This window comes from Candidatus Pseudomonas phytovorans (assembly GCA_029202525.1).
In the GTDB taxonomy this organism is placed as follows: domain Bacteria; phylum Pseudomonadota; class Gammaproteobacteria; order Pseudomonadales; family Pseudomonadaceae; genus Aquipseudomonas; species Aquipseudomonas phytovorans.
This window is the reverse complement of sequence record CP119325.1, coordinates 3,922,863-3,980,533: the sequence shown is the minus strand read 5'-3', so window position 1 is coordinate 3,980,533 and position 57,671 is coordinate 3,922,863. Positions and strand designations below refer to the sequence as shown.

The 57,671-nt window shown below is 61.4% G+C and carries 49 protein-coding genes (2 of these 49 cut by a window edge); 17 read left to right on the top strand and 32 right to left on the bottom strand.

Going from position 1 to position 57,671, the window contains the following annotated elements; all coding sequences use genetic code 11:
- The 3 genes from P0Y58_17490 to P0Y58_17480 all read right to left on the bottom strand — a co-directional run.
- A protein-coding gene (locus P0Y58_17490; protein WEK28699.1) for an MFS transporter crosses the window boundary here: on the bottom strand, positions 1-549 show its start. The gene continues 645 nt to the left of window position 1, outside the view; the window shows 549 of its 1,194 coding nt (coding positions 1-549); its start codon is at positions 547-549; the stop codon falls past the left edge of the window.
- A 186-nt stretch (positions 550-735) separates the two neighbouring features.
- Positions 736-2,322 carry an ABC-F family ATPase gene (locus P0Y58_17485; GenBank protein WEK28698.1) on the bottom strand — a complete coding sequence of 529 codons (1,587 nt, stop codon included), beginning with the start codon at positions 2,320-2,322 and terminating at the stop codon, positions 736-738.
- Positions 2,323-2,840: 518 nt separating this feature from the next.
- Positions 2,841-3,182, bottom strand: a complete 342-nt coding sequence (locus P0Y58_17480) for a hypothetical protein (protein WEK28697.1) — start codon at positions 3,180-3,182, stop codon at positions 2,841-2,843.
- 816 nt (positions 3,183-3,998) lie between these two features.
- On the opposite strand from P0Y58_17480, the gene P0Y58_17475 reads away from it, so the two are divergent.
- The 3 genes from P0Y58_17475 to P0Y58_17465 all read left to right on the top strand — a co-directional run bounded on the left by P0Y58_17475 (position 3,999) and on the right by P0Y58_17465 (position 5,116).
- Complete coding sequence (locus P0Y58_17475) at positions 3,999-4,139, top strand: hypothetical protein (protein ID WEK28696.1); 141 nt, start codon at positions 3,999-4,001, stop codon at positions 4,137-4,139.
- 170 nt (positions 4,140-4,309) lie between these two features.
- Positions 4,310-4,678, top strand: a complete 369-nt coding sequence (locus P0Y58_17470; protein ID WEK28695.1) for a hypothetical protein — start codon at positions 4,310-4,312, stop codon at positions 4,676-4,678.
- Between the two features lie 129 nt (positions 4,679-4,807).
- On the top strand, positions 4,808-5,116 hold the full coding sequence (locus tag P0Y58_17465; protein WEK33348.1) for a hypothetical protein: 309 nt from the start codon (positions 4,808-4,810) through the stop codon (positions 5,114-5,116).
- On the opposite strand, the gene P0Y58_17460 is transcribed toward P0Y58_17465, so the two are convergent.
- The 3 genes from P0Y58_17460 to P0Y58_17450 all read right to left on the bottom strand — a co-directional run bounded on the left by P0Y58_17460 (position 5,109) and on the right by P0Y58_17450 (position 6,103).
- Entirely contained in the window at positions 5,109-5,321 is a 213-nt protein-coding gene (locus P0Y58_17460; protein ID WEK33347.1) for a hypothetical protein, read from the bottom strand. The two genes, P0Y58_17465 and P0Y58_17460, sit on opposite strands and share 8 nt — an antisense overlap.
- Positions 5,322-5,477: 156 nt before the next feature.
- Positions 5,478-5,672, bottom strand: coding sequence for a hypothetical protein (locus P0Y58_17455; protein ID WEK28694.1), 195 nt, complete (start codon positions 5,670-5,672; stop codon positions 5,478-5,480).
- Between the two features lie 116 nt (positions 5,673-5,788).
- Positions 5,789-6,103, bottom strand: a complete 315-nt coding sequence (locus P0Y58_17450; GenBank protein WEK28693.1) for a hypothetical protein — start codon at positions 6,101-6,103, stop codon at positions 5,789-5,791.
- Positions 6,104-6,332: 229 nt separating this feature from the next.
- Here P0Y58_17450 and P0Y58_17445 point away from each other — a divergent pair, with 229 nt between their 5' ends.
- Positions 6,333-6,692, top strand: a complete 360-nt coding sequence (locus P0Y58_17445; GenBank protein ID WEK28692.1) for a hypothetical protein — start codon at positions 6,333-6,335, stop codon at positions 6,690-6,692.
- Position 6,693: 1 nt separating this feature from the next.
- Here P0Y58_17445 and osmE read toward each other — a convergent pair whose 3' ends face one another.
- The 6 genes from osmE to P0Y58_17415 form a co-directional block, all read right to left on the bottom strand.
- Complete coding sequence (gene osmE, locus P0Y58_17440) at positions 6,694-7,050, bottom strand: osmotically-inducible lipoprotein OsmE (protein WEK28691.1); 357 nt, start codon at positions 7,048-7,050, stop codon at positions 6,694-6,696.
- A 176-nt stretch (positions 7,051-7,226) separates the two neighbouring features.
- Positions 7,227-8,417: a hypothetical protein gene (locus tag P0Y58_17435; GenBank protein ID WEK28690.1), complete on the bottom strand. Its 1,191-nt coding sequence runs from the start codon at positions 8,415-8,417 to the stop codon at positions 7,227-7,229.
- Between the two features lie 51 nt (positions 8,418-8,468).
- The gene (locus tag P0Y58_17430) at positions 8,469-8,948 is read right to left on the bottom strand and encodes a VOC family protein (GenBank protein ID WEK28689.1); all 480 of its coding nucleotides are present in this window, start codon (positions 8,946-8,948) and stop codon (positions 8,469-8,471) included.
- Between the two features lie 110 nt (positions 8,949-9,058).
- Positions 9,059-10,678: an NADP-dependent glyceraldehyde-3-phosphate dehydrogenase gene (locus tag P0Y58_17425; GenBank protein WEK28688.1), complete on the bottom strand. Its 1,620-nt coding sequence runs from the start codon at positions 10,676-10,678 to the stop codon at positions 9,059-9,061.
- A gap of 146 nt (positions 10,679-10,824) precedes the next feature.
- Positions 10,825-12,234, bottom strand: a complete 1,410-nt coding sequence (locus P0Y58_17420) for a leucine-rich repeat domain-containing protein (protein ID WEK28687.1) — start codon at positions 12,232-12,234, stop codon at positions 10,825-10,827.
- Positions 12,185-14,653, bottom strand: a complete 2,469-nt coding sequence (locus P0Y58_17415; protein ID WEK28686.1) for a hypothetical protein — start codon at positions 14,651-14,653, stop codon at positions 12,185-12,187. Before P0Y58_17415 ends, P0Y58_17420 begins: the two co-directional genes overlap by 50 nt.
- A 322-nt stretch (positions 14,654-14,975) precedes the next feature.
- Between P0Y58_17415 and P0Y58_17410 the strand changes: the two genes are divergently transcribed.
- The 3 genes from P0Y58_17410 (at position 14,976) to P0Y58_17400 (ending at position 19,166) form a co-directional block, all read left to right on the top strand.
- The gene (locus tag P0Y58_17410) at positions 14,976-16,130 is read left to right on the top strand and encodes a hypothetical protein (protein WEK28685.1); all 1,155 of its coding nucleotides are present in this window, start codon (positions 14,976-14,978) and stop codon (positions 16,128-16,130) included.
- A gap of 73 nt (positions 16,131-16,203) precedes the next feature.
- Entirely contained in the window at positions 16,204-17,322 is a 1,119-nt protein-coding gene (locus P0Y58_17405; protein WEK28684.1) for a glycosyltransferase 61 family protein, read from the top strand.
- 272 nt (positions 17,323-17,594) lie between these two features.
- Positions 17,595-19,166, top strand: a complete 1,572-nt coding sequence (locus tag P0Y58_17400) for a TerC family protein (GenBank protein ID WEK28683.1) — start codon at positions 17,595-17,597, stop codon at positions 19,164-19,166.
- Here P0Y58_17400 and rarD read toward each other — a convergent pair.
- Both rarD and P0Y58_17390 read right to left on the bottom strand, forming a co-directional pair.
- Positions 19,129-20,016, bottom strand: coding sequence for an EamA family transporter RarD (rarD, locus tag P0Y58_17395; protein WEK28682.1), 888 nt, complete (start codon positions 20,014-20,016; stop codon positions 19,129-19,131). The two genes, P0Y58_17400 and rarD, sit on opposite strands and share 38 nt — an antisense overlap.
- 33 nt (positions 20,017-20,049) lie before the next feature.
- Complete coding sequence (locus tag P0Y58_17390; protein ID WEK28681.1) at positions 20,050-21,636, bottom strand: EAL domain-containing protein; 1,587 nt, start codon at positions 21,634-21,636, stop codon at positions 20,050-20,052.
- 300 nt (positions 21,637-21,936) lie between these two features.
- On the opposite strand from P0Y58_17390, the gene hppD reads away from it, so the two are divergent.
- Positions 21,937-23,013: a 4-hydroxyphenylpyruvate dioxygenase gene (gene hppD, locus P0Y58_17385; GenBank protein ID WEK28680.1), complete on the top strand. Its 1,077-nt coding sequence runs from the start codon at positions 21,937-21,939 to the stop codon at positions 23,011-23,013.
- A gap of 22 nt (positions 23,014-23,035) precedes the next feature.
- Here the strand turns inward: hppD and P0Y58_17380 are convergent, their stop codons facing one another.
- Both P0Y58_17380 and P0Y58_17375 read right to left on the bottom strand, forming a co-directional pair.
- On the bottom strand, positions 23,036-23,842 hold the full coding sequence (locus P0Y58_17380) for a CSS-motif domain-containing protein (protein WEK28679.1): 807 nt from the start codon (positions 23,840-23,842) through the stop codon (positions 23,036-23,038).
- A 132-nt stretch (positions 23,843-23,974) separates the two neighbouring features.
- Positions 23,975-24,661, bottom strand: coding sequence for a type 1 glutamine amidotransferase domain-containing protein (locus P0Y58_17375; protein ID WEK28678.1), 687 nt, complete (start codon positions 24,659-24,661; stop codon positions 23,975-23,977).
- 164 nt (positions 24,662-24,825) lie between these two features.
- On the opposite strand from P0Y58_17375, the gene P0Y58_17370 reads away from it, so the two are divergent.
- Positions 24,826-26,892 carry an ATP-binding protein gene (locus P0Y58_17370; protein ID WEK33346.1) on the top strand — a complete coding sequence of 689 codons (2,067 nt, stop codon included), beginning with the start codon at positions 24,826-24,828 and terminating at the stop codon, positions 26,890-26,892.
- A gap of 6 nt (positions 26,893-26,898) precedes the next feature.
- On the opposite strand, the gene P0Y58_17365 is transcribed toward P0Y58_17370, so the two are convergent.
- The 10 genes from P0Y58_17365 to P0Y58_17320 form a co-directional block, all read right to left on the bottom strand.
- Positions 26,899-28,512, bottom strand: a complete 1,614-nt coding sequence (locus P0Y58_17365; GenBank protein ID WEK28677.1) for a response regulator — start codon at positions 28,510-28,512, stop codon at positions 26,899-26,901.
- Positions 28,513-28,593: 81 nt separating this feature from the next.
- Positions 28,594-29,649, bottom strand: a complete 1,056-nt coding sequence (locus tag P0Y58_17360; GenBank protein WEK28676.1) for a tetratricopeptide repeat protein — start codon at positions 29,647-29,649, stop codon at positions 28,594-28,596.
- Between the two features lie 166 nt (positions 29,650-29,815).
- Positions 29,816-31,231, bottom strand: a complete 1,416-nt coding sequence (locus P0Y58_17355) for a TolC family protein (protein WEK28675.1) — start codon at positions 31,229-31,231, stop codon at positions 29,816-29,818.
- A complete protein-coding gene (locus P0Y58_17350; GenBank protein ID WEK28674.1) occupies positions 31,228-34,407 on the bottom strand; it encodes an efflux RND transporter permease subunit in 3,180 nt (1,059 codons plus the stop codon). The genes P0Y58_17355 and P0Y58_17350 overlap by 4 nt, the downstream gene beginning before the upstream one ends.
- Before the next feature lie 12 nt (positions 34,408-34,419).
- Complete coding sequence (locus P0Y58_17345; GenBank protein WEK28673.1) at positions 34,420-35,661, bottom strand: efflux RND transporter periplasmic adaptor subunit; 1,242 nt, start codon at positions 35,659-35,661, stop codon at positions 34,420-34,422.
- 167 nt (positions 35,662-35,828) lie between these two features.
- A complete protein-coding gene (locus P0Y58_17340) occupies positions 35,829-38,255 on the bottom strand; it encodes a TonB-dependent siderophore receptor (GenBank protein ID WEK28672.1) in 2,427 nt (808 codons plus the stop codon).
- Between the two features lie 88 nt (positions 38,256-38,343).
- A complete protein-coding gene (locus P0Y58_17335) occupies positions 38,344-39,306 on the bottom strand; it encodes a FecR domain-containing protein (protein WEK28671.1) in 963 nt (320 codons plus the stop codon).
- Positions 39,303-39,833 (bottom strand): sigma-70 family RNA polymerase sigma factor, encoded by a 531-nt coding sequence (locus P0Y58_17330; GenBank protein ID WEK28670.1) that lies wholly within the window; start codon positions 39,831-39,833, stop codon positions 39,303-39,305. The genes P0Y58_17335 and P0Y58_17330 overlap by 4 nt, the downstream gene beginning before the upstream one ends.
- Positions 39,834-39,939: 106 nt before the next feature.
- The gene (locus P0Y58_17325) at positions 39,940-41,526 is read right to left on the bottom strand and encodes a rhodanese-related sulfurtransferase (protein WEK28669.1); all 1,587 of its coding nucleotides are present in this window, start codon (positions 41,524-41,526) and stop codon (positions 39,940-39,942) included.
- Positions 41,523-42,131 carry a cysteine dioxygenase gene (locus tag P0Y58_17320; GenBank protein ID WEK28668.1) on the bottom strand — a complete coding sequence of 203 codons (609 nt, stop codon included), beginning with the start codon at positions 42,129-42,131 and terminating at the stop codon, positions 41,523-41,525. The genes P0Y58_17325 and P0Y58_17320 overlap by 4 nt, the downstream gene beginning before the upstream one ends.
- Before the next feature lie 301 nt (positions 42,132-42,432).
- Between P0Y58_17320 and P0Y58_17315 the strand changes: the two genes are divergently transcribed.
- Both P0Y58_17315 and P0Y58_17310 read left to right on the top strand, forming a co-directional pair.
- Positions 42,433-43,368 (top strand): ABC transporter substrate-binding protein, encoded by a 936-nt coding sequence (locus tag P0Y58_17315; protein ID WEK28667.1) that lies wholly within the window; start codon positions 42,433-42,435, stop codon positions 43,366-43,368.
- 91 nt (positions 43,369-43,459) lie between these two features.
- Positions 43,460-44,767, top strand: a complete 1,308-nt coding sequence (locus tag P0Y58_17310) for an LLM class flavin-dependent oxidoreductase (protein ID WEK28666.1) — start codon at positions 43,460-43,462, stop codon at positions 44,765-44,767.
- Here the strand turns inward: P0Y58_17310 and P0Y58_17305 are convergent.
- The gene (locus P0Y58_17305) at positions 44,761-45,951 is read right to left on the bottom strand and encodes a type II secretion system F family protein (GenBank protein WEK28665.1); all 1,191 of its coding nucleotides are present in this window, start codon (positions 45,949-45,951) and stop codon (positions 44,761-44,763) included. The two genes, P0Y58_17310 and P0Y58_17305, sit on opposite strands and share 7 nt — an antisense overlap.
- Before the next feature lie 11 nt (positions 45,952-45,962).
- A complete protein-coding gene (gene gspG / locus P0Y58_17300; protein WEK33345.1) occupies positions 45,963-46,388 on the bottom strand; it encodes a type II secretion system major pseudopilin GspG in 426 nt (141 codons plus the stop codon).
- Positions 46,389-46,573: 185 nt separating this feature from the next.
- Here gspG and P0Y58_17295 point away from each other — a divergent pair, with 185 nt between their 5' ends.
- The 4 genes from P0Y58_17295 to P0Y58_17280 all read left to right on the top strand — a co-directional run bounded on the left by P0Y58_17295 (position 46,574) and on the right by P0Y58_17280 (position 51,963).
- Positions 46,574-47,167: a lytic transglycosylase domain-containing protein gene (locus tag P0Y58_17295; protein WEK28664.1), complete on the top strand. Its 594-nt coding sequence runs from the start codon at positions 46,574-46,576 to the stop codon at positions 47,165-47,167.
- Positions 47,168-47,316: 149 nt separating this feature from the next.
- A complete protein-coding gene (locus P0Y58_17290) occupies positions 47,317-48,777 on the top strand; it encodes a HAMP domain-containing sensor histidine kinase (protein WEK28663.1) in 1,461 nt (486 codons plus the stop codon).
- 296 nt (positions 48,778-49,073) lie between these two features.
- Positions 49,074-50,567: a HAMP domain-containing sensor histidine kinase gene (locus P0Y58_17285; GenBank protein ID WEK28662.1), complete on the top strand. Its 1,494-nt coding sequence runs from the start codon at positions 49,074-49,076 to the stop codon at positions 50,565-50,567.
- Entirely contained in the window at positions 50,536-51,963 is a 1,428-nt protein-coding gene (locus P0Y58_17280) for a sigma-54 dependent transcriptional regulator (protein ID WEK28661.1), read from the top strand. Before P0Y58_17285 ends, P0Y58_17280 begins: the two co-directional genes overlap by 32 nt.
- A 150-nt stretch (positions 51,964-52,113) precedes the next feature.
- Here the strand turns inward: P0Y58_17280 and P0Y58_17275 are convergent, their stop codons facing one another.
- From P0Y58_17275 to P0Y58_17265, 3 genes are all read right to left on the bottom strand, one after another.
- Complete coding sequence (locus tag P0Y58_17275; protein WEK28660.1) at positions 52,114-52,416, bottom strand: hypothetical protein; 303 nt, start codon at positions 52,414-52,416, stop codon at positions 52,114-52,116.
- An 83-nt stretch (positions 52,417-52,499) separates the two neighbouring features.
- Positions 52,500-53,852 carry a GntP family permease gene (locus P0Y58_17270; GenBank protein WEK28659.1) on the bottom strand — a complete coding sequence of 451 codons (1,353 nt, stop codon included), beginning with the start codon at positions 53,850-53,852 and terminating at the stop codon, positions 52,500-52,502.
- Between the two features lie 111 nt (positions 53,853-53,963).
- Positions 53,964-54,503 (bottom strand): gluconokinase, encoded by a 540-nt coding sequence (locus P0Y58_17265; GenBank protein ID WEK28658.1) that lies wholly within the window; start codon positions 54,501-54,503, stop codon positions 53,964-53,966.
- 207 nt (positions 54,504-54,710) lie between these two features.
- Here P0Y58_17265 and P0Y58_17260 point away from each other — a divergent pair, with 207 nt between their 5' ends.
- Both P0Y58_17260 and P0Y58_17255 read left to right on the top strand, forming a co-directional pair.
- Positions 54,711-55,730 carry a LacI family DNA-binding transcriptional regulator gene (locus P0Y58_17260; protein ID WEK28657.1) on the top strand — a complete coding sequence of 340 codons (1,020 nt, stop codon included), beginning with the start codon at positions 54,711-54,713 and terminating at the stop codon, positions 55,728-55,730.
- A gap of 133 nt (positions 55,731-55,863) precedes the next feature.
- The gene (locus P0Y58_17255) at positions 55,864-57,183 is read left to right on the top strand and encodes a PAS domain-containing methyl-accepting chemotaxis protein (GenBank protein WEK28656.1); all 1,320 of its coding nucleotides are present in this window, start codon (positions 55,864-55,866) and stop codon (positions 57,181-57,183) included.
- On the opposite strand, the gene P0Y58_17250 is transcribed toward P0Y58_17255, so the two are convergent.
- Positions 57,158-57,671, bottom strand: partial view of a transporter substrate-binding domain-containing protein gene (locus P0Y58_17250; protein ID WEK28655.1) — the 3' portion only. 2,756 nt of this gene lie beyond the right edge of the window; the window shows 514 of its 3,270 coding nt (coding positions 2,757-3,270); its start codon lies off the right edge, out of view — the gene reads right to left on this strand; its stop codon occupies positions 57,158-57,160. The two genes, P0Y58_17255 and P0Y58_17250, sit on opposite strands and share 26 nt — an antisense overlap.

Below are 57,671 nucleotides of genomic sequence, written 5' to 3'. Positions count from 1 at the left end.
CCCCAGCACGCTGAAATCCAGCCCATCCACGGCCAGTACACCCAGTGGCGCGCCAATGGCGATTGCACCATAGGAGGCGATGCCGTTCCATGAGATCACCCTGGCGGTGTGTTCGGGGCCGACCTGGTTGATGCCCCAGCTCAAGGTGGCCACACCGATCAGCCCTTGGGCGATGCCGAGCAGCAAACGGCCCCCCAGCAACAGCGCAAGGCTCAGCAGCGGCAGGGTCAGTGTCCAGGCCGACAACAAGGTCAATACCCCGCAGCCGGCAATGCCCAGCAGACCGAAGCGGATGGCTTGCTTGCCGCCGAGGGTATCTGCAACGCGCCCGGCAAACGGGCGGCTGAGCAGGGTGGCCAGGTACTGCAGGCCGATGGTCACCCCGGCGATTACCGCACCAAAGCCCAGCTGGTCGTGCACGTAGCTGGGTAACACCGCAATCGGCAAGCCGATGCAGAGGAAGGCAATGAAGGTGTAGAAAACGATCGACAGGATCTGCAGGGTAATGTGCAGCGTGTTGCTGGCGGGGGCTGGTTGTTGCGCGGTCATGGGCTCTTTCGCGGGCGGGCGGTTGGGCGTGGGTCCATGATGGCTGTTACATGAAGGAAATGAAAGCAGGCTAACGAATTATTCGTCGGGTTGTTTCAGTCTGTTGGATTGGCGGTGGGATCTTCGCGGGCAACCCCGCGAAGAGACCGGCCCAGCCATACACAATGGCCAGGCCTTACCCATCAATCAGACCAGTACGCCCTGGCTGCGCAGGTAATCGTCGTAGGTGCCGCTGAAGTCCACCACGCCATCGGGCGACAGCTCGATGATGCGGGTGGCCAGCGACGACACGAATTCGCGGTCGTGGCTGACGAACAGCAGGGTGCCCGGGTAGTTTTCCAGCGCCAGGTTCAGCGCCTCGATCGATTCCATGTCCAGGTGGTTGGTAGGCTCGTCCATCACCAGCACGTTCGGCTTTTGCAGGATCAGCTTGCCGAACAGCATGCGGCCTTGCTCACCACCGGAAATCACCTTCACCGACTTGAGGATCTCGTCGTTGGAGAACAGCATGCGCCCCAGGGTACCGCGAATCACTTGCTCGCCGGAGGTCCACTGGCCCATCCAGTCGAACAGGCTCAGGTCATCTTCAAAGTCGTGAGCGTGGTCCTGGGCGTAGTAGCCCACTTCTGCGCTGTCGGTCCACTTCACCGAGCCTGCATCCGGGGTCATCTCGCCGACCAGGGTGCGCAGCAGGGTAGTTTTGCCAATACCGTTGGGGCCGATGATTGCAACGCGCTCGCCCGCTTCGACAGTAATGTCGAAGTTCTTGAACAGCACCTTGTCGTCGAACGCTTTCGCCATCTTCTCGACAACCACCGCCTGGCGGTGCAGTTTTTTGGTCTGCTCGAAGCGGATGAACGGGCTGACACGGCTGGAAGGCTTGACCTCGGCCAGCTGGATCTTGTCGATCTGCTTGGCACGCGAAGTTGCCTGCTTGGCTTTGGAGGCGTTGGCCGAGAAGCGGCTGACGAAGGTCTGCAGCTCGGCGATCTGGGCCTTTTTCTTGGCATTGTCCGACAGCAACTGCTCGCGCGACTGGGTGGCCGCAGTCATGTACTCGTCATAGTTGCCTGGGAACAGGCGCAGCTCGCCGTAATCCAGGTCAGCCATGTGGGTGCAGACGCTGTTGAGGAAGTGGCGGTCGTGGGAAATGATGATCATGGTGCTGTTACGCGCCGTGAGGATCGTTTCCAGCCAGCGGATGGTGTTGATATCCAGGTGGTTGGTCGGTTCGTCGAGCAGCAGCACGTCCGGGTCCGAGAACAATGCCTGGGCCAGCAGCACACGCAGCTTCCAGCCTGGCGCGACTTCGCTCATCGGGCCGAAGTGTTGCTCCAGGGGGATACCCAGGCCCAGCAGCAGTTCACCGGCGCGGGACTCGGCGGTGTAGCCGTCCATTTCGGCGAATTCGGTTTCCAGTTCGGCGACGGCCATGCCGTCTTCCTCGGTCATTTCCGGCAGCGAGTAGATGCGGTCGCGTTCGGCCTTGACCTTCCACAGCTGGCCGTGGCCCATGATCACGGTGTCGATCACGGTGAATTCTTCATAAGCGAACTGGTCCTGGCGCAGCTTGCCCAGGCGGGTGTTCGGCTCGAGCATGACCTGGCCACCGGAAGGCTCCAGGTCACCGCCGAGGATCTTCATGAAGGTCGACTTGCCGCAACCGTTGGCGCCGATCAGGCCGTAGCGGTTGCCGTTGTTGAATTTTACGGAAACGTTTTCGAACAGCGGCTTGGCGCCGAACTGCATGGTGATGTTAGCGGTAGAAATCAAGTGCTTGTCCTGCGGGGGTTCCAGAGGTGTATTTAGGCCCTGTCGTCAGTCTTGGGCCAATTTTGGGCCAATTCGACTCGGGGCGGCAGCTTCTCCAGCTCCCTTCAGTCCGAGGAGGAGCTGATCCATTTCGCTTAGGTAGAGAGCAACATCTCGACGCTGTGGCCAAGCTGGCTCGCGATGAACGCGGGGTTCATCCCAGGCATCAGGCACATGGTTGCGTAGGTATGGCGAGTGTCGTACTGACGGCGTTAACGGATATCCAGCGCCTTGAGCGCTGATTTGAATCGGCGGATTGTAACACTTGGTTCGTTGATCCACAGCCCACCTTTGCTCGGTTGGAACACAAAAGGGCTCACAGGGTGTCCTGATTTGGAAGCCATTTGCCCGACCTCGGCTATCCGGATTGCTTGAAGACGCTGACCGAATGGCGCGCAGCTGCGCAGCAGCGATTGAGCGAAGCCGATAGTCGGTCGGGCGTATGAGTCGATCCGACTACCAGGCTACCCTGCTGACGGCTAGAGTTTGTACTGGATCGTATAGGATTCATCCGTTCTAGGATCTATGGTGATCGGCAGGCCGAATAGCTTACTGCCGCATTCACTGACAATGCAGCGATACACGGCCCCTTGCCTGAGCTGAGTCCATAAGCCTTCGTCATGTATCACGATACCCACAACCCGCTTTTCTGGATCCTCTCTGACCTGAGCAATCTGATAATCCAGGTCGCACCCGAATTCAGGAGTTGTAAATTCCGGGTCGTAGCCGATCAGTACCCCATGTCGCTTCAGATCGTCCCTTATCCGCTCAACCACCTCTTCTGCTTCTTGTTTTATCATGATCGTTATCTCACGGTTCATGCCTCATCAAAACTTTAGCTGACCCTGGTGGTTTTCGTGGTTTATTGCCGAAGCCAGCGATCTTCTCTCTTGCAGACCGCCACTGGTCTCACCTTGCTGGCGCTGGGCAGGCGGCATAACACTTCATGCGGCCTTAGAGCGTTTTTGCGGTGAGGGCACAGCGGTGCGGTCATTGTGCAGCCTTGTTGATGGAAACGATTTTCGATATCGTCCTGCGCCCGGACACATGGCAAGGATTCCATTGAGGAGTGTGACGATGGGCAAGAAGCTGGAAAAATTTCGAGAGTGGCTCACGCCACGCAGGCGCCTCTGGGCAGGGATAGGCCTGTTCGCACTCACTATCATTGTTCCAGCAGTTAGCCCGGGAACGAGCGTCGGTTGGCTCATAGGGCCAGCGAGCGTTTTCATCGTGGGTAGCTTTATGCCTATGTCGAGCCCCAAGCGATAAGGCGTTCGCGGACAGCGGTGCTGGAACGGTAATTGCTGTGACCCTGAGACATTGATCCCGCGGAGAGCGCCGAAATGACTCAGGATGACCGCTATTACATGGTTTTCGTTGTGGCTGCTGTGCTGGTCCTGGACCTGGTGGCAACCTTGGTATTTCTGAAGGCCATTGCCTGACCCCGATAGTGGGCTCGGTAATACTCGGAGTTGGGGCAATTTGTCATCGCTTATGCCCATATAGCATCGGTACGCCTGAGCCTTTCATGAAATGTTGCGAGCAGGAGGACCAGCGGCGTACCGCTGGCTGAACAACCCTACATTGTGCGGTCCAACGTATGCCAGGCATGGGTTTACCTGGCTGGAGGTACGCACATGAAACGTAAGACTGCATGGGTCATCGTGTTATCCGGGTTGCTGCTGCTGAGTGGATGCTGGCCGTATTGGCACGATGGCAGGCACCACCGTTACTATCATGACGGAGACCGCGGTGGGCAGGAATACCGTCGCTACTGATGCCGGGCAGCAAGGGCTACAGCCCGGCAATGCTTTATGAATCCATATAGCAAACTAACATATGGCCCGGTTGGCATTGAGCAGTAACATGGGCTCACGAAAACTAAAAAAGGGTGTGCTACTTGGCAACACTTGCCTAAGTTCTCGATGGGGCAGCAGGAGCGTGTCGCGTGAAGAGCTCAAGATCAGTAGCAGGCGCATTACTGGTGTCCGCATTTGCCACGTTGTTCATGGCAGGATGCGCACAAAACCCTGACGTGCGTGGCGGCCATGATTACACCGCTGGCAGCACGTCGAAAAGCCCACCCGCGTATCTGGGGTGCGTGAAGGGTGAGCTCCCAGGGAATGTGAAAACTTACGAAGTCGATGGCGGTGACTCGGTCAGCCTGTTCATCGAAAGCACCGATCCCAACAAGGCAGAGGGCCTTGTGGAGTTGCGCAGCACAGGCAGCCAGCACTCGTTCACAGCCTATCAACGTGATGCCTGGTACGACCATGGCCGATTGCTGGATGCCGCGCTGATGTGTTCAAAAGCATGAGCAACTGACCTTCAAGCAAAAAAAGCCCGCCGTCGAGAGCGGGTTTTTTGCATTTGCCTGGCGGGCCCGCGATACTTCGCGCATTTGGATGGAGAGCAGCGGGTGGAAGCAAGAAGCGTTGTCGCCGAAATGTTCATTGGGATCCCGACGCATTTCTGGGTGTTGCCAGTTGCTGGCCTGGTCGCATACTACGGTCTGAAATGGTCCGCCAGAATCAGCAATCGTCGCACCTTGCTGCAAGCTTCGACTTACCTGTTATTGCTGGCTCTGGCGGTGCTGCCCAACGGCTTTTACGCCCTGTTTCCACCCGCGCCCGACCCGGATGTATTGTTGAATCACGCGCCATTGCCCAACTACGCAGGACGCTTCTACCTGGATACGTTCTACGTTTTCAGCGGTTGGGCGCTCAGCAAAGTGATGAAGCTCAAGTTCAGCTGACAATACCGTCGATTTTTGCAGCGACAGAGCGCAACTCGTCTGCAACCCCATCGATGGATCGGATGTGCGCGGTGACATCGACCTCGCTCTGCGAACTGCCTCGCGCTTCCATGAACCTGGCGTGCCCACTCATGGCCTGGCTGAGCTTTTCCAGATGATCGGCTGTTCTGACAAGGTCTGACTTGATGCTGTGAAGCGTTTCCATGGTGCCAAAGCCCTTCCTTGTCTGTTGCTTCAACGGTCCCATGAGCATCGCCTTAGGGCGGGGTTAAACGCAACAGATTTTTGGAATGCACAACCTTACCCTGGCTCCATGGAGCTTGTGCGATCCTTGCGGCGGCGCCGAAGCGGCCCGAATGGCTCAGCTTTTATCCCGCTTCTGCAGTACCGAACCCATGATGTCGGTCACCAGCAATCCGCTGGTGCCGTCTGATTGTCGTTCGGCAAGTGGCACATCCGAGGAGCGAAAGATACTACTGTCCTGTCCACCGGTTGTAAGGGTGACAAGTTTGCCGTTCTGATAGAAAAAGCGCGTGTTGTTGGCGTTCTTTTGCATGGTGTGTATTTCCTGGCTGAGTTGCGGTGTGAGGCCCCAGTGGCAGCTCCACCTTCTCAACGTTCAGCCACCCATGCTACTGGCAGAAATATCAGGTGCTCTTCGATAGATCCCGCTCAGGCTTCGTCCTGCAACCGCCCGGGGCTAAAGAAAAACGAAGCCACTACCACCGCCGTGATCACGCCTGTTGCATCTGCAAGAAACAGCAACAGTGCACTGGTATCACCCTGCACCAGGTGTTTGCCTAACGCGAATTCCACACCGTGCGGGCATGCAGCGATGATCAGCAGCATGGCGGCCAACAGGCCAGAGAGGAGCTTCATGTAGGCCTTGCCAAAAGCCAGGCCATAAGCCCAGAACACGAAAATGCACAGCACGGCCAAGCCGGTGGAGGTTGCGTACTGGGCGAGTATTTCCAGCCACCACAGCATGGGATTCTCCTGAGCAAAGCCGGTCGGGCATGCGTTGTCTGATGTTAATCAGAAGCAGGGCAGAATGAATTCGTTCCCGGGTTCAATCAATTAATTGCGTTTGCCTGCTTTAGTAAACAAACCACGGTGTGGTTTTGTTGTCATTGGCGCGTTGGTGCTGTGTCAATGACTCAAAAAAACCAGCGGCAAGACCTTGGTTGATTAGAAACTCTGCGCAACCCTCGGTAGAATGCAGCGTATCCCTGACGGCCAATTGCAAATGCCTACTTTTCGTATCTGTATCGCTTCTGCGTTAGTTGCCACCCTTGCCGGTTGCGCCACGCCCGGCAACCCCACTGCCAGCAAGCTGACCAAAAAAACGCCTCAGCAGTATGCCGCCTGCGTTCTGCCCAAGTGGCAGGCTTTGGCACCCCAAGCCACACAAAAGTCGATCGCCCACGGCTACCGGCTGACGGCATCCAGTGCAGTGGCAAGTGACGATGTGCTGGACGTGGTCGACTCTCGCGAGGGCAGCCGCGCAACCTTCTACAAGGGCAGCTTTTTGTCTGGCGACAAATTGCGCCAGGCTGCCAAGGAATGCCTGGACTGAATCAGTAGCCCGAGCCGCTCGAACCGCCCATGCTGGGCAGGCGGGCTTTGTGCTGGGCATTGCTCCATTCGGCGCAGGTCATGAAGGCGGTCTTGTCCACCTTGTCGTTGCCGTCGAAGCTGACGCTGTAGGGTTGCCGTTTACCGGCCTTGGTCAGCAGGTAGTCGAAGCAGGTGCCGGGCACCACGGTGCGGTCGGACTCGGCATCGGGTTTGCCTCCTATTTGCACGACCTGGTCTTTGCTCATGCCGTTACCGACCTTGGCCACCAGTGGCAGGTCGTGGTATTGCGCAGAGCTGGATGAGCAGGCAGCAAGCGTAGCCAAGGCGAAAAGCAGCGCGTGAAGGGGGGTGTTCATGGCAGTGCTCCGGGAGAGGACGCCGATGAGGGCAGATGACTGAGCGATCAATCCGCTCAGTTTGTCATCATACGCCTGTGCGCATTGCGTAACTGCTGTTGCGAAGGCAGCGGGCTGCTGTGCAGCCCAACGCGACACAAGGCCGCTCCTGCAGTGGAGCATGTGCTGTCCGGCGTTCAGCGCTCACGCATGAAGAAACCGGCAACGAACTTGCGGAAGGTTTCCAGGCTCTTGAAGTCGGCGTAGCGCTTGAAATTTTCGGTGTCCGGCTCTGGCCCGATGGGTTGTTCCAGCAGCGACACTGACAATACCCGGTCCTGGTCAGAGGTCATCACCAGTTCATCCATCACCTGGCCGCCGATCACCGGCCGGCGCATCTGCACCTTGACGCCTTTGCCGGCCATCCAGTCGATCAGCGACACCAGGGCCTTGAGCGGCTCGCGTTCTTCATCGCGGTACACCGGGAACAGGTGTGCGCGCGATAGCACCGGCACGCTCGCCACATGGATCAGCTCGTAGAAATGGCTCCCTGCGCTGGTCGGCGAGTAGATCATCAGCGCCAGCAATGGCCCGCTGGTGCGGCTACCGCCCCAATACAGATGGTGCCCCTGAAAGTCGAAGCCGTCTTCGCTGCGGTTATTGAACAGCTTGCGCCCTTTGATCTGGTCGACGCAGTCCAGCATCAGCCCATGGCGGCGATGGTTGCCGAACATTGTGGCTTCACGCAGACGGGACTTGAGCATCATCATGTGCTTCATGTCCAGCCGGGTTTCCAGGTAGTTGCTGGCAGGTACCCGCTCCAGCAACGGGTAGCGGCTGGCCACGCTGCGCAACTCGGCAAACTGCGTGGTCAGGTCCTTTTTCAGGTGGGTCGCGTAAAGGTTGAGGCCACTGGTTTCGATCCAGGTGAGCAGCAGCGACAGCAGGCGCTGCTGTTCGCGCCGGTCGTTGGCATCATTTGGGATATTGGGCGTACTGGTGATACTGGCGCGGAAGTCGCCGATCAGGCGCAACGGCGTGTCGGGTGGCAGCCAGGTAGCGGGTGGCGCGGGGTCGTCCTCGCGCTCGGCGGCGTCCCGCTCGTCCTTGGTGAAAGGGCAGCCAGGTGCGTGCTCGGCGGTGCCCGGGTTGTTCTTGAGAAACAATGTGCCGGTGTTGCCATTAAGGGTGACATTAAGCACCGGCAAGGCATCGTTGCGGCAGTCGCAGGCCAGCCACTGATTGGCGTTGCGTACTTTCATCAGTAGCTGGTTGGCCTGCAGCAGGCGTGGGCCGACGAGGTTGCCGGTGGCAAAGCCGACCAGCAGATCCTCTTCGGCGGGTGTCAGGCTGCGCACCTGCGCAGCGGTTTTGTCGATGATTCGCATGAAGCAGCTCCGGGCCAGGAGCTTCAAGCTTCAAGCAAAGTCGCGCGGCTTTCAACTTGCCGCTGGGTTACCGCTGAACATCTTGGCTGCGCGGGCACGGATTTCGTCAGGGCTCAGGTCCTCCTTGTGGGTAGAGACGAACCAGATATTGCCGAACGGGTCTTTCAAGGTGCCGCTGCGGTCACCGTAGAACTGGTCGGTCAAGGGGTGCAACTGCGTGCCGCCAGCCGCCAGGGCCTGGGCGTACACTTTGTCGCAGTCTTCGACATACAGGTGCAGGCCCACGCCTGCGCCGTTGAGCTTCTGGCTGGCGGTAAGGCCGCCTTCCATGTCGCAGGGGTCGCCCAACATCAGCGACGAATCACCAATCCTCAGTTCGGCATGGCCCACACGGCCACCTGGTGCATCGAGGCGGAACATCTCGACCGCACCAAACGCCTGCTTGTAGAACTCGATAGCCTTGGCGGCATCATTGATGGCCAGGTAGGGGGTGATACTGTGCTGGCCTTCGGGAATAGGTTTGACTGCCATGTTCGACTCTCCGTTGCAGTGGGCGCCGGGAGGCGCCCTGTTGCTTAGAGTCGTTTGTGCCGATGGAAAATCGACAATGACGCTAGATCGATTTTCTATAAGCGCGGCCGTCAGAAGATGTAGTCGGTGGTCAGGAAGCTCGACTGGCGGTTACGGATGATTTCGCTGATCAGTTCCTTGTTGGCGTCCTGGAAGCGGGTGGCGACCAGGGTGCGGATCGAGAACACCCGCAAGGCATCATGCACCGACAGAGTGCCTTCGGCGCTGTTCTTGCGGCCGTTGAACGGGTAGGTATCGGGGCCGCGCTGGCATTGTGCGTTGATGTTGATGCGCCCGACCTGGTTGGCGAAGATGTCGACCAGGCTGCCGATGGTCGCCGGATCGTTGCCGAACAGGCTTAGCTGCTGGCCGTAATCGGAGTCCAGCACATAATCGATGACGGTTTGCAGGTCGCGGTAGGGCACGACAGGTACCAGGGGACCAAACTGCTCCTCGTGGTACACGCGCATTGCGTGGCTAACCGGGTACAGCAAGGCCGGGTAGAAGAACGACCCGCGGCTCTGCCCGCCACCTTCGTTGAGCACACGTGCGCCATTGGCTGTGGCATCGGCCACCAGACCGTCGAGGTAGTCCACCTTGCCGGGCTCTGGCAATGGCGTCAGCGCGACACCCGGCTCCCAGGGCATGCCAGGCTTGAGCGCAGCCAGTTTTCGTTGGAACTTGTCGAGGAAGGCGTCGACCACGTCCTCGTGGACGAACAGAATCTTCAGTGCCGTGCAGCGCTGGCCGTTGAACGACAACGCGCCGGTCACCGCTTCTTCGACGGCGTTGTCGAGGTCGACCTGTGGCAGCACGATGCCCGGGTTCTTGGCATCCAGGCCCAGTGCGGCGCGCAGGCGATGCGGGCGTGGGTGCAGCTTTTTCAAGTCGCTGGCGGCCTTGTGTGTGCCGATGAAGGCGAATACATCGACCTTGCCGCTGGCCATCAGCGCGCTCACCGTCTCGCGGCCGCGCCCATAGATCACATTGATTACTCCCGGCGGGAAGCTGTCGCGGAAGGCTTCGAGCAACGGGCGGATCAGCAATACACCGAACTTGGCGGGTTTGAACACCACGGTGTTACCCATGATCAGCGCCGGGATCAGCGTGGTGAAGGTTTCGTTCAGCGGGTAATTGTAGGGCCCCATGCATAAAGCCACGCCCAGCGGAGCGCGGCGGATCTGGCCGAGGGTGCCTTGCTCCAGCTCGAAGCGGCTGGAGCGGCGGTCGAGGTCCTTGAGGGCGTTGATGGTGTCGACGATGTAGTCGCAGGTGCGGTCGAATTCCTTTTCCGAGTCCTTGAGGTTCTTGCCGATCTCCCACATCAGCAGTTTGACCACGGCCTGGCGCTGCTCTCGCATGCGTGCCAGGAAGGTTTCGACGTGCTGGATGCGTTCGGCCACGCGCATGTTCGGCCAGGCGCCCCGGCCTTTGTCATACGCCTGCACGGCGGCATCCAGTGCGGTGAGGGCAGTGTCGGCGTCGAGCAGCGGGGCGCTGCCCAACACCACCTGGCGCTCCTCGGAGCCCTCCTTGAGCCATACCGGGCTGCGCACAGTGGCCAAGGGCCCGTCCCAGCGCCTGAGTTCGCCGTTCACCAGATAGTCGCGTTGTTCCAGGGGAGCTTCCAGGCGCCAGGTTTGCGGGATGTTCTCGGCGCTGGGGAAGAGTGAATCGAGCAGACGGTCCATAGGTACTGCACCTCACGTAGCTGGGCGGGTTTCAAGCCGGGTGAATCGCTTCAGCATCGAGCATGCACCGGCTGCTGGAAAAACACCAGTCTGGCTCAACATGGCAGCCAGTGCCCGCCCGGGTGAAGGCAGGCACCGCATTCGCGTCACAACGGCAGGTTGAACAAGTCTGCGGCTGGCTGTGCCAGCCAATGTGGGCGCCATACTGCATTGGCATCGATAACCATCAGGCGCCGCCAGAACTCTCTGCGGGCCTGATGCGGGCGCGACAGGAAGGGTTCCACCTCCAGCAGCGGCCTGAGGTCGCGTCGATATTGGCGTGGAAGTCGTTGCCACAGTGCTGGGTGTGCAGGGTCTCCCTCGTCGAAGAACTCAAGGTAGTCACTTTCGCTGACCAGCAAGTCGACCTGATGGGCTGAATTGTAGGCCTCGATCTGCGCTAGCACTGGCTCACCCAGCCAGTCGCTTTCGAGGCGGATGGCATCGGCGACAGAGGTTGAAACTGTGAAACTGGCCGGTAAGCGTTGGAGCTGGTTGTCCGAGAGGTCCAGCGCGATCGGCTCGGTAATCAGTTCCAGGCCCTGAGGCAATTCGGTGAGGGAGCAACCTGAAAGGAACAAGGATTTGAGGTCGCCCAGCCAGTGCAGATCGGGGGCCGTCAGCAGCGGATTGTCAGTGAGGTCCAGTACCGCCAGGTTGGCGTATTGGTTGAGCCTGTACTGAGCTTGACCGTCCCATGTAATGCGGTTGCTGTCCAGGTCGAGCCAGCGCAAGGAATCGGGGCGTGCCAGTCGCGGCAGGTGGTCGAAACGGCAGTTGGTCAGGATAAGGCGCTCGAGATTGGGGAAGCGCTCTAGAAATTCTGCCGGCAGTTGGCTAAGCGGGCGGTTATTGGCCAGTGACACATGCTCGATATGGGTGAAGTCGTCGGGCAGAGCCAGGCTTGCCAGGTCCTCGTCCTGAAGGCCCAGGCCTGACAGGTCGAGGCTGAACAGGCTTCCCCCGCTGTCGAGCCGCAGCCTGGTAAGGCGGCGCCAGGCGTTGATGATCGGGCGGATGGCTCGATGGCGTTGGTGCGGCCGTATTGGGTCGGGTTGTGCCCATTGATGCAGATCGCTGCGCAAGGAATCCAGACGCCGCTGCAGGTCGCGCAATCGCTCGGTGGCAGAGCGCATGTCCGGCAGGTTGGGCGCTTCCTGTTCGTTGCCCAGCCAGCCGGCGAATTCGGCATCGGAGGCATTGGGGAACAGGCGACGGTAGGCCGCCGACAGCGAGCTGGTTTGCCGTGGGTGAGGGGGCAGCATTTCCAGCGGGCGGCCACCGCGCAACCAACCCTGGGGTTTAAGCCTTCGCGCGCTCGGCCCCCAGAGCCGTTGCGCCAGCTCGGCGCGGTGCTCATCGATCCACGCCAGGACACGCTGATGCAAGGTAATGCCGTCAGCTTCGTTAATGCCTATGGCGTGGCGTTGCTCGCGCGAAAGCACCTCTTCCACTGCACGGCACAGGCTATGGCACACGCTGTGCGGGGGCCGGGCGCTCGCCCAAGTCGGCTTCATAGCCTTCGACAGACTTGATCACCTTGCCCGTCCGGGTGGCCTGTGCAGCACCGATGTAGTCCAGCAGAGGCCCCTCAGGCCCACCGCCGCGAAGCTCAAGGCGTATGTCTTGCGGCCACCCGGGCAGGGCATCCAGAGCACTGAACAGCAGGCGCTCGCTGTCGACGCTGGCCCGCTCAGGTTGCAGCACTCCTTCCACCGCGCGTACCAGCGGCAATTCGCTGTGAACCTGTTCAATCTGATGGCGGACCGCTTCCGGTAACTCGCCGTTCTGTTGCCAGGCGAGTGATTCGGTGTTGTCCAATTGCACCAGCAAGCGCCTGGCCAGGGCGGGGGACAGGCGGGGGTAAGCGATAAGGACCTGCTGTATTGGCGGTGCGATGGGCATGTTGCCGTTGTAGAGCCGCTCGAACAGGCCCGGCGCGGCGTTGGTGCCCATTTCGTCCACTTCGGCCTGTGCCGCCATGCGTTGCAGAGTGTCGAGCAATAGCGGCGGCGCTGGTTGGCTTTGCTGGTGTACTTGGCGCAAGCGCTCGGCATCGATGCCACAGATGCGCCCGGCGTGCTCCAGTTGCTCAGGCGTGAACGCTGTGAACGGCTCACCCAAACGGCGCGCGAGGGTCGCGAATGGCCATTGGGAGGGTTGCTCATGCTGGCCGCGCCAGGCGCCTTGCCCGTTGTGTTCCAGCGGAGGTTGCCAGGCATCCTGCGCGTCCGGGTGAACGATTCGCCATTGCTGCAGCGTGTGGTCAAAGTGTTGTTGGTAGAGATGGCCGTCCATACGAATGAACTGCCGCCCCTCGTGCAGGTACTGACCTTGCGCATTGGGGAGCAGGTACTCTGGCAGCTCCATGCGGCTGCGGTAGGGGGCCAGGTCCTGATTCCAGAGCCTGTAGCGGCCGCTGTTGGCTGGCACTTCCTGCAACTTTTCCATAAGTGCGCTGGTGAACAACTTGGGAATTACGTGGCCTGCCACGACAAAGCCGCCGATCAGCGCCAGATTCAGGCCGACGGCTTCCAGATGCTGCAAGGCAAGGTGGCGGTCACCTTCCTGCCAGGCTTCATAGCCCTCAAAGACTTCGCCCAGCAGTTGGCAGGCCGTGACGCCCAGCATCAGCGGGCCAACACCGGGGATGAAGAACCCGGCGACGTTAAGCATATCCCAGCCAAGGCTCTCCCATTCAGCCAGGCGCCTGGCCCGTGCACTGGCATCGGCCAGCGCTGTCGGTACCGCCAGCAGGTTGGCCTCATGCTTGAGCCGGGTCAGGTGCAGGTCCTGAAAGTAGCCGAAAGGTTCTGCGGTAATGGCATGGCGCGTCGGGCGCAAGTCCGCTTGGGCTGCGCGTTGCCACGGGCGGTCATACGCAGTATTGCCTGAGGCATCGAGGTTTTGTTGCAGCAGGTCGAGAAAGTGCGCGCGCTCGTCCTGCATGATGTAACCCGCGAATGCCTGGCGGGCATCGGGATCGAGCAGCAGTGTTGCCAGTGCATCGTGCACGGCTTCAAGGTCATTGCATTGAAGCAAGGCTGGCTCATGCCCTGGCAAGTACAGGGCCAGTCCCGCACGGCCTGTATCGATCAGCATGGGTTCCTGCAGGCTGATGCCGAACAGTGCAAGGCGCCAGCAATTCACCTTGCTGCCTTGCAGTAATTGATGCACTTGATCGTGCGAGTAGCCGTTGATGTGGTGGCGCAGGTACGCGAGGTCGGCCGCCAGGCGCAGACGGGATTTTTGCACCCTTATGGCTAGCTCACGGACAGTTGGCTTAGTGAAATACTGTTCCAGGTGGGCTTGGTAAGCGCCACCAAGGTCCAGCTCACGGCAGCGTGTGGCGAACGCAATGGGTGAGAGGGGGAGCGGCTCGACCTGGAAGCGCTCCGAGGTGAGGGGAAAGTATGCCACAGGTGCCTGCATGCCGATTACGGCGTGGCCTTGCACTTGAATACGAGTGACCTGGATATTGTCGCTCAAGGCAATGGCACTCTGAGCGGTAAACGTCTCGTCATCGGCAAAGTTCTGCAGCGCAGCCTGTAACAGGTTGTCGATACGATGGCTGTACAGATAGCGCAGACCGTTCCAGTGCCAGGTACGTTCAACACGCAGTAGCCGTGAGTTGTGCAGGGGCGCGCGAAAGCCTTGTTCGGCAAGAACACCTTGCAGTAAAGGTTCGGCGAATTCAGTGATCTGTTTGAGGCCCTTGAGTGAACGGGCCAAGGCAGCTTGCGACTGTAACAGGCGTGCCTGGCTGGCGTGTACAGCCTGGCGCAGGTCTGGGGCGGCATTGGCGAACCAGTCCTGCTCCTGCCAGGGGCTGGCGTGGCTTTTCTGCAACGCAGTCCACTGTTTGGACGTTGCCTGGCTGGCCCAGTGTGGCAGTTGGGCCTCAAGCAGGGCCTGATGAGAATTGCTCGAAGGCATATCGATGCTCCTTTTATGCAAAGAAGGCATCAAACGCTAAACATCAATAGCCAAGTGGTACAGACATACCGTGCAAGTGGCACGCTTATAGCAAACTTCCAGTTGGGGAGGCTGGTCACGCAGGAATTTTGGCGCCATGAAACTTGATCTAAAGTTAGCCAGAAGCCGCTTGCCAAAGCGTTTGCAGGCATCTTAAATTGTTACTGAATGTGATGGGAAAGCTCTCAGGCAAACTATAAAAATCAAAGCGTTAAGTGTTTTTGCTGATTTTTTCTCTTTTTCAGATAGACCATAGAGCACTTCAAAGGACGTCGAAGAAGAAATGAAAGAGACCTTGACGGCTGTGGCGCGAAAGCTCCTGTCACCCTCCCTGCGCTATGAATTAAGGCTGCTGGCCAGCAAAGTGCGAGAAATCATGGCGCGTGCCTGTTTCTGGCGTTGGGAAGTAGCCAGGTTTCGGCTACAGCAGGAAAGCCCTTACGAAATTCTCTACATCGGCCGCAGGCAACAGCGGGAAATGGCCAAGCTGTTGATCGGTGGCAAAGGCCAGGGCAGCGCTACGATCGTTGACAGTGCAAGCGCCACAGCGCCTGCCGACCATGTAGTAGTCATTAGCGAAATGCCCTCGACGGGGGCGCTGTCAGTGCCGCACTACCTTAGCGCCGTGGTACCGCTGGGCCGCGCGCTGGAGGACATCACGGCGCGCTACGACGGCGAACTGCGGCGCAGCATCCGCAAGAACCGCCCGCTGTACCAGATGCGCCAAGCCCTCTCGGACGCCGAGATCGCCATGGCAGACCGTGAGTTGCTGCGCCCGTATGCCACCGCCAGGCAGGGTATCCATGCTGCACAGTTTCCCACCGATGAAGTGTTCCGCATTGCCAAAAGTGTCGGCCGTCTCGACCTGATCACGTTGGGTGATGAAGTGATCGGTTGCCACCTGGGTTGCGAAGTGGTGCGCGGCGGCAAGCGTTACTGGAGCACGTTGCGCTTTGGCTATTGCGAGGCAGTGTTCAGTGATGCCAAAAGGTTGCGCGAGGTGAATTCGATCACCACCTTCATGGCGCTTGAATGGGCACTGGAGCAGGGCTTTGATTATTACGACATTGGCCTGTGCCTCGCGCGCCCGGATGACGGCCTGCTGAAATGGAAGCGCCGTCGCGGGGGCGACATCGACTCGCTGGGCAACCATGCCTATCTGTTTGTCCGTTTGCCCAAGACCGGTACGGCGAAGTTCTTGTGGGATACGCCGATGTTTGCCGTGGAGGGCGACAAACTCACGCTGCACCTGGGTTTGCCGGATGGCCCGAGCGATGAGGAAGTAGCCAGCCGTTACCACGAAATGGTGTTTGGCGGTCTGCACAAAATTTACCTCTATGGTGGCAACAGTGCCGGTGAGCCCTTTGTGGAAACCCTGCGCAACCGTTACGCAAGCTTGCAGTCACCGCCCACCATGGAAAGGATCACGTGCAACTGAGTGGCTGCCAGGGATGCATTGATCTGGCGCTTTACGCCAGGGTTCAGACTTCATCATCAGGGGAGGACGCTTCATGGGAAGCGACATCTCGCAGTTCAGTGCGTCGCCCGCAACCAAGCAGCACACCTGGACGTTGGCCGCGTACCGTTATATGGCGCGCAAGCGGATGGGCAAGAATACCGAGCTCGACCTCAAAAGCATCGCCACCCAGAGTTGGGATATTGCCCCGGGTGAAACCACGGTTTCTCCCCCGGCCATTTTCCTGCCTGGCCAGTTGGAGCGGGTAACGGGCTGGGAGGGCAAGCGGTTCTACCCCTACGTGCACCCCGCTCGTACCATGGAGGGCGGCATCAGCACGCTGCAAGGGCCTACCCGGGGCTACCTGATCAAGAATGTGTGGCTGGTCGATGGCGCGTTGTACAAGGGCAAGGCCAGCCACTGGCTGTCACGCAAGCCCAGCACCTTCCCGACTATCATTGTGGACAACGAAATAGACCGCGCGGCCATTTATTGCACGCAAAACGGCAATTCTTGGTTTGGCACCTGGTTGATGGAAGACTGCCCAACCTATGCGCTGGCCTGTAACGAAGGTATACCGGTGACCATCGCACCATCGGCCAGGTACCCATTGTTTACCCAGGCGCCAGCCTATGAAGACTGGCTGGACATGAAGCCGATGCGCCTGCGCAGTGCGTTTTTCCGTGAACTGGTGCTGTTCGATGACCAAGGCAACAACCGCAGCCGCCATGCCCGCTACAAGGCTATGGGGGACAAACTGCTGTCACACGTGCCGCATGCCCCCCATCCCGGCGTGTTCCTGCTGCGTGGCGGTGATGGCGACCTGCGCCTGTTACGCAATGAGCTGGAACTCGCCGAGCACCTACGTGTCACCCGAGGTTTCCGTGTGGTCAACCCGCTCAAGTCTGATGTGCCTAGTATTGTTGCAGCCTGCGCTGGGGCAAGAGTGGTCATTGGCGTGGAGGGTAGCCAATTGGTGCACGGGGTAAATGTGCTGCAATCCGGCGGTAGCCTGCTGACGTTGCAGCCACCTGACCGGTTTGTCAGCTACTACAAATACCTGACCGATCGCGACCACCAGCATTTCGGCTTTGTGGTCGGGATACCGGAGGGCGATGGTTTCCGGATCGATATTGGCGAGGTGGAGCGCACCTTGGACCTGTTTCCGCGCTAGGGGGGGAGGCTGCATCAGGGCTGACATGAGCCACGCCATGACAGCCTTCATAGTTACCACCAGCAGGTTTTTTCGCGAAGTGGGCGATGTGGCACTTGTTACAGGTTTTGTAATAGTTTTGCGCTATCAGAGAAACCTGCTGTGCTTGTAGGATCACCCTCCCAATCTGTTATCAAGGTATCTATGAGCACCTTCGCGGAGCCCCCCAGTCTCTGGCCTTTCAGGCCATCCTCCCCCCGTCTTCGTGACGCTTCCCTCGTGAGTACCCGCTAATGGAATGGCTAGCCGATCCCACGGCCTGGCTGGGCCTGTTGACGCTTATCGTCCTCGAGTTGGTGCTGGGTATCGACAACCTGGTGTTTATCGCCATCCTGGCAGACAAGCTCCCACCCCATCAGCGCGACCGCGCGCGGGTGATTGGCCTGAGCCTGGCGTTGATCATGCGCCTGGGTCTGCTGGCCAGTATTTCGTGGATGGTCACCCTGACTGCACCCTTGTTCGAGGTGTTCGACAAGAGCTTCTCGGGCCGCGACCTGATCATGCTGTTCGGCGGTGTGTTCTTGCTGTTCAAGGCCACCATGGAGCTGCACGAACGCCTCGAAGGCCATGTGACGCAGGCCAGTGGCACGCTGCGCCATGCCGCGTTCTGGCCGATTGTCGGGCAGATTGTGGTACTTGACGCGGTGTTCTCGCTGGATGCGGTGATTACTGCGGTAGGCATGGTTGAACACCTGTCGATCATGATGATTGCAGTGATCTTCTCGATCGGCATCATGATCGTTGCCAGCAAGCCGTTGACCCGGTTCGTCAACGCCCACCCCACGGTGATCATGCTGTGCCTCGGCTTCCTGATGATGATCGGCTTCAACCTGACAGCCGAAGGCCTGGGCTTCCATATTCCCAAAGGCTACCTGTACGCCGCCATCGGCTTCTCGATTGTGGTCGAGCTGCTCAACCAGCTGGCCCGTGCCCGCCGCAAGCGCAGCTTGCAGCAGCACCGGCCTTTGCGTGAACGCACAGCGCATGCCGTGCTGCGCCTGCTGGGCGGCCGCCGGGTCGAGGCTGACGAAGTGGGTGAGGAAATCGCCGACCTGGTCGAAGGCGGTGAAGAACAGGTGCTGTTCGACCGCCGTGAGCGGGTAATGATCAGTGGCGTGCTGAACCTGGCCGAGCGGCCGATCCGTACGGTGATGACCGCACGTGCCGAAGTCGATGTGATCGACCTGGCGCAGCCGGCCGATGCCATTACGCAGGCACTGGCCAACTCGCCGTACTCACGTTTGCCGTTGATACGCGACGGCCGTATCGACGAGCCGCTGGGCTTCGTACACAAGAAGGAACTGCTCAAGGAATTGTTGTCGGGCAGCCAGCCGGACCTGGAAGGCATGGCACGGGCGCCGTTGAACCTGCTGGAGAGCTTCAGCATCCTCAACGCCCTGGAGCAGATGCGTGGGCAGTCGACCCATATTGCCTTCGTGATCAACGAGTTCGGTGACTTCACCGGCCTGCTGACCATGACCGACATCCTGGAGTCGATTGCCGGTGAGCTGCCGGATGCCAGCGAGGTTGAAGGCCCGGGCATCGTCCAGGAGGGCGAAGGCTTTGTGGTCAGCGGCGCGCTGAACCTGAGCCAGGTACAGGCACGTACCGGTTTCAGTGCCCGTGCCACCGACGATTACCAGACCTTGGCAGGCCTGGTGATGAGCCTGCTCGATCGCCTGCCGATGGTGGGTGACCGCCTGGCCTGGAATGGCTGGACGCTCACCGTGGAAGCGGTTGAAGAACGGCGGGTGCGCCAGGTTCGGCTTACACCGAGCGGCGACGCTGACGCAGCAGGTGCCTGAAGCCTTCGAGCACCAGCACGAGTACCGCGGCCCAGATCGGCAGGTAAGTCAGCCACTGATCCGGGCCGATGGTCTCGCCCAACAGCAGCGCTACCCCTACCAGCAGCACCGGCTCAACGTAGCTGAGCAGGCCGAACAGGCTGAACGGTAGCATCCGGCTGGCAAGCACATAGGCGATCAGGGCCGAGGCACTGATGGCCCCAAGGACCGGGATCAAGGCATAAAGGCCTGGGTGCGCCTGCAGGTCGCTAGTTGAAAGCGGGCCCTGGATCACGAAGTAAAGCGCCCATGGCAGCAGCAGGCACATGTCGCACCACAGGCCACCCAGGTGGTCAGTGCGGCAACGCCGACGCAAAACGAAGTAGATCGGGTAACCGATCGTCACCAGCAGGGTTTCCCAGGCAAAACTGCCATTCTGGTACAGCTCGTGGCCCACGCCCAGCGCGGCGCAGGCCACGGCTACCTTCTGCAGGCGCGACAGGCGCTCGCCATACACCAGCCGCCCGGTCAGGACCATGGTCAGCGGCAGCAGAAAGTAGCCCATCGACACTTCCAGGCTGCGCCCGTGCAGGGGCGCCCAGAGGAACAGCCACAACTGCACGCCCATCAGCCACGACGTACCGACCATGCCCAGCAACAGCACGGGCGTGCGTTTTACCCTGGCCAGCAACTCGCCTACCCGTTTCCAGTCCTTCGAGACAAGCATGAACAAGGTAAGGCAGGGCAGGGTCAGCAGGGTGCGCCAGCCAAAGATCTCTTCGCCATCGAGTGGCGTGAGCAGCGAGGTATAGAAGTACATCACAGCAAACAGACAGGACGCCATGACCGATGAAACAATGCCTTTTGACACGAGTGCCTCGAATAGGGGAGTTGTGCGGTTGGATCAGCCGCGCATGATCTCAGGGGGCGCGCCTTGCGGCAACTGTGGCGCGCCTGGATGTGCGGCCAGCGCCTCCAGGAACTGCGCCGCCGGCATGGGCCTGGCGAACAGGTAGCCCTGCTGGAAGTCCACGTCATGGCGGGCAAGATACTCGCGCTGAGTGTCGGTTTCGACACCCTCGGCAACAATGCCCAGGCCAAGTTTGGCTGACAGCTCGATGATGGATTCGAGGATGTGCAGCGACAGCGCATCGCCGCCGATCATGGCGACGAAACTCTGGTCGATTTTCAGGTAGTCGACCTTGAACTGGCGCAGGTAATTGAGGCTGGACTGCCCAGTGCCGAAATCGTCGAGTGCAATCATTACCCCCATGGCATGCAGCTTCTCGAACAGTTCAAGGGTTATGGGGGTGGGCTCGATCAACTTGCGCTCGGTCAGCTCCAGAGTCAGTACGACGCGGCCGGGAGGAAAGTGCTGCAGAAAGGTACGACAGTCGTCGAGCAGACGCATGTCGCGGCAGTGGTCGGCAGTTATGTTGACCCCGATGTGGAAACCGTCCTCCAACAGCCCGGCATAGGGCGCGAGGCTCTGGGCAGTGTGCATCATCAACGCCCGGGTCATGGCGACGATCTGCCCGCTGTGTTCGGCTTGAGGAATGAACAGGTCAGGGCGAACCAGGCCTTCTCGTGGGTGGTTCCAGCGCATCAGCACCTCGGCGCCGGCCCAGCGGTAATCGCCCTTGCGCACCACCGGCTGGAAGTACGGCAGGAACTCGTCGGCCCGCAGGGCCCGGTCCAGCTCGGCGCGGGGCGAGGTGGCGCGGCGGATTTGCCAGCGGCAAACCAGCGCGGCCATGGCACCCAGTACCAGCAGCAGGCTGAGCAGGGCAGGGTAGTGGCTGCGCAGCAACTGGCCTTGCTTGTCGGCGCTGTAGCCGCCCTGCACGCTGAACGGGTAACGCGTCGAGCCCAGTAGCACGTTGGCGCTGGCTGCGGCAGGCGGCACGCCTTTGTGTACAACGCCGTCCTTGCCCATCCAGGCGTTGCCCACGCGTATCTGCAGGTCTTCATCAGGGCCGATCAGGCGCAATGCGGTCAGCAGGTGGTCGCCATCCACTGTGGTGATTGCGCCATGGTCGCCGTCGCTGGCGCGATAAACCAACAGCGGATGCCCCGGGGTGACCGAGTTGCCGTCCATCAGCCACAGCTTGCCATCGGTGTAGTCACTGGCGTTGACCGGCTCGTCGAAATCGCCAAATAGCGAGGTGCAATAAAGGTTGTTGTGCCTGAACAGGTTGGTCGAGCGCACGAAGGCATTGCGGGTAACCTGGGCACGCAGCGTAAGCTGGGCCTGGTCGCAAGGGCGGGCCGTCAGGGGCAGTAGCGCATTGGCAGCAGTGGACAGGTTATCGAGGATCCGCTCGATGTGCTCCACCGCCTGGCGTGTGGTGGCCTGGCTGCTGGCCTGCATTTCGCGCCCTACCTGCCAGTTCATCACGGCAAGGCCGCACACTACCGGCAGCACGCCGACGACCCAGGGCAGCAGGTTGCGCCAGCCAAGGCTGGGGCGGCGTTTAGCGTTAAGGGGCATGCTGAAATGATCTGTGTGGGGGGTAACGAGAGGATAGCCGCTTGTCGGAACGTGCGGTCAACTAAAAACGCGACAAACGATTTTACGCAATGTAGAATCCATTTACGAATACAACAATAAGGTCCTTCAATTCCGAAGGATCAAGCCCGCCGAGAATGGGTCCATATGACATACCATGGGTTCAAGCTGATCATAGGTGACTTCCTCGCCCGCAGCGTGCGGGGTATCCCGTGCTCCCCCCCGTTTCTGTTCCACATCCCACGCAATCAATAATTTTTCGCTGCAGATGAGGACACGAACATGGCTGATATCTTCGACAATCCAATGGGCCTGATGGGCTTCGAGTTCATCGAACTGGCTTCGCCTACCCCTGGCGTACTCGAGCCGGTATTCCAGATACTGGGCTTCACCAAGGTGGCTAGCCACCGTTCCAAGGATGTGCACCTTTACCGCCAAGGTGACATCAACCTGATCCTGAACAACGAACCCAAGAGCGTTGCCTCGTACTTCGCTGCTGAACACGGCCCGTCGGTGTGCGGCATGGCTTTTCGCGTGCGCAATGCCCATGAGGCATATGCCCGTGCCCTGGAACTGGGCGCCCAGCCGGTGGAAATCGAAACAGGCCCGATGGAACTGCGGCTGCCGGCAATCAAAGGTATCGGTGGTGCGCCGCTGTACCTGATCGACCGCTTCGACGAAGGCAGCTCGATCTACGACATCGATTTCAACTTCATCGAGGGCGTAGACCGCAACCCGGTAGGTGCCGGCCTGAAAATCATCGACCACCTCACCCACAACGTGTATCGCGGGCGCATGGCTTATTGGGCTGGGTTCTACGAGAAGCTGTTCAACTTCCGTGAAATCCGCTACTTCGATATCAAGGGTGAATACACGGGGCTTACCTCAAAGGCCATGACCGCACCCGATGGCATGATCCGAATCCCGCTCAACGAAGAGTCGTCCAAGGGAGCCGGGCAAATCGAAGAGTTCCTGATGCAGTTCAACGGCGAAGGGATCCAGCACGTCGCCTTCCTCACCGACGACCTCCTCAAGACCTGGGATGCCCTGAAGGGCTTTGGCATGCGCTTCATGACTGCGCCGCCGCAAACCTACTACGAAATGCTCGAAGAACGGCTGCCAGGTCACGGCGAGCCGGTGGACCAGTTGCAAGCGCGCGGTATCCTGCTTGATGGTGCATCGCAGCCCGAAGACAAACGCTTGCTGCTGCAGATCTTCTCGGCAACCTTGCTCGGCCCGGTGTTCTTCGAGTTCATCCAGCGCAAAGGTGACGATGGATTTGGTGAGGGTAACTTCAAGGCCCTGTTCGAATCCATTGAACGTGACCAGGTACGCCGCGGTGTGCTGAGTACCGACTGATGCCCTAGGGGTGGCGCCGCCTTCATGTAACGTGGGCGGCGCTGTCACGTCTGTTGGAGCGTGCTCTGAACAGGGCCAGAAAAACGATAGAGCCGGTCACGATTCCCACCAGCATCAGGGAAGGTAGGATTTGCAGCATTGACTGGCGTATTTCCTGTGCGGTAGAACCCTGCGCGTAGCCGCCTTTTACCCTGTATCCATACCTGGCCGACAATGCAGTTGCCAAAAATTCGGACTGCGAGGGGCGCTGAGCGTCACGGCTATCGCCTTTGCTCCAGATATAGCGGTCGCCGAACTCCAGCAGTAGTGTCAGCCCGTCTTGAAAACCATCCAGTTCATTGCGCAGTTGCGTGGCATAGGCCGTCACGATTACGCCTTTGCCGCTGCCCTCCAGGTAAAAGTTGACCAGCAGTTTGCGGCGCTTGTCGGGTTGCCCATAGGAAAGCTCGACCTGTTGGCCCGACAGCATGAAGGAAGATAAATAGTCCAGTGAGTCTGATGAGCTGCTGCAGTAGGCTTCATTTCCCTCTACCAAGGTCAACGACCTGACCATGGAGCGGCTCACGACCTGATCCTGTAGAGCGTTTTTGACGCTCTCGCAGGGTTTTCCTGCGAATGGCAGAGCGCGCTGGGCAGCCTCATGCAGCCGATTCAGCGCCTGGTCAATGCTATACACCGCTTCCTGAACCGAGACGGCTGCGTTTTCCGCAAGCTTCATTTCCAGCTGGACAATCATCACCAGCAAACCGGAAACCACAGGTACCAGGCCCACCGTGGTGAGCAGCAGCAGCTCCCGCAGGCGGCGCCCGGCGTGCTTTATTTTCAACATGGGGCAATCGCTCTCCGGCCGAAACTGTTCGAGGTGTACAGCTGAGCCCTGAGCCTATGCGTTCATTGACCGGCCGGCTGTAGTCCGCGTGCAGTCTGCGGGAGAGGAAAACCAAAAGACTGATGTAGGGCTTTACTTACCGTTCAGCTTTGCCAGTACTTTCTCTGCGAGCAGTGCAGTGGAGTCCGGATTCTGCCCGGTAATAAGCCGATCATCCTCGATCACGAACGGCTTCCACGGCTCATCGTGTTTGCTGTACTCGCCGCCGCGGCCACCTAGTTCTTTTTCCGTGGAGAAAGGCACCACCTTGTCCAGCTCAACCAGTTGTTCCTCGATATCTGAAAAGCCGGTCACTTTGCGACCTTTCAGTAGAAGGCTATTGTCGCTGAGCTTGATGTTAAGCAGGCCGGCGACGCCGTGGCAGACTGCTGCAACAATGCCGCCGCTTTCGTACACTTTGCGCGCCAGCTCCTGCAACTGCTTGTTATCGGCAAAGTCGTACATCACCCCATGGCCACCGGTGTAGTAGATGACGCTGTATTCGTCGGCTTTTACCTGGCCGGGGCTCAGGCTGGTGCCCAGTCGCGTCATGAAACGCTTGTCGTCATACCATTGCCAGTCCAGGTCGGGGGCCATGTGCAGGCTGTGTGGGTCGACAGGGACGTAGCCACCCTCCGGGCTGACATAGTCGACCGTGTGGCCGGCCTTTTCGACTTTCTCGACAAAGTGCACCGCTTCACCCAGCCACAGCCCTGTCGCTCGTTTCAAGGTCGGATACTTGGCTGTATTGGTCAGCACCACCAGCATTTTCTTGCTCATGACCACGCTCCCGTCGGCAACCTGAATGGGCCGTTGCTCCTTGGCCCGGGGAAAACCTAATCAGCATAGCTGCCAGCTGCAAGTACGCCACAGTGCGCAGCGTGTGCTGTGCTAACGTGAACGAAACCCTCGGGGTGAACCTTCGCATTGCTGGAGTAACGCTATTGGCCGTACACGGCACGCCGCGCAAACCTGCGCGGGACCTCACGTTGAAAGCGCCCGTATCGATACCGCTCGATCTGATGAGCGAACGCATTGCACAGTTTGACTGGGGGCGTACATCGCTTGGGCCGTTGCCGCGCTGGCCGGCCTCGTTGCGCATTGCCGTCGACATGATGCACTTGTCACCGTTTCCCTGTGCGGTGGTCTGGGGGACAGACCTCTGCGTGGTGCACAACGATGGTTATCGGACGCTGCGGGGCGCCAGCCCGGATGCGCTGGGTAATGCGTTCGATGCGCTGTGGCGTGATCTTTGGCCGGCAATGGGTCCATGGGTATTCAAGGCGCTTGAGGGGCGCTCGAACTTTGTCGAGGACCCTCCCCAGTGTATCGTCCGCGGCGAAGGCTGCGAGCCGCTGTGGTGCGCGTTCGGTTATGCACCCCTGCACGATGAACTTGGAAACGTGGCAGGTTTCCTGCACACGGTTATCGAGATTACCGCCAGCGTTCAGGCGCACCACCATTGGCGTGGGCAGGCGCAGGATTTTGAACGGCAGATAAAACGACATCTGCCCGAGCGCGAGCAGATCTGGCAGCTATCGCGTGATGCGATGATGACGGTTACCCCCGAGCTCAAGGTGCATGCTGCCAACCCTGCCTGGTACCGCATTCTGGGCTGGGCCGAGGAACAGGTTCACGATGTGCCGGTACTGGAGCTGGTGCATCCGGCGGATCGCGCCGAGGTGCAGGTGGCAGTCTCCGGGTTGCTGCAATACTGCGATAGCGAGCAACTGGAGACTCGCTTGCGTCACAGTGATGGCCATTATCACTGGTTTCGCTGGAGTGCCCGGTTCGACGGCAGCCTGTTGACGGCAGTCGGTCGGGATATCACCGAAGACCGCGAAGAGGCCGCGCGTCAATCTGAAGCGCTGATGCGCAAGAGCGAGCGCATGGAGGTGGTTGGCCAGTTGGCCGGGGGCATGGGCCACGAGATGAACAACCTGCTGTCCGGTATCGGTGGCAGTCTCGAACTGCTGCAGCGGCGCTTTCAGGATGGGCGCCTGGAACGGATCGACACCTACCTGGAGGTCGCTCGCGAATCGGTGTCGCGTGCCATGGAGCTGACTCATCGGCTGCTGGCGTTCTCCAGGCATCAACCACTTGCGCCCAAGCCCATGGATTTCAATCGGCAGTTGCGGTCAAGCGAGCCGTTGTTACTGAAGGTGCTGGGCGCAGAGATGCGTTTGAGCTGGCAACTGGATGTCGCACCATGGGCGGTATGCCTTGACGTCAGCCAATTTGAAAACGCCTTGGTCAACCTCTGCGCCAATGCCCGTGAGGCTTGCCTGGAACGTGGTACTGTCACTGTTCGCAGTGTCAACGAACGGTTGACGGCCAGTTTCCCTGATGACGGTGGCTTGCCGGCAGGTGACTACGTTGCCTTGCATGTCGAGGACGATGGCCATGGTATGTCAGCAGCGGACATAGCCAGGGCGTTTGAGCCGTTCTTCACCACCAAACCCATCGGGCGGGGTTCCGGGCTTGGGCTATCGATGGTGTATGGCTTTGTCGGTCAATCGGGGGGGTATGCGTGGATCGAGTCGAACCCGAAGCAAGGCACCCGGGTTTCCATGCTGTTCCCAAGATACCATGATCCGCTACCCGAAGAGCCCGAACCCGTGCAGCGCCCTCAGCGGATGGCCCAGGGCGAGCGCCTGTTACTGATCGATGACGAGCTGAACTTGCGTGTCGTCATGCGCGAGTATCTGGCTGAGCGCGGTTTTGTGGTGACTGAAGCGAGTGACGCCAATACTGCGCTGGAGCGCTTTCGTCTTGACGATCCCTTTGACCTGGTGATTACCGACATCGGCTTACCGGGCGGCTTCAGCGGCCGGCAAGTTGCCAAGGCCATGCGCATGCAGGCTCCTGCTCAGAAGATCCTGTTCATCACGGGCTATGCTGATCACCCTGTCGAAGCCCAATTGCTCGATCAGCCAGGAACGGCATTGATGAACAAGCCGTTTTTGCTGGCGGACCTGGCCGAGCGGGCGATAAGCATGCTCGAACAATGATGAGCGTCAGGGCTGGCCAAGAATCTGTGTCACCTGTGCCTGCAGGTCTTTAAGTTCGAACGGTTTGCAGAGCAAGTGCATGCCCGTACCCAGGAACCCTTCGCGGGCCATGGCGGTTTCCGCGTAGCCGGTGATGAACAGCACCGGCAAGCGCGGGCGCAGGCTGCGCGCAATTTCGGCCAATTGCCGACCATTCATGCCAGGCAAGCCGACATCGCTGACCAATAGATCCACGGGTTGGGCCGAACGCAGTACCTTGAGCCCTTGGGTAGCGTTGGCCGCGCTGCGGCAGGGGAAGCCGCTCTCGCGCAGGGCCTGGCACAGCAGTTGGCGGACATGGGGGTCATCTTCGACCACCAGCACGTGACGGCCACGTCGACTTTGCACAGGTGCCGGTTTGCTCGGCTCCTGGGCTTGGCCGATATGGCGCGGAAGGTACAGGTCTACCCGGGTGCCTTGGCCGATCTGGCTGTGCAGGGTGACATCCCCGTGGGACTGTTTGCTGAAACCGTACACCATCGACAGGCCCAGGCCGATACCCTGGCCGATCGCCTTGGTACTGAAAAACGGCTCGAAAGCACGCTCCAGTGTGCTTTGCGCCATGCCCTGGCCGTCATCGATGATGCTCAGGCGAAGATAGTCACCCGCACACAGAGATCCGCTTGTGAACGGCTTGCTGCCGATGTGCTGGTTGCTGGCCTCGATGCGTAGCTGGCCGCCACTGGGCATGGCTTCGCAGGCATTGAGCACCAGGTTGTCCAGGGCTTCCTGCAGCTGTTGGTCGTCAGCTTCTGCGGGCCACAGCCCTTCGGCGATGTGCACGTGTAAGGTAACGGCAGGGTTCAGGCTGGCTTTCAGGCGTTTCACCTCCAGCAGGCCGTGCAGGTCGACACGCTGGCTGTTAAGCGATTGGCGGGAGGAAAAGGCCAGCAACCGGTGGGTCAGGCGGGCTGCGCGTGCTACCGCCTCACGGCCCATGCGCAGCACGTTGTCCAGGCCATCGCTGCGGCCTTGATTCAGGCGCCGTTCAATCAGCTCGAAGCTGCCCCCAATGCTGGTTAGCAGGTTGTTGAAGTCATGGGCAATTCCCCCTGCCAGCTGGCCGATGGCTTCCATTTTGCGCGCTTGGTAGGGATCGAATTCGTTGTGTTCCTGTTCCTTGTCTGGCAGCAGAGCCGGGGTAGTCAGGCGTTGTTGCAGGTCCTGCAACTCGTCGCGTGCGGCGTACTGTCGGCGCCGGTTGCGCAGCGCAGATCGGGTCATGTGCAGCAGTTGGGCGTTGTCGAAGGGTGCGACCAGCAGCAAAAGATTGCCCACCGGATGATTACCCGCGCCATTGGCCGACCAGGCACCCTGGATGAGCAGCACGATGGGCAGGTCCGACCAGCTTTGTTGCTGGTCGATGAATGCCTGCAGCAACGCACTTGGGCCCTGGCTGAATACTTGCTCGGCAATGATTGCCAGGCCTGCGCCTTCAGCCAGGCAAGTTTGCAGGCTGGGCAGGTCGACGGCGCACAGGCTATCGATGCCCTCGGAGGCGAGCAGACGCGAGGTATCCGCAGCTAATGGCGGTGGTGCCAGGATCAGGGCACGTTCGTCCAGCGCCAGTGAATGGGCCAAGGTGAATCTCCTGTAGGATGGCCTGATATCCACTGGACACTGTGCACACGCCCACGGTTCAACACGATTCTCAAGTGACGTCTACAGGCCCTGTTGCAGTACGGGGTCGTCCGGGTTCTGCCGCTCCAGCTCGGCCAGGAGCACTTGTACGTTCTGCAGTTGCCCGGTTTCTTTCCAGTACTGAATCAGCAGCACCCGTGCGCGGCGGTTGGCCGGCTGCCGGTTCAGCACGGTTTCCAGCTGCTTTTGCGCGGCATCGAGTTGTTCCAGCTCGTGCAGAGTGACCGCCAGTGTGTAGCGGTAGTCGGCGTTGTCCGGGTCCAGTTCAACGGCGCGAGACAAGGCCAGCAAGGCGTATTCACGCTGCTCGTGGCGGTTCAACCAGAGCCCCAGCTCGTACTGCAGGAAGGCCGAGTCAGGGCTTATCGCCAAGGCTTTGCCCAGCACCTGGCGCGAGGCATCGTGGTGGCCCTGACGCTCCAGCAAGCGCACCTGGGTGGCCAGGGCGTCGAGGTTGTCGGGTGCAACCTGCAGCGCCCGCTGCAGGGCCGTGGTCGCCTGCGTGTAGTCGTTTTCATGCAGGTAAAGGCGCGCCAGATGCACTTGGGCGTCTGCATCCTCCGGTTGTAGCTCAAGGGCCTGCTGGTACTGTTCAAGTGCTACCTGCAACGGGCCGAAATACAGGCCGATGGCATCGGGGTCGAGGCCCAGCAGGGCATCCACGGCGGCAAAGCGCACGCTTTGCTCGTCGTCGTCCAGCAATGGGCCGAGCACCAGGCTGCGCTGCGCCGCCGGCAGCAGGCGGCGGATACCGGCAATTGCCGCGCGGCGCACCAGCGGGTCTGCATGCTCCAGGTCCTGGCGGGCGAGTTTCAATGCCTGGGGAGAGGGGTAGTTGGGTAGCTCTGCATAGAGCGCCGCGCGGCGGATAGGGGGCAGGTCGTTGCGTTGCAATTGCTGGTACAGCACGCGCGCTGCACCGGGTTGGCCGTCATGGGCCTGCCGCAAGGCCTTGGCGTAGCTGTGTGCAGGCAACGTCGGTGGGGCGGGTTGATCGTCGCGCCACAGGTAACCGAACAGGGCCGATACCAGGATCAACAGTAGCAGGGCGATCAGGTAGCGGTTGCGTCTGTGCATCGGACGGTCCGTGGCGGCGGGAAGGGAGAGCTTGGGCCAGCCGGGGGGTAAATGCAACCTCGCAGGCGCTGAAGGTGCAGAGGCATAAAAAAGCCCCGCAGACCAGGGCCTGCGGGGCAAACGGTTGGGGGAGGATCCAACCAAAGGAGTCGTTGAAAAGGGTGTGTCAGCGTGCGCTGGCCACGGTCTCCGGTTGCCAGCCGCCGCCCAGGGCCTTGTAGATCGAGACGATGCCGCGGTACAGCTCGACCTCACCCTGGGCCTGTGCATCTTCAGCGCTCAGCCGCTCGCGCTCGGCATCCAGCAGTACCAGGTAGTCGACCGTACCCTCGCGATAACGAATCGAGGCCAGCTCCGCCGCCTTGCGGCTGGCGTCGCTCTGGCGCATCAGCGACAGCAGCCGCTGCTGGGTCTTGTCGTAATCGCTGAAGGCATTGGCCGACTCTTCCAGGGCCAGCAATACCTGCTGCTCGTAGTTGGCCAGTGCCCCTTCGGCATCAGCCTTGGCCCCGCGCAGGCGGGCCCGCACGCTGCCCAGGTCGAAGGCCGCCCAGGTAATGCTCGGGCCCAGCGCCCAGGCATTGGCTGCCGATGAGCCTATCTGCGAGCCGCGTGCGGCGGTAAAGCCGAGAAAGCCGCTGAGGCTGACGCGCGGGAACAGGTCGGCGGTGGCTACGCCAACGTTGGCGGTGGCGGCAGCCAGCTGGCGTTCGGCACTGCGGATGTCCGGGCGGCGGCGCAGCAGTTCGCCAGGGTCGCCAACCGGCAAAGCCTTGGCAATGGCCGGCAAAGCCTTGGGCGACAGGTCTACGCTGAGCGCGTCAGGGCGCTGGCCGAGCAGGGTGGCGATGCGGTGCCGCGCCCGTGCCTGTTCGGCCTGCAGTTGCGGAACGGTGGCTTCGACCCCGGCCAGGCGAGCATCGGCACGCACTACGTCAAGGTCGTTGCCCACGCCGGCATCGCGCAGGGTTTCGGTGATGGTCCGCGATTCCTGCTGGGTCTTGAGGTTGGCCAAGGCGATCTTCTCGCGCAATTGCGCACCGCGCAGCTGCCCGTAGGCATCGACCAGTTCGGCGATCAGGCTGACCTGCAACTGCTGCAGGTCGGCGGCGGCTACCGCCTCCTGGGCTTCGCTGGCCTCAATTTGACGCTGGATGCGGCCGAACAGGTCAAGCTCCCAGGCCATGTCCAGGCCCAGGTCATAGCGCTCGCTGTTCACCCGCTGCGTGGTCTGGCCGGGGATCTGGCCTTTGCCGATGTCGCTGCTGGCGCGGCTGGTGACCACCGGGAATTGATCGTTCTCGGCGTCTTCGCGGATGGAACGGGCCGATTTCAGGCGGGCGAAGGCCACGCGCAAATCACGGTTGCCGTCCAGCGAGGCCTGCACCAGCTGGTTCAGCACCGGGTCGTCGAACTGCTTCCACCACAGGCTTTCGAAGCGGCTACGGTCGTAGGCCTTGGCCTGCACATCGCTGCTCAGCTGTGCAGGTTCGGTGGACGGGGCCTGGTAGTCCGGGCCTACCGCACAGGCCGCCAAGGCCAGTGCCAGCAGGCTTGGGGTCAGAGGTTTGAGCAGGTTCATGCGTGGTTCTCCAGCACTTGAGCGTGTTCGGCCTTGCGGGCCTGGCGGCGCTCGACGAAACGGCGAATCAGGAAGAAGAACACCGGGGTCAGGAACAGGCCGAACACGGTTACACCGATCATCCCCGAGAACACCGCCACACCCATGGCATGGCGCATTTCCGAACCTGCGCCCGAGCTGAACACCAGCGGAACCACACCCATGATGAAGGCGATCGAGGTCATCAGGATCGGCCGCAGGCGCAGGCGGCAGGCTTCCAGTACTGCGGCGAGCGGATCGAGGCCCTTGGCCTGTTCATCCTTGGCGAACTCGACGATGAGGATCGCGTTCTTGCACGCCAGGCCCACCAGTACGATCAAACCGATCTGGGTGAAGATGTTGTTGTCGCCACCCGACACGATCACACCGGTAATCGCCGACAGCAGGGTCATCGGTACGATCAGGATCACCGCCAGTGGCAGGCTCCAGCTTTCGTACTGGGCGGCCAGCACCAGGAACGCCAGCAGCACGCACAGCGGGAAGACCAGCAGTGCGGTGTTGCCCGAGAGGATCTGCTGGTAGGTGAGATCGGTCCACTCGAAGGTCATGCCGTTGGGCAGTTCTTCCTTCAGCAGCTTCTCGATTGCAGCTTCCGCCTGGCCAGAGCTGTAGCCCGGGGCTGCGGCACCGTTGATTTCTGCAGTGATGAAACCGTTGTAGTGCATGACGCGGTCGGGGCCTGCGGTGTCGGTGACCTTGAGGAAGGTCGCCAACGGGATCATCTCGCCCAGGTTGTTGCGCACCTTCAGCTGGCCGATCTGCTCGGCATTGAGGCGGAACTGCTGCTCGGCCTGGACGTTGACCTGGTAGGTGCGGCCAAAGCGGTTGAAGTCGTTGGTGTACAGCGAACCCAGGTAGACCTGCAGGGTGTCGAAAATGTCGGTGATCGCCACGCCGTGGGTCTTGGCCTTTTCCCGGTCGATGGCGGCATCGACCTGCGGCACGTTGACGGTGTAGCTGGTGAACAGGCCCGCCAGTTCCGGCACGTTGTGGCTCTTGGCGATGATGTTCTGGGTTTCTTTGTACAGCGCTTCGTAACCCAGGTTGCCACGGTCTTCGATTTGCAGGCGGAAGCCGCCAATCGTGCCCAGACCCTGTACCGGCGGCGGTGGGAAGATCGCGATGTAGGCGTCCTGGATATCGGCGAACTGGGCATTCAGTGCTGCCGCGATGGCGGCCGCCGATTGGCTCGGGTCTTTGCGCTCATCGAACGGCTTGAGCGGGGTGAACACAATGCCGCTGTTCGGGCTGTTGGTGAAACCGTTGATCGACAGGCCAGGGAAAGCCACCGAATCGGCCACGCCAGGCTGCTTCAGGGCGATTTCGCTCATGCGCTTGATCACCGCTTCGGTGCGGTCGAGGCTGGCGGCGTCAGGCAGCTGGGCGAAGGCCACCAGGTACTGCTTGTCCTGGGCCGGCACGAAACCGGTCGGTGTGGACGAGAAGCCGAGGTAGGTCAACCCCATCAGGCCGGCATAAACGAACAGGGCGATGCCGCTGGAGCGGATGACCCGGCGCACGCCACCGACGTAGCTGTGGCTGGCGCGGTCGAAGAAACGGTTGAACGGAGAGAACAGCCAGCTGCCCAGCAGCTTGTCCAGCACCCGCGAGAAACGGTCCTTGGGCGCATGGTGGTCCTTCAGGAGCACGGCAGCCAGGGCTGGCGACAGGGTCAGCGAGTTGAACGCCGAGATCACGGTCGAAATGGCGATGGTCAGGGCGAACTGCTTGTAGAACTGCCCGGTAAGGCCGGAAATGAACGCAGCAGGTACGAACACGGCGCACAGCACCAGGGCAGTGGCGATGATTGGCCCGGTCACTTCGCTCATGGCTTTTTGCGTGGCTTCCAGCGGTTTGAGGCCCAGCCCGATATTACGTTCAACGTTCTCTACCACGACGATGGCGTCGTCCACCACAATGCCGATGGCCAGCACCAGGCCGAATAGCGACAAGGCGTTGAGCGAGAAGCCGAACAGGTGCATCACGGCAAAGGTACCGATCAACGATACCGGCACGGCCAGCAGCGGGATGATCGAGGCACGCCAGGTCTGCAGGAACAGGATGACGACCAGTACGACCAGCACCAATGCTTCGAACAGGGTGTGCACGACGGCTTCGATGGAGCCGCGCACGAAGATGGTCGGGTCGTAGACGATGCTGTAGTCCATCCCTTCAGGGAAGTCCTTCTTAAGCTCGGCCATTTTCGCCCGCACTTCGTCGGAGATCTCGATGGCGTTGGAGCCTGGGCGCTGGAAGATCGGGATGGCTACCGCTGGCTGGTTGTTCAGCAGCGAGCGCAGGGCGTACTGGCTGGAGCCGAGTTCGACCCGGGCGATGTCCTTCAGGCGCGTGATCTCGCCATCGGCACCGGCTCGGATGATGATGTTCTCGAACTCTTCCTCATTGACCAGACGGCCCTGAGTGTTGATCGACAGCTGGAAGCTGGTGGAACCCGGAGCAGGCGGGGCGCCCAGCTGGCCGGCGGCCACCTGGCGGTTCTGCTCGCGGATGGCCGCTACCACATCACTGGCGGTGATGTTGCGCGAAGCGGTCTTGTTCGGGTCCAGCCACACGCGCAGCGAGTAGTCGCCCATGCCGAACAGTTGCACGTCGCCTACACCGCCCAGCCGTGCCAGCTCGTCCTTGATGTTGAGGATGGCGTAGTTGGACAGGTAGAGCATGTCGTAGCGGTTGTCCGGCGACGTCAGGTGCACGACCATGGTCAGGTCGGGCGAGGCCTTGTCCACCGTGATACCGATACGCGTCACTTCCTCAGGCAGCTTGGGCTGGGTACGGGTTACGCGGTTCTGCACCTGCACCTGAGCGTTGTCCAGATCGGTGCCCAGGGCGAACGTGATGGTCAGCGTCAGCTTGCCGTCAGCGGTGGATTGAGAGGACATGTACAGCATGTTCTCCACACCGGTAATGGCCTGTTCCAGTGGCGCGGCGACAGTTTCGCCGATCACCTTGGGGTTGGCGCCGGGGAAGTTGGCACGCACCACTACGGTGGGCGGCACCACTTCGGGGTATTCGCTGATCGGCAGCTGGAACAGCGAGATCGAGCCTGCAATCAGCAGAATCAACGACAGCACTGCGGCGAAGATCGGCCGGGTAATGAAGAATTTCGAGAAGTTCATCGGTGTGGTCCCTTAACCGCGTGGCGCCTGGGCGCTGGCGACTTTCACGTTGTTGCCCGCCACTTTTGGCGCCGGGTTGCTGGCCTCCAGTGCCTGGCGCTGCTGGGCGAGGGCGGCGAGGGTCTGTTCGCTGGCCATTGGGGTTTCTTCCGGGGTGACTGGCGAACCTGGGCGCACGCGCTGCAGGCCCTTGACCACGATGCGGTCATCCTTTCCCAGGCCGCTGCGCACGATACGCAGGCCTTCCAGCTTCGGCCCCAGCTCCACGGCGCGGTAGGCGGCCTTGTTGTCCTTGTCCATGACCAGCACGAACTTCTTGCCAAGGTCGGTGCCCACGGCTTCGTCGTTGATCAGCACGGCGTCGTATTGGGCGCTGCCCACCAGCTTCAGGCGTGCATACAGGCCTGGGGTGAACTGGCCGTCGCTGTTGTCGAACACCGCACGGCCACGGATGGTGCCGGTGCGCGGGTTGACCTGGTTGTCGACGAAGTTCATCTGGCCAAGGTGTGGGTTGCCGGTTTCGTTGGTCAGGCCCAGGTACACCGGGGTGCTCTGGCCACGCTGGCCTTCGCGCGCCAGCTGGGTGTACTTGAGGTACACGCGCTCGTCGGCGTCGAAGTAGGCGTAGACCTTGTCGGTGGACACCACGCTGGTCAGCGGGGTGACATCGGCAGTGACGATGTTGCCGGCGGTGAACTGGGCACGGCTGACACGGCCACTGATGGGCGCGGTGACGCGGGTGAAGCTGAGGTTCAGGCGCGCCAGGTCGAGTTGCGCCTGGATTGCGTCGACCCCGGCGCGGGCTTCGGCAGCCGCGCTGCTGCGCGACTCGGCAAGTTCGGCAGAAATGGCATTGCTGTCGCGCAGGCGCTCGCCACGACGGGCTTCGTTGGCGCTGCGAATGGCGGTTGCCTTGGCCTGTTGCAGTTGGGCTTCAAGGCGGCGGACTTCAGCCTGGAACGGGCGCGGGTCGATCTGGAACAGCAAGTCGCCTTTCTTTACCTGTGCGCCTTCGGTGAAAGCGACCTGGTCGATCTGGCCGGCGACACGCGGGCGAACTTCGACAGTTTCCGGGGCTTCAAGGCGGCCGGTGAACTCGTCCCATTCGTTGATCGGTTGCTCGATCACCTTGGCCACAGTGACCTTTGGCGCGGCGGGAGCCTGCACGGCGTCTGGGGTTCGACCGCAAGCGCTGATCACCACAACTGCCAGGGCAGCGAGCGGGAAGCGCAAGGGTTTGAGTGATTGTTCCATGGAGAACTCCGCCAATGTATTAGTAGTGGGCGGAGTGTGAGTGTGTTGCGCGCAAGGCACGAATCGAACGGGACGAAGGTTAATATCACGCTGAATGATATGTGTGGATCAATCATCGATGGCGGGCATGATGGGGCTGCCGGGCAGCCCCGTTGGCATGCGCTCCCTCAGAATCGCCAGCGGGCATTCGCCACCAGGTTGCGTGGTTCACCATAAGAGCCGGAACTGAACGTGCCCAGGCCATCATAGTACTTCTTGTCGAACAGGTTGTTCAGGTTCAGCCCTACGCTCAGGTGTTCATCGAAGGCATAGTTGGCCAGCAGCCCGACCACGCCAAAGTCACGCTGGTGCGCCTTGGTGCCCAGGTCTGAATTGACCGCGTAGATGTCGCTTTGCCAAGTCATGTTGCCGCCCACCGTCAGCTTGTTCCAGTCGCCGGGCAGGCGATAGGTGGTGGCCAGCTTGAACAGGTTCATCGGTTGGTTGGTCTCGACGCGGTTGCCCTCCTTGTCATGGGACTCCCGGTATGTGTAGCCGCCGAAGACATTCCAGCCCGGCAGTACCTCGCCGGAAATTTCCGTCTCGATGCCACGCGTGGTTGTGCCGGCAATGGCACGGTAGATTTCCTGCGGGCCACTGTCATCTACCAGTTGCGGCGTGTTCTTCTGTTTGACTTCGAACAGTGCGGCGCTTGCGTTCAATGCGCCGTCGTAGAACTCGCCCTTGATGCCAAGTTCATAGTTGTCGCCTTCGAGCGGGTCCAGCGAAGTGTTGCCGGCAGTCTTGTAATAGGTCTGCGGCAGGAAAATCTGCGTCCAGCTGGCGTACACCGAATAGGTGTCGTTCAGGTCGAGCACCACACCGGCGTAGGGCGTGACCACGCCGGATTTCTTCGTGCGGTCGCGGCCAGTGACCTCTCCGGTCAGATCGTCGCTGCTGTCGTCCTTCTGGTTCCACCAACTCACCCGGCTACCAAGGATGATCGACAGCGGATCATACGGTTTGAGGCGCACGGCAGCATAGATACCGGACTGGCTCAGGCGTGACAGGCTCTCTTCTGTCTTGGACAGGTGTGGTTTGCCATGGGGGTCGCCATCCCACTGATAGATGTTGTCGACCGCAGGGAAGCCGCGTTCGTAGGTGGGATAGTTGAGGTGGGTGTAGGCCAGGTTGCTGCCCAGCACCAGCTCATGCTCGCGGCCACCCAGCTGGAAGGGGCCGGTGGCGTACAGATCGAAATTGTCCTGGGTCTGGTAGCTGTCCAGGCGGTTGACATACATCGACACGCCGCTGCCGGTGAGCGGGTCTGGCGTACCGGCACTGGCGGAGCCGGTAACGCCATGGCGGTACGCGTATTGGTGGCTGTACGCGGCCTTGGCGACCCAGTCGTTGGTCAGCTTGTGTTCCAGCATACCGGTGAAGTTGTACTGGGTATTGTTCAGGTAGCTCCAGCGGGCGGCGGGGTTGAACGACCGCGAGAAGTTCGTTGCGCTGCCATCGCTGTTGAACAAGGGGATGTGCCCGAAGCTGACGCCATCGGCATTGTTGTTCTGGTAGTCGAGGCTCAGGCGCAGCAGCGTATCTTCGCTCAGATCGATGTCCAGGGCGCCGTACATCACGCGTTTGTCGGTCTTGTACCAGTCAACGAACGAGTTGGCGGTTTCGTACACCCCGACCAGGCGCCCACGAATGTTACCGGCTTCGGTGAGCGGCCCTGAGACATCGGCCTCGGTGCGGTAGCGGTCCCATGAACCGACCTCGCCGGCAACTGTTGCCTGCGCATCCTCTGTAGGCCGCTTGCGGACCAGGTTGAGTGTGGCCGATGGCGTGCCTGCGCCACTGAGCAGGCCGGTGGCGCCACGGACCACCTCGACCCGGTCATAGATGGCCATGTCGGCCAAGGTGCTGGTGAACTGCTGCGATTCGTTGGCAATTTGCGCAGGAATGCCGTCGTACTGGAAGTTCTGGATCTGGAAGCCCCGGGCGTAGAAGGTATAGCGCTCGCTGTCACGATGATTGCTGGAAAGCCCGGGGGTGAACTTGACCACGTCGTCGATCGAGGCCAGGTGGTGGTCATTCATGACCTGGCGAGTGACCACGCTGACCGACTGCGGCGTTTCGCGCAGTGACAGGCCCAGCTTGGTTGCGGTGCGTGTTTGCCCGGTGGTGTAAGCCCCCGTGTTCTCGGTGGTTTCGCCCAGGCCTTTGCCCACCACGCTGGTCGCGCCCAGCTGTACGGCATTGCCGGTTTCGGTCGGGTACAGCACATAGGCGCCTTGCTCGGCAGGTGCAACATCCAGGCCGGTGCCAGCCAGAAGCGTGGCGAAGCCCTGTTCGACACTGAAGGTGCCTTGCAGGCCAGCACTGTGCTTGCCGGCAGTGAGCTGGCTGTCGAACGACAGCACAACTCCGGATGCGTTGGCGAAGCTACCCAGCACCGTACTCAGGGAGCCGCCGCTGATGGCGTAGGCCCTCTGTGCGCTGGTTGCCTGGGCAATGCCTGTACCGGGCAGCAGCGGCGGGAGCAGGGCGAGCGAGGCGCCGAGCACGGCAAACGTGAGTGCGTGGCGGGGTGGTGAAATAAGGCGGCGCATGCGGGCTTCCTGGAGGTGGTGTTTTCGGTGTTGTTACCAGGGAGGCGAATGGGCGAGGGCAAATCGACAATGCCCGCTGCATTTTTTTTCAGGCACTGCTGGTCAATGGCTCCACGCGTGTCCAGAAGCGGGTATGGCGCACCAGCCTGACCGGCAGCGAGCGGGCAACGGTGGACAGCGTCAGGTCGAGGTCGGTGAGCGAATAGGCACCGGAAACCCGCAAGTGGCCGACCGCCTCGGCACAGCCCAGGTAGCCGCTGCGGTACCGCTGTAATTCTTCAAGCAAGTGATCCAGACGCCAATCGTCCACCACCAGCCGGCCTTCGGTCCAGGCCGCATCGGTATTGGCCAGTGGCATGTATTGCAGGATGCGGGTGTTGTCGAACAGCAGGCTGCGGCCGCTACCCAGGTGCGTTGGCTCGCCAACCGCGTTGGTCGGGGTCACGACGACGGCGTGCTGGTAAACGCAGACGCGGGTCTGGTGCTCCTGCTGCCTGATGCTGAATCGGGTACCCAGCGCCCTGATGCACCCTTCGGCAGTGTTGACCATGAACGGACGGTGATCGGCGGCTGTCTCGACAAAGATCTCTCCGGCGCGCAGGTGTAGCTGGCGGGTATCGTTGCTGAAGGCGATGTCCACCGCACTGGCGGTATTGAGGATCAGGCGGCTGCCGTCACTCAGCGTCAACCTGCGTTGTTCGCCGATGGCTGTGCGCACGTCGGCCAGCCACACTGGCGCATCGCGATAACCGCGCCAGCTCAAGGCCCCAAGCCCAGCGCCTAGCAGCAGGCCCTTGAGCAACATACGCCGTTGCAGCACCGGGCCGTGCTGGTCGGCACGTTCCAGCACGCCGTAGCCCAGTGCGCCCTGGGCCTGGTTCAGGCGTGCCTGCAACAGCGCCACCTGTTGCCAGGCCCACTGGTGCTGAGGGTCTTCGGCATGCCAGGCCTGCCAGCGTTGCTGCAGGGCCGGGTCCGTAGGGGCCTCGCCCAGCCGGGCGAACCACTGCGCGGCGGCACTCAGTGCCTGGTGTTGGGGCCGGGGGCTCACTGGCCGTGTTCCAGGGCAAACAGCAAGCAGTGCTCGGTGGCGCGGGCGATGTACTTGGTGACCGAACTGACCGATACGTTCATCTGGGCGGCGATGTCCTTGTAACCGAGGCCACGCAACTGCGACAGCAGAAACGCCTGCTTCACCTTCTTGCCCAGGCCTTCAAGCATCGCGTCAAGCGCTTGCAGGGTTTCTACCAGCATCCAGCGCTCTTCGGGGGAAATCGCATACTGCTCGGGTTGTTCGGCCAACAGTTGCAGGTAGGCCTGCTCCAGTGCCCGGCGGCGGAAGCTGTCGATCATCACGCGCCTGGCCATGGTCACCAGGAAGTGGCGTGGCTCGCGCAGTTCACTGAGCAAAGGCTGGCTACGATCGGCCAGCAGCACACGCACGAACGTGTCCTGGGCCAGGTCGGCGGCCTGGTGCGAACACTGCAGGCGGCCACGCAGCCAGTTCACCAGCCAGCCGTGGTGGTTGGCGTACAGGCCGGCCAGGTTGTGTTCGGCCGTGGGGAGGGAGTCAGGCATGCTGTTGCTGCGCGCTAATGAGAATTAGTCGCAATTTATTGCAATTGCGCGAATTCAGCAATGGCCCTGCTGTAAAGGTGAGGGGCGCACCGCGCCCCGGTCAGGCTCAGCTCAAGACGCTGAACCCATGAGTGCCATCGCGTTCCAGTTGGCCAATCAGCCCGAACTCCCAGTCCAGATACCCCTGCATGGCCTCCCGTGGGTTATCGGTGCCTTCATAAGGCCGGCGGTAACGGTCGGTTCGCGGCACTGCCAGGCGCGTTTCGCCACTTTCCAGCGGCTTGCCCGCCGCAATCCAGCGCGCTGTACCGCCGTCCAGTACGTACACCGGGGTTTGCGTAAGCGCCTGCAAGTCGACCGCCGCAAAGCGCGCCAGCAGGCTGCTGCCGCAGGTCAGTACATAGCGTTCGGCTACTGGCAGTTGCTCAAGCGAGTGCGGTAGCTGCGCGCGAATTGCCCAGTAGGCGCCTGGGATGTGGCGTTTCACGTAGTTGGCGCTGCTGGTGAAGTCCAGCAGTACGGTGCCTGGCGTTTGCAGCCAGTCGTGCAACTGCTCGACTCCGATCTCGGTGACGGCGGGCAGTGCAGGCTGGGGGGGCTGCCAATCGCCGGTCTCACTGAAATCTTGCGCCGACAGGCCATCGAGTACGGCTACCTGCCAGCCCATCTGGGCCAACCATGAAGCACTCATGTTGGCCCGCACGCCGTCGTCATCCACCAGCACGACTCGCGCCCCGCGCACGCTGGCAACGTGGTCGGTTTCCTGCACCAGTTGCCCGCCCGGGACGCTGCGGCTGCCTGGCAGGTGGCCGTGGGCAAATTCCTCTGGCGTGCGTACGTCGAACAGATAGGTGGTGCGGCTGGCATCGGCCTTCCATGCAGCCAGGTCTTCACGTTCAAGCCGAATCACGCCAGCGCGGTCGGCAACCTGGCGCGCGCGCGTGGTGGCATCGGCTCTGGTGCTGTCGGTGACGGCGCTGAAGCGGCGTTCCTGCCCGTGAGCCAGCGTTTGCCCCGCCAGGGTCCAGCCGATGGTGCCGTTGCGCAAGGCTGCCACGGGGTTGGGGATGCCGGCGTTGACCAGCGACTGGGTGCCGATGATGCTGCGGGTGCGCCCTGCGCAGTTGACAATGACCTGGGTGGCGGGGCTGGGGGCCAGTTCGGCAACCCGCAGTACCAGCTCGGCACCCGGCACACTGATGCCACCCGGGATGCTCATCGTCTGGTATTCGTCGAAGCGGCGGGCATCGAGCACCACCACATCGGCCTTGGCTTCCAGTAGCGCCTGCACCTGTTCAGCCGCCAGCGAAGGGGTGTGGCGTACGCTTTCAACCAGCTCGCCAAAGGCCTTGCTCGGCACGTTCACGTCGCGGAACAGCTCGCCACCGGCTGCGCGCCAGCCGGCCAGGCCACCTTCGAGCAAGGCAACATCGCTGTACCCCAAGGCCAGCAGGCGTTCGGCGGCTTGCGGGGCCAGGCCTTCGCCGTCGTCATACACCGTAATGGCGGTGTCACGCCGGGGCACACGGGCGTAAATCTCCAGTTCCAGCTTGGACAGGGGGATATTGGCAGTGAACAGGGGATGTTCCTGGGCGAACGGGTCTTCTTCGCGCACATCGATCAGCGCCAGCTCTTCATGGGCCAGCAGGGCTCGGCGAACATCGTAGTAGGAGCGGGTGGCAACAGTACTCATGGGGCAGGGTTCTCTTTGGACAGGTCCCAGATGTTGGGCAGAAGGCTGTTGGAATAGCCGGAAATGAACGGTTTTTCGCTACCGTCGGGCAGGTATACCGCACGGCTGACAGCGCCGATGTTGGCGCCATACACGTGGATGCTGATCGACACGCGGTCGTCGAACGCGTTGCTGACCTGATGGACATCGCCGATGCGCGGCGAAACGGCCTCTACATGGCCTGGATCGATGCGCACGGGCTGGCCTGCGGGCAGCAAGGCGCCGTGTTCGCTACGGGCAAAGCCTTGCGAGTATTCGGCGCCGCGCAGCATGCCAATCAGGCCCCAGACCCGGTGGTCGTGGATCGGTGTCTGCTGGCCTGGCCCCCAGACGAAGCTGACGACAGAAAAGCGCTGGCGCGAATCGCAATGCAGCAAGTATTGCTGGTAACGGGCAGGGTCTGGCTGCGCCAGTGCCTCGGGTAACCAGTCGTCATGGGCGACCAGGCTGCGCAGCAGGCCCTGGCCGCGGTCGAGGAGGGTGGCTTCGTCGGTTTCTTGCTCCACCAATTGCGCAAGCGCGTCGATGAAATGGCGCAGGCGCTCAAGGCGCAGGGGTTGGCTCATGGTTCAGGCTCGGCTGACGGTTTGGGTTAACCCTAGCAAACGCGCTGAATATTCTCAAAATTAAAAATATGCATAAGCTAATATGCAAACAGCGCATTTACAGATCGGCTGATCTGGTTTGAAATAGCTGCATGGGCAAAGCATAAGGTTATGCCTAAAACGAATTTCACGACGCTTTGCTTAATCGATAACTTATAAGTAATGCGCTGGTTATATTCAAAGTGAATATGCCAGCCCCATCCCCCACGAGACCGTACGCGCGGATCGGCCTGATGTACCCCGACGATACCTGGAGACGAACGTGCGATACCTCAAGCAATTGGCCGCTGGTGTGCTGGCCAGCTCCCTCAGCCTGGCCGCTGCCGCGCAAACCCTGGTGGTCGGTGACCAAAGCTTCAATGCCCGAGCGGTGATGGAAGCAGCCGGTGTGCTCGACGACCTGCCGTATACCCTGGAATGGAAGCAGTTCACGGCCGGCTCGCCGGTCGCCGAGGCGCTGAACGTGGGCAGCCTGGACATCGGCCTGCTGGGCGACGCCCCGCCGTTGTTCCTTGGCGCTCTCGGCGCGCCGATCAAGGTGATCGCGGTCAGCCGGCAAAACCTGGATGGCGTTGCGATCCTGGCGCGCAAGGACTCGAACATTCACAGCCTCGAAGACCTGCGCGGCAAACGTGCGGCGATCTGGAAGGGCTCGTGGAGTCAGCAGTTGCTGTTCAGCGCGCTGGATAAGGCCGCTGTGCCGCGTGATGCGCTGGAGCTGCGCTACCTCAGCGCGCTGGATGCCTCGCATGCCCTGGATGGTGGTTCGGTGGACGTCATCGCGACCTGGGAGCCCTATGTCACCCAGCAGGAGCGCCAAGGGGCGAGGGTGCTGGCCACCGCCGAAGGGTTGATTCCGGCGCAAAGTTTCGTGGTGGCCAATGCCAAGGCGGTGGAGGCCAAGCGGGCGCAGATCAGTGACTTTCTGCAGCGCCTGAAAAAGGCCCGCGACTGGACCCTGAGCGACCCGGCCCATACCGAAGCCTATGCCGACGCCTGGGCCAAACGGACCCGCGCCGATCGCGATATTGCCCGCGCCTGGTTTGCCCGGGCCCGTACCGATCTGGCACCGCTGAACCCGCAAGTGATCGTGGATGCGCAGAAGACCGTGGACTTTTTTGCAGGGCTTGGGCTGATCAAAGGTTACCCGGCGTCGAGCCTGTTCGATACCTCGTTCGCGGCAGCGATCGGCAACTGATTTTGCCTGTACCGGCCTCTTCGCGGGTTCATCGAGGCATCGAACCGCCGCGAAGAAGCCGGTACAGGCGGCAACGTTTTGAGGAATGACCATGACCACCCGCAAAATCAAGCTCGGCGCCCTGACCATGGGCTGCGGCGGCCCCGGCCGGCATAACCTGTGGCTCGACCCGGAGCTGCCCGCCGATGCCAGCGTCAACATCGACTGGTACATCGACATCGCCCGCCAGGCAGAGGCCGCGCTGTTCGACCTGATGTTCATCGTCGACAGCCAGTACATCACCCCCGGCTCGCCGTCTCACTACCTGAACCGCCTTGAGCCACTGACCCTGCTCTCGGCACTGGCAGTGACTACCCGCAACATCGGCCTGGTCGGCACCCTGACCACGTCCTACAACGAACCCTACAACGTCGCCCGCCGCCTGGCGTCGCTGGACCTGATCAGCAAGGGCCGCGCGGGCTGGAACGTGGTCACCAGCGGTGACGCCGGCACCGCCGGTAACTATGGCCGTGACGAGCACTACGACTACGATACCCGCTACGCCCGCGCACAGGAGCATGTCGCGGTGGTGCAGGGCCTCTGGCAGTCCTACGAAGAAGGCGCCTTCCCGCGCAACCGCGCTACCGGGCAATTCCTCGACCCGGGCCGGATGCATGCCCTGAACCACAAGGGCGAGCACTTCTCGGTCGTCGGGCCGTTGAACATCCAGCGTTCCCCCCAGGGCCAACCGGTGATCTTCCAGGCCGGCGACTCGCAGCAAGGGCGCGAACTTGGGGCAGCCACGGCAGATGTCATCTTCACCCATGCCGCCAGCATCGAGCAGGGCCAGGCCTTCTACCGCGATGTGAAAGACCGCGCTGCACGGCTGGGGCGCGACCCGGAGCAACTGCTGGTGTTGCCGGGTGCCGAGATCTACGTGGGCGATACCGACGAGCATGCCCGCGAGATCGAACGCCATTACCACCAGCAGGATCACAGCTTTGAACTGGCCCTCAAGGAATTCGGGCGCAACTTCGGCTGGCATGACTTCAGCCAGTACGACCTTGATGCTCCGTTCCCGCAAGAAAGCCTTGAGCAGGCACGCAGCAGCTTTTTCACCAATGCCAAGCGCATCGCCGACCAGGCCCGGGCGCAAGGCTTCAGCCTGCGCCAGGCGGTGGAGTTCGGGCGTAAGCTACGCCCGGGCGCCTTCGTCGGTTCGGCCGATACAGTCGCGGCAAAGATGGCCGAGTGGTTCGAGGCGCGAGCACTGGATGGCTTCAACATCTACATCGGCCACCCTGGGCAGTTCCGCCGGTTTACCCAGCAGGTGGTGCCGCTGCTGCAAGAGCGCGGCGTGTACCGCACCGCCTACGAGGGCAGCACTCTGCGCGAGAGCCTGGGCCTGGCCATTCAGTGAATGCTTGAGGCCAGTTCAAAGATCGGCATGTACATCAGGATCACGATCAGGCCGATCAGCAGGCCAATGAACGTCATCAGCAACGGTTCGAACAGTTTCACGAACCATTCCACCCAGCGGCCGATTTCCTGGTCATGGAAGTCGGCGCAGCGTTCCAGCATCTCGCCCAGGTTGCCGGACTGCTCGCCGGCCCGCAGCAGGCGCAGCGACACCGGCGTAACCAGGTGGCCTGCCTCCAGCGCATCGGACAGCGGCAGCCCTTCGCCCACCCGTTGGCTGGCCTGTTCCAGGCCTTGACCTGCTGCGCTGCCGAGCAGTCCGCGGGCCATGCCCATGGCGGTGAGGATGGGGATGCCGCCTTGCAGCAGGATGCCCAGCGAGCGATAGAAGCGCGCCAGCTCGTACATCATCAAGCGTTGATGCAGCGCCGGCAGGCGGCGCAATTGGCAGGCTGCCCAGCGCCGTACCCGTGGGTGGCGGCGTAGCAACCACAGCGCCGTAACCCCGCCGACCGTGCCCAGCGCCAGCGGCAATTGCTGGGCGTGCAGGAACAGCCCGATCTGCATCAGTACCCGTGACAACCAGGGCAATTCGGTGCCCATGCCCTCGAACACCTGGCTGAAACGTGGCACCACGTAGCCGAGCAGGAACAGCACCACTCCGCCACCCACCAGCAACAGCAGCAACGGGTAGACCGAGGCCCCCACCAGCTTCTGCCGTACCAGGTCCAGGCGTTGGCGATAGCTGATGTAGCGCGAGAGGGCGTCACCCAGCGCACCGGTGCGTTCACTGGATTGCACCAGCGCTACATACAGCGGCGGAAAAATACGCGGTTGCTGGCCCAGGGCCTGGGACAGCGAGCGGCCTTCGTACAACTGGCGTACCAACTCGGCCAGTACCTTGCGCGTAGTACTCGCGGGCGCCTTTTCTGCCAGGCTTTCCAGTGCATCGATAAGCGGCAGGCCGGCATTGAGCAGCGTTGACAGTTCCTGGCTGAACAGCACCAGGTCAAAGGCCGCTTCCCGGCGCCAGGCCATACCGCGCAAGGCACCGCCGTTGCTGCGCAGGCTGAGCACGCGCAAACCCTGGTCCTCGGCCTGGCGGCGAGCGTGGTCGGCGTCCTCGGCATCGATCTGCAACTGCACCACGCCCTGTCTGCCCAGGGCCTTGAGGCTGTAGCGCATGGCCACTCTCCCTACTGCCAGCTGGTAATTTCGGCGTTTTCCCCATCACCACCGGGCTGGCCGTCCTTGCCCATCGACAGCAGGTCGTACTCACCGCCGTTTTCGCCAGGTTGCCGGTAGATGTAAGGGCGACCCCATGGGTCCTGCGGTACGGCCTTCTGCAGGTATGGGCCGGTCCAGCGCGCCTCGCCACTTGGGGCGATCACCAGGGCCTGCAGGCCTTGCTCGCTGTTGGGGTAGTGGCCGACTTCCAGGCGGTACAAATCCAGTGCCTTGCTCAGCCCTTCGATCTGCGCGCGCGCCACCTTGGCTTCGGAGCGCCCGAGTTGGCTGAAGTACTTGGGCGCGACGATGCCGGCCAACAGGCCAAGCACCACCAGTACCACCAAGAGTTCGAGCAGGGTGAATCCACGTTGCGGGTTGGTTTTGCGCTGCATGGTGAAGCCCTCCACTGCATGGGAATGCGGTTTGACAGGCACCATGCAACAGCCGTGCACGTCTGCCTCGGGGCCTTGCGCCATGCGGTACAGGAAGCGGCACAGTGCTTGCGTCGTGGTCATCGACCTCGGGTTTTCCGGGGCATTTCCCCCACATCGGGGGCCACGACGAAGAGGCGACCGTCATGCGTGGACTCATCCTCGGTTTGATCTGGATGGCGGCGGGCACTGCCCAGGCCGATGTGTACATTTCCATCGATGCCAAGGGCGGCTACGTACTGACCAACGTCCATCGACCTGGGCGCCACTATGAAAAGGTGATCAATGAACCTCTGGCCCAGGCTGGCCCGGCCAATGCACAGATGATCACGGGCCGCCCTTACGCTGAACTGGTCGCCGCAGCGGCGCGGGCCCACAACGTCCCCCCGGCTTTGTTGCATGCGCTGATCAAGGCCGAATCCGGCTACAATGCCAAGGCCCGGTCGTCCGCAGGCGCAGTAGGGTTGATGCAATTGATGCCGGATACCGCGCGTGAGATGGGCGTGGAAGACCGCCTGGACCCTGAAGACAATGTGCAGGGCGGGGCACGCTACCTCAAGCGTATGCTCAAGCTGTTCGACAACGACATCACCTTGGCCGTGGCGGCCTACAACGCCGGGCCGGATGCTGTGCTGCGGCGCGGCGCGGTGCCACCGTTTGCCGAGACCCAGCGGTATGTGCCTGCGGTGCTGCGCGAATACCGCAAGTTGCAGGGGTTGGCGGATGATGGCGCCTTCTGACGGGATCCGGTCAGGACGCCGTGCGTGCAGACGTTGGGTGTAAAAAGTGAAAAAAGCGTTACCCTTCGGCGGATGCCATCAATTCAGCACTACGGTTTCCCCAGGTCTGGGCTATAACCTTCTGAAGGTGCCCAGCTGTGGAGCCCGCCATGGACATCGCCCCTCGTTCCGACGCCATAGAAGTGCCTGCCGGTAACGAGCTGGCTGCCCCGCGCAAGCCATTCAACCTGCTGCGCTGGTATGCCTGGGTCAGCCTGGCCATCATCCTCTCGGTGGCTGCCGGGCTGGGACTGATTTCCAGCCGTTTCATCATCGATGAGAGCGTTGAGCGCGATGCCTTGCTCACGGCGCAGTTCATCACCTCCATCGCCGACGCCGAAGTACGCCATGTGTCGATCCCCAACGTGCGTACCATGGGCGAGCTGCTCGACCCGCGCACCGACCGCAGCAACCTGCCGGATGTCGACCCGGATGCCCGGCGCAAGGCCCGTGGCGAGTTCCTCGATCATATCGCCCACCTGCCAGACATGCTGCTGGCCAATATCTATGCCCCGGACCGTACTGTGATCTGGTCCACCAACCCGGCGCTGATTGGCAAGCTGATCGACAGCGACGACGACCTGGACCGGGCTTTCGAATACAAGATGCGAGTCTCGGCCAGCTACCACAACTTCGAACAGGCGCGCGCCGAGCAGAAGTTTGTTACCCCGCCCGAGCAACTGTTCATCGAAAACTACATTCCGCTGTTCGACGCCGATGGCGAGCACGTCACGGCGATGGTCGAGATCTATAAAGAGCCCCATGACCTGATCGTGCGTATCGAGCATGGCCTGATACTGATCTGGCTGGCGATCACCGTCGGTGCCGCGCTGGTCTACGTCGGCCTTTACGGCATCATGCACCGTGCTGCGCGGTTACTGGCGGTGCAACAGAAGCGGCTGATCAACAACGAAACCTATGTGGCGCTGGGCGAGGTGTCCTCGGCGGTGGCTCACAGCCTGCGCAACCCCTTGGCCAGTATCCGCTCAAGCGCCGAACTGGCCCAGGCGTTCGACGAAGGCCCGGCGCAGCGCAATATCAACGACATCATCAGCCAGGTTGACCGGATGTCGCAGTGGATCCGTCAGATGCTGCAGTCACTGCGCCCGCTGAACGATGAGGCAGTTGCGGTGGACTTGCCGCTGGCCTTGCAGGAAAGCCTGCAGACCTACGCCGTACCGCTGGCGCGTGGGGGGATTAGCCTGGACCTGCAACCGTTACCGGCGGTGCAGGTATTGGGGCATCCGGCGTTACTGCGGCAGATTTTCAGCAGCCTGATCGCCAATGCCCTGGAATCGATGGAGCAGGGCGGGCGGTTGCGTATCGAGGTAGTGCGCCATGACCGTCGTGGCCTGACCCTGCGCCTGTCCGACAATGGCAAGGGCATGAATGAAGAGCAGCAACGCATGGCTTTCCGGCCGTTCTTCACTACCAAGCAGGGTGGGCTGGGGGTGGGGCTGGTGTTGGTGAAGCGCATCATGGAGCGGTTCGGCGGCACGGTCAGGCTCAGCAGCAGTGAGGGCCATGGTACGCGGGTGTCGCTGTGTTTCCGCTTGGCGACGACTTGCTGATCGACGTTAACAATTCATCGTAAATAACTGATATTAATAGAATCATGGGTTTTGGGTAAATATTACCCAAATGTGGGGCTCTTTCTTTCATTTAGGTTTAACAACAAAGTTTAAGTTATTGAAAAATATAGATTCAGATTTTTCGATGCTGGCTGGCCGAGTTCTTGCTACGTGATGAGTGGAGCGCAAAACGTGACAAATGGCAGCTTTGGCTGCTTAGGCGGGGTGCATTCAAGTTGCCGCTGCTGTTGAGCTTGATGCATTTCTGAACGGACGCCCTGTGCGGGAACCACGCGATGCAGATGCTGGAAAACGAAGTTCGCGACAAAGCCAGCGCGAGTGCCAGCGGCCTGGCCTTGCCATTGCGTGAGTTCAACCTGCTGCGCTGGTTTTCGGTCATCAGCCTGTTGATCATCACGGCGGTGGCGGGTGGCTTGGGTTATGTGTCCACGCGCTTCGTGGTGCGCGATAGCGTGCAGCGTGATGCGATGCTGACCGCGCAGTTCATCCAGGCCATGGCCCAGGCCGAGGTACGCCATTCGCAGTTGCCACCGGGCACCACCATGGGCGAACTGCTCGACCCGCGCCTGGACCAGCAACACCTGCAGTTCACCCCGGCGCTGGCCGAATCGACCCGTGTCGAATTTCTCGACCACGTCGAGCACCTGCCTGATACCTTGCTGGCCAATGTCTACGCTCGCGACCGCACCATCGTCTGGTCCACCAACGTCGAACTGATCGGCAAGCGGATCGAGGCCGATGGTGACCTTGATCGGGCTTTCCGTTCGCGCAAGGCGGTGTCGGCCAGCTACCACAAGGCCGAGGAAGATCGCGAAGAGCAGAAGTTCTTGCGTGAACCGCGCTACCTGTTCATCGAAAACTACATCCCGCTGTTCGACAGCCAAGGTGAACAGGTCATGGCCATGGTGGAAGTCTACAAGGAACCGCAGGACCTGATCCGGCGGATCCAGCGCGGCTATGTACTGATCTGGGCTTCGACATTGGTGGGTGGGGCGCTGATCTACTTCGGGCTGTTCTGGATCGTACGCCGGGCGGCGCAGATGCTGCACCAGCAACAGGACCGGCTGGTGGCCAGTGAAACCTACGTGGCGCTTGGCGAGATGTCGTCTGCAGTGGCGCACAGCCTGCGCAACCCGCTGGCCAATATCCGCTCCAGCGCCGAACTGGCCCAGGAAATCGCCGACCCCGCAGCGCAGAAGAACATTACCGACATCATCAGCCAGGTGGACCGCATGTCGCGCTGGGTACGTGACCTGCTGGTGTCGTTGCGCCCGGTTAGCGACGAGGCCGAGGCGGTAGATCTGGTGGCGGCCATCGAGGACACCCACCTGGCGTTCGTCCAGCAGATCGAACGCAATGGTGTGCGCTTTCATTTTGAAGGGCCAGATGAGCAGTGGGTGGCCAGCCAGCCGCTGCAGCTCACGCAGATTCTCAACAGCCTGTTCTCCAACGCCCTGGAGGCCATGCCGTCAGGCGGCATGCTGACCGCCCAGGTCAATGTACAGGAGGGCCAGCGTGCCGAGTTTGTGCTCACCGACACGGGCAAAGGCATGAGCCAACAGCAGGAACGGATGGTGTTCAAGCCGTTCTTCACGACCAAGCAGGGCGGCCTCGGTGTAGGCCTGGCCCTGGTCAAACGCATCATGGAACGTTTTGGCGGCTCGGTCAGCCTGAGCAGCCGCGAAGAGGAAGGAACCCGCGTCAGCCTTACATTCAATATCGCAGCGGGAGGGGACCATGGAGCACAACATCCTGGTAGTCGAGGATGATGAAATCCTCGCTGACAACATTCGCACCTATCTCAGCCTGAAGGGCTTTGAGGTGACCGTGTGCCACAGCGCCGAGCTTGCGCTGGAGCAGATCAAACGGGCCCAGCCCGACGCGGTGCTGACCGACAACTCGTTGCCGGGCATGAGCGGGCACGACCTGCTGCGCAGCCTGGTGGTGCAGGTGCCGGACCTGAAAGTGATCATGATGACCGGCTACGGCAACGTTGAAGATGCCGTGCAGGCGATGAAGGAGGGTGCCTTCCATTACCTGACCAAGCCGGTGGTGCTGGCCGAGCTCAAGCTGACCCTGGACAAGGCGCTGGCTGCCGAGCGCATGGAGCGCACGCTGTCGTTCTACCAGGAGCGCGAGGCGCAAAAATCCGGGTTGCAGGCGTTGATCGGCGAGTCACCGGTGATGCACACCCTCAAGCACACCCTGCGCCAGGTGCTGGATGCCGAGCGGCGCATGGCCAGCGATGACCTGCCACCGGTGCTGGTCGAAGGCGAGACCGGCACCGGCAAGGAGCTGGTGGCGCGCGCCCTGCATTTTGACGGTTCGCGAAGCAAAGGGCCGTTCATCGAGTTCAACTGTGCCTCGATCCCTGCCAACCTGCTGGAGGCTGAACTGTTCGGCCACGAGAAGGGCGCGTTCACCGATGCCAAGGAGCGGCGGGTAGGCCTGGTGGAGGCCGCCGACGGCGGCACCTTGTTCCTCGACGAGATCGGCGAGATGGACCTGGTATTGCAGGCCAAGCTGCTCAAACTGCTGGAAGATCGCAGCATCCGCCGGATTGGTGCGGTGAAGGAGCGCAAGGTTGACCTACGGGTAATCAGCGCCACCAACTGCAACCTGGAGCAGATGGTGCAGCAGGGCAAGTTCCGCCGCGACCTGTTCTTCCGCTTGCGCATCATAGCCCTGAAGGTGCCGCGCCTGTATGCCCGTGGGCAGGACATTCTGATACTGGCCAGGCATTTTCTGGCCCACCATGGCAGGCGATATGGCAAGCCGAACCTGCGGTTTTCCACCGAGGCCGAAAGCCTGATGTTGAGCTACAGCTGGCCAGGCAATGTACGCGAACTGCGCAACATGCTGGAGCAGACCGTGCTGCTGGCGCCGAATGAGGTGGTGCAGGCGCACCAGTTGAACCTGTGCATGACGTTGGTTGACGAGCCATTGGTGCAGCAGCCGGCGCCAGCGATGTTCGAAATGCCGCGCCACGAGCCGGAGCCGGGTACCAGCCTGCCAGACATGGAGCGTGATCTGGTGTGCAAGACCCTGGACCGCACCGACTGGAATGTGACCAAGTCAGCGCGGATGCTCGGGTTGTCGCGGGACATGCTGCGGTACCGGATCGAGAAACTGGGGCTGACCCGGCCTGACAAACGCCAGTGGTAAAGCAGGCACAGTTCTGCTTTTTGTAGGAGCGGCCTTTTGTCGCGATAGGGCTGCGCAGCAGCCCCGGCAATATTAACGATCAGGCTGAAATCCTGGGGCCGCGCTGCGGCCCTTTCGCGACACAAGGCCGCTCCTACAGGGGGGGCGTACTCAGGGGTTACCTGTGCTTGTGCCGCTATCGCGCTGAGGACTTACACCCTCTTGGCCACTCCCACCCATCCCCGGCAAACCATGTTCATCATTCTCCGTGGCGGGCGGGTTTTGCGGTTCATCGCCCGGCAAGCGCGCGTCGGTATCCCGCGGCATCGGCTTTTCGATCGGGTTCAGGGTACTGTCCACGCCCGGACGTGGCGCAGGATTGTGCGGGTCGTCAGGGTAGGTGGGGCCGGTACCGACCGCGAGGGCCAGTGGCGAGGCGAGCAGGGCGATCAGCAGAATGCTTGAGCGGGGCATGGCAAGCTCCTTTGCTTGGGGCAGGTCTCATACTTTCATTCGGCCTACCCCAGGCCTCAACGTGCCATTACCCCGATCAACGGTTACACCACTTGCGCCAACAACATGATGAAGATGATGCCGACCACCGAGAGGATGGTTTCCATCATGCTCCAGGTCTTGAAGGTTTCTGCCACCGTCATGTTGAAATATTGCTTCACCAGCCAGAAGCCGGCGTCGTTCACATGCGACAGGATCAACGAACCAGCGCCGGTAGCCAGCACCAGCAATTCGCGGTTCACACCCGGGACCAGTTCGATCACCGGTGCAACGATACCCGCGCCGGTAATGGTGGCGACAGTGGCGGAGCCGGTGGCAATGCGAATCACCGCTGCCACCAGCCAGGCCAGCATGATGGGCGAAATCTCCGCCTGCACGGCCATCTGCCCGATCACGTTGCCCACGCCGGTGTCCACCAGCATCTGCTTGAACCCACCGCCAGCGCCTACGATCAGCACGATGGCCGCCGTGGGGGCCAGGCTCTGGTCGAGCATCTTCATGATCTGCTGGCGGTTGAAGCCGCGGGCCGAGCCGAAGGTATAGAAGGCCAGCAGCAGGGCAGCGAGCAGGGCGGTGATGGGGTGGCCGATCAGGTCCATCCACTGGCGCACGATGTGTTCGGCTGGCAGCACTACATCGGCGAAGGTTTTCAGCAACATCAACGCCACCGGCAGCAGTACGGTGATCAGGGTGATGCTGAAGCTTGGCAGGTTGCCTTGGTCGGACTCCTTGGCGATCTGGTCCATCAGTTCCTGGGACGGGTTGCCCGGGATGTAGCGGGAAATGAAGTTACCGAACAGCGGGCCGGCGATGATCGCGGTGGGCAGTGCGACGATCAGGCCGTAGAAGATGGTCTTGCCGATGTCCGCGTGGAAAATGCCGATCGCCAGCAATGGGCCCGGGTGTGGCGGTACCAGGCCGTGGACCACCGACAGGCCGGCCAGCAGTGGAATACCGATCTTGACCAGCGATACCCCGGAGCGGCGTGCAACGATGAACACGAGCGGAATCAGCAGCACGAAGCCGATTTCGAAGAACAGCGGAATGCCCACCAGGAAGGCGGCGAACATCATCGCCCAGTGCACGTTCTTCTTGCCGAAGGCGCGGATAAGGGTTTGCGCGATCTGGTCGGCACCCCCGGAGTCGGCCATCAGCTTGCCCAGCATGGTACCCAAGGCGAGCACGATGCCGACAAAGCCGAGCACACCGCCAAAACCGTCCTGGAACGACTTCATTACCTTGGCCACCGGCATGCCGGAGGTCAGGCCAAGAAAGCCGGCCGCGAGGGTGAGGGCGACGAAGGGGTGCACTTTGAAGTGGGTGATCAGCAGAATCAGCCCGATGATGGTAACCAGCGCGTCGAGCAGCAGGAAGGTATCAGTAGCCAGTCCGAACATGGTTTGAAGGCCTCGATCTTATCGTTGTTTTTTGGCGTAACGTTTTGAAACTTAACCCGCATTTACAGGTCGAGGTAGCGCTGTCTTTGGTGAGCCGGTAAAGCCGCCGGGTCAGGCGGTTTGCGCCAGGCCCTGCTCACCGCAACGCTTTAGCCAGCTGTCTACCGCTTCAGCGAGCGCATCGACAGGCTGGGTGGCGTCCAGTGGCAGCGTCAGGGGCTCGCCGCGTGGCGACTCCAGAGCGGCAAACTGGCTGTCGATGAGGCTGGCCGGCATGAAGTGCCCAGGCCGCGCCAGCACGCGCTTTTCCGCCTCGGCAGGCGACAGTTCGAGGAACACGAATACCAGCCCGGGCATGGCATCGCGCAGGGTGTCGCGGTAGCGGCGCTTGAGTGCCGAGCAGGTCAGGATCGGGCGTTCCCCCGCCTGAGTGATGGCCTGCAACTCCTGACCAAGGCGCACCAGCCATCCGGCACGGTCGCTGTCGTCCAGCGGGATGCCATCGCTCATCTTGCGGATGTTTTCGGCAGGGTGGAAAGCGTCGCCTTCGATCAGGCGGCCGCCGCTTTTCGCAGCGATGGCAGCGCCGATGCAGCTTTTGCCACAACCGGCCACGCCCATCACCACAATGGCGGACAGGGGAGAATTCATCAGTACCTCCTGCGGGGTGAGATAGCGCTGTCTCGTCGTTGACGAAAAGCCACCTCCCCGGTGTTATTGGTCTTGTGCTTACGCAGTATGGACGCTTGGTAGCGAGCGCGTGTGCGCTGCCGCCAAAGATTACATTGCCTGCGTCCTGAGACAGCGCTACCTTAGTGGCCGTTCCCTATCCTTGCAAGTAGTAAAATTACAACATCCATGTCTCGCACCGGCTCCCGTACTACAGGTCGTCCTACCCTGGCAGAAGTCGCCAGGCTTTCCGGGGTTTCCCCGATTACCGCCTCGCGCGCCTTGCGCGGGGTCAGCACGGTTGCGCCTGAACTGGTCGAAAAGGTCGTCGCTGCCGCGGCGAGCCTGGGCTACGTGGCCAACCCGGCGGCCCGCGCCCTGGCCTCGGCCCGCAGCCAGTCGGTGGTGGTGCTCATCCCGTCGCTATCAAACCAGTTATTCATCGACACCCTGGAAGCCATTCACGAGGTCATGCGCCCGCGTGGGCTCGAGGTGCTGATTGGCAACTATCACTACGACCTTGCCGAAGAAGAGAACCTGATCCGCAACTACCTGGCCTATCAGCCCTGCGGCATGCTGTTGACCGGTTTCGAGCGCAGCGACGCGGCGCGGCAGATGCTGGCCGCAAGCGGTGTGCCTTGTGTGCACATGATGGAGCTCAATGGTGAGCCGGGGGCGTTGTCGGTCGGTTTCTCGCAGCAGCAGGCCGGGCGCGCTGCTGCCCGGCACTTGATTGAGCGCGGGCGCAAACGCCTGGCGTTCATCGCTGCGCAACTCGACCCACGGGTGATGCAGCGGGCCGAAGGTTTCCGCCAGGCCCTGGCTGAGGCCGGTATGCAGGCGACCGAGTTGGAGGTCCTGGCACCGGAGCCTTCGTCGATTGCGCTGGGCAGTGTGCTGTTTAGCCAGTTGCTGCAGAAGGCGCCGGATGTGGACGGTATCTTCTTCTGCAACGACGACCTGGCCCAGGGGGCGGTGCTGCAGGCATTGCGCCAAGGGGTGGACGTGCCACGTCAGGTCGCCATGGTCGGGTTCAACGACCTGCCAGCCTCGGCGCACATGGTGCCGCGCTTGACCTCGATTCGCACCCCCAGGGCGGCCGTGGGTCGTGGCGCCGCGCAGGCGCTGCTGGCGTTGCTCGATGGCAAGCGGGTGGCGAATACTCAGCAGGATCTGGGCTTTGAGTTGATGGTGCGCGAGAGTTCGTAACGTTCAACCCTGCGCCTGCACGGGAACCGCAACTGTAATCGCAGTGTAGTAATTCTAAAGTGATAGCACTGTGCTTGCACGGCGCCAACGGCGATCTATGCTCAGGACACCGCGCATAAAGGAGCCCGGCGTCATGTTCGACTTCCATCGCAAGTCCGATTTGGTTGAAATCCAGCGTAGTCACCAGGCGTTGGCCGGCTCACAAGCCAAACTGGCCGCGATCAGCCGTTCTATGGCGATGATCGAGTTTGCCCCCGATGGCACCATCCTCGATGCCAACGAGCGATTCTGCCAAGCCATGGGCTATAGCGCCGACGAGTTGCGCGGCAAGCACCATCGGCTGTTCTGCGAGCCAGGCTATGCGCAAAGTGCCGAGTACCAGCAACTGTGGCGCGAGTTGGCTCAGGGCAAGGCCATCAGCGGAACGTTCGAACGCCTCGACAAGGCCGGGCGTGAGGTGTGGCTGGAGGCCAGCTACATGCCGGTGCTGGACGAGCAGCGCCAGGTCACCAGCGTGATCAAGGTGGCTGCCGACATCAGCCAGCGGGTGGTGCAGGAGCACGAGAGCGAAAGTTTGCTCAAGGCCATCAGCCGTTCCATGGCAGTGATCGAGTTCACACCGCAAGGCCGGGTGATCAAGGCTAACCAGAACTTCCTCGATACCATGGGCTATCGCCAGGAAGAAGTGGTCGGTCGCCATCACGGGCTGTTTTGCCTGCCGCATGAACGCGAGTCGGCCGAGTACCGCGAGTTCTGGGCATCACTCAACCGCGGCGAGTACCATTCGCACCGCTTCGAGCGCATCAACAAGCAGGGCCAGATGGTCTATCTGGAGGCCTCATACAACCCGATATTCGACAGCAGGGGCCGCTTGTACAAGGTGGTGAAGTTCGCCAGTGACATCACCCGCCAGGTCAGTACGCAGCAAACCGCCGCCGATGCCGCCCATGCCAGTTCCATGCAGACCGATGCCTGCGCACGCAAGGGCACCGAGGTGGTGCAACAGACGGTGCAGGTGATCGAGCAGATATCCCAAGAGCTGAATGACGCGGCACGCAGTATCGATGCCGTGAGCAAGCAGTCGGATGTGATCGCGCAGATTGTGCTGACCATACGTGGGATTGCCGACCAGACCAATCTGTTGGCCCTGAACGCCGCCATCGAGGCGGCCCGCGCCGGCGACCACGGGCGTGGGTTTGCCGTGGTGGCCGACGAGGTGCGCAACCTGGCGGCGCGCACCAGCAAGGCCACCCTGGAAATCGTCGACGTCGTGCGGCAGAACCACGACCTGTCTCTACTTGCCGTGGCCAGTATGCAGTCGAGCTTGACCCGCACCGGTCATGGGGTTGCGCTTGCCAATGAGGCCGGTACGGTGATCATGGAAATCCAGCAGGGTTCACGGCACGTCGTGGATGCGATCAGCCAGATCAGCTCGACGCTGCAATTGCATTGAGCGCATCGCTCATTTCATTGAGCAGGGCTTGCAGGCTGACTTGCAGTCGCTCACGTTGAGCAACCGTTGGCAGGCCCTGCGCGTGGGCGTTCTCGATGGCTTCGCAGTCCTCGACCACGCCGCGTACCCTGATCATTTTTGCGCCGCCCTTGATGCGATGAGCCAGGGAGCGGACGGCTTCATCGGAGGCCTCTGCTGACAGGGCACGCAAGGTGGACAGATCCTCGCTGACACTGATCGACAGCTGTTCCAGCAGGTGCCGGGTCAGTTGCTTGTCGTCCTGGGTCAGGTGGCGCAGTTCAGCCAGGTTGAAGCCGCTACTGCGCACTGGTGGCTGCTGGTCGCCGCGGGCCTGGGGCAGGTGTGCCTTGAGCGTGCGCAGGCCGATCGGCTTGAACAGGCAGTCGTCCATGCCACTGGCCAGGCAACGCTCACGCTCTTCGGCCTGGGCATTGGCGGTGACACCGAGGATCTGGCACGCCGGCAGG

Coding starts and splice junctions, on each gene's coding strand:
- P0Y58_17480 (WEK28697.1), bottom strand. CDS start 3,182: ATGAACCGTGAGATAACGATCATGATAAAACAAGAAGCAGAAGAGGTG.
- P0Y58_17475 (WEK28696.1), top strand. CDS start 3,999: ATGAAACGTAAGACTGCATGGGTCATCGTGTTATCCGGGTTGCTGCTG.
- P0Y58_17465 (WEK33348.1), top strand. CDS start 4,808: ATGTTCATTGGGATCCCGACGCATTTCTGGGTGTTGCCAGTTGCTGGC.
- P0Y58_17460 (WEK33347.1), bottom strand. CDS start 5,321: ATGGAAACGCTTCACAGCATCAAGTCAGACCTTGTCAGAACAGCCGAT.
- P0Y58_17455 (WEK28694.1), bottom strand. CDS start 5,672: ATGCAAAAGAACGCCAACAACACGCGCTTTTTCTATCAGAACGGCAAA.
- P0Y58_17450 (WEK28693.1), bottom strand. CDS start 6,103: ATGCTGTGGTGGCTGGAAATACTCGCCCAGTACGCAACCTCCACCGGC.
- P0Y58_17445 (WEK28692.1), top strand. CDS start 6,333: ATGCAGCGTATCCCTGACGGCCAATTGCAAATGCCTACTTTTCGTATC.
- osmE (WEK28691.1), bottom strand. CDS start 7,050: ATGAACACCCCCCTTCACGCGCTGCTTTTCGCCTTGGCTACGCTTGCT.
- P0Y58_17435 (WEK28690.1), bottom strand. CDS start 8,417: ATGCGAATCATCGACAAAACCGCTGCGCAGGTGCGCAGCCTGACACCC.
- P0Y58_17430 (WEK28689.1), bottom strand. CDS start 8,948: ATGGCAGTCAAACCTATTCCCGAAGGCCAGCACAGTATCACCCCCTAC.
- P0Y58_17425 (WEK28688.1), bottom strand. CDS start 10,678: ATGGACCGTCTGCTCGATTCACTCTTCCCCAGCGCCGAGAACATCCCG.
- P0Y58_17420 (WEK28687.1), bottom strand. CDS start 12,234: ATGAAGCCGACTTGGGCGAGCGCCCGGCCCCCGCACAGCGTGTGCCAT.
- P0Y58_17415 (WEK28686.1), bottom strand. CDS start 14,653: ATGCCTTCGAGCAATTCTCATCAGGCCCTGCTTGAGGCCCAACTGCCA.
- P0Y58_17410 (WEK28685.1), top strand. CDS start 14,976: ATGAAAGAGACCTTGACGGCTGTGGCGCGAAAGCTCCTGTCACCCTCC.
- P0Y58_17405 (WEK28684.1), top strand. CDS start 16,204: ATGGGAAGCGACATCTCGCAGTTCAGTGCGTCGCCCGCAACCAAGCAG.
- P0Y58_17400 (WEK28683.1), top strand. CDS start 17,595: ATGGAATGGCTAGCCGATCCCACGGCCTGGCTGGGCCTGTTGACGCTT.
- P0Y58_17390 (WEK28681.1), bottom strand. CDS start 21,636: ATGCCCCTTAACGCTAAACGCCGCCCCAGCCTTGGCTGGCGCAACCTG.
- hppD (WEK28680.1), top strand. CDS start 21,937: ATGGCTGATATCTTCGACAATCCAATGGGCCTGATGGGCTTCGAGTTC.
- P0Y58_17380 (WEK28679.1), bottom strand. CDS start 23,842: ATGTTGAAAATAAAGCACGCCGGGCGCCGCCTGCGGGAGCTGCTGCTG.
- P0Y58_17375 (WEK28678.1), bottom strand. CDS start 24,661: ATGAGCAAGAAAATGCTGGTGGTGCTGACCAATACAGCCAAGTATCCG.
- P0Y58_17360 (WEK28676.1), bottom strand. CDS start 29,649: ATGCACAGACGCAACCGCTACCTGATCGCCCTGCTACTGTTGATCCTG.
- P0Y58_17355 (WEK28675.1), bottom strand. CDS start 31,231: ATGAACCTGCTCAAACCTCTGACCCCAAGCCTGCTGGCACTGGCCTTG.
- P0Y58_17350 (WEK28674.1), bottom strand. CDS start 34,407: ATGAACTTCTCGAAATTCTTCATTACCCGGCCGATCTTCGCCGCAGTG.
- P0Y58_17345 (WEK28673.1), bottom strand. CDS start 35,661: ATGGAACAATCACTCAAACCCTTGCGCTTCCCGCTCGCTGCCCTGGCA.
- P0Y58_17340 (WEK28672.1), bottom strand. CDS start 38,255: ATGCGCCGCCTTATTTCACCACCCCGCCACGCACTCACGTTTGCCGTG.
- P0Y58_17330 (WEK28670.1), bottom strand. CDS start 39,833: ATGCCTGACTCCCTCCCCACGGCCGAACACAACCTGGCCGGCCTGTAC.
- P0Y58_17325 (WEK28669.1), bottom strand. CDS start 41,526: ATGAGTACTGTTGCCACCCGCTCCTACTACGATGTTCGCCGAGCCCTG.
- P0Y58_17320 (WEK28668.1), bottom strand. CDS start 42,131: ATGAGCCAACCCCTGCGCCTTGAGCGCCTGCGCCATTTCATCGACGCG.
- P0Y58_17310 (WEK28666.1), top strand. CDS start 43,460: ATGACCACCCGCAAAATCAAGCTCGGCGCCCTGACCATGGGCTGCGGC.
- P0Y58_17305 (WEK28665.1), bottom strand. CDS start 45,951: ATGCGCTACAGCCTCAAGGCCCTGGGCAGACAGGGCGTGGTGCAGTTG.
- gspG (WEK33345.1), bottom strand. CDS start 46,388: ATGCAGCGCAAAACCAACCCGCAACGTGGATTCACCCTGCTCGAACTC.
- P0Y58_17295 (WEK28664.1), top strand. CDS start 46,574: ATGCGTGGACTCATCCTCGGTTTGATCTGGATGGCGGCGGGCACTGCC.
- P0Y58_17290 (WEK28663.1), top strand. CDS start 47,317: ATGGACATCGCCCCTCGTTCCGACGCCATAGAAGTGCCTGCCGGTAAC.
- P0Y58_17285 (WEK28662.1), top strand. CDS start 49,074: ATGCAGATGCTGGAAAACGAAGTTCGCGACAAAGCCAGCGCGAGTGCC.
- P0Y58_17280 (WEK28661.1), top strand. CDS start 50,536: ATGGAGCACAACATCCTGGTAGTCGAGGATGATGAAATCCTCGCTGAC.
- P0Y58_17275 (WEK28660.1), bottom strand. CDS start 52,416: ATGCCCCGCTCAAGCATTCTGCTGATCGCCCTGCTCGCCTCGCCACTG.
- P0Y58_17270 (WEK28659.1), bottom strand. CDS start 53,852: ATGTTCGGACTGGCTACTGATACCTTCCTGCTGCTCGACGCGCTGGTT.
- P0Y58_17265 (WEK28658.1), bottom strand. CDS start 54,503: ATGAATTCTCCCCTGTCCGCCATTGTGGTGATGGGCGTGGCCGGTTGT.
- P0Y58_17260 (WEK28657.1), top strand. CDS start 54,711: ATGTCTCGCACCGGCTCCCGTACTACAGGTCGTCCTACCCTGGCAGAA.
- P0Y58_17255 (WEK28656.1), top strand. CDS start 55,864: ATGTTCGACTTCCATCGCAAGTCCGATTTGGTTGAAATCCAGCGTAGT.